At 63.5% G+C, this 54912-nt stretch carries 58 protein-coding genes and 1 tRNA gene (2 of these 59 running past the window's edge); 42 read left to right on the top strand and 17 right to left on the bottom strand.

The annotated features are described in order from the left end of the window. A protein-coding gene (locus AWB65_RS05640) for a potassium transporter Kup (RefSeq protein WP_087666321.1) crosses the window boundary here: on the top strand, positions 1-874 show its end. 1019 nt of this gene lie to the left of the window's left edge; the window shows 874 of its 1893 coding nt (coding positions 1020-1893); the start codon falls outside the window, past its left edge; the stop codon is at positions 872-874. A 25-nt stretch (positions 875-899) separates the two neighbouring features. Here the strand turns inward: AWB65_RS05640 and AWB65_RS05645 are convergent, their stop codons facing one another. Continuing rightward, positions 900-1865 carry a DMT family transporter gene (locus AWB65_RS05645; protein ID WP_087666201.1) on the bottom strand — a complete coding sequence of 322 codons (966 nt, stop codon included), beginning with the start codon at positions 1863-1865 and terminating at the stop codon, positions 900-902. Positions 1866-2150: 285 nt separating this feature from the next. On the opposite strand from AWB65_RS05645, the gene guaB reads away from it, so the two are divergent. The 4 genes from guaB to AWB65_RS05665 all read left to right on the top strand — a co-directional run bounded on the left by guaB (position 2151) and on the right by AWB65_RS05665 (position 6765). Further along, a complete protein-coding gene (guaB, locus tag AWB65_RS05650) occupies positions 2151-3611 on the top strand; it encodes an IMP dehydrogenase (protein ID WP_087666202.1) in 1461 nt (486 codons plus the stop codon). Positions 3612-3614: 3 nt separating this feature from the next. Then, positions 3615-4412: a hypothetical protein gene (locus AWB65_RS05655; RefSeq protein WP_087666203.1), complete on the top strand. Its 798-nt coding sequence runs from the start codon at positions 3615-3617 to the stop codon at positions 4410-4412. Between the two features lie 173 nt (positions 4413-4585). Continuing rightward, positions 4586-6169, top strand: coding sequence for a glutamine-hydrolyzing GMP synthase (gene guaA, locus AWB65_RS05660; RefSeq protein WP_087666204.1), 1584 nt, complete (start codon positions 4586-4588; stop codon positions 6167-6169). 41 nt (positions 6170-6210) lie between these two features. Then, positions 6211-6765, top strand: a complete 555-nt coding sequence (locus AWB65_RS05665; protein WP_087666205.1) for a 2'-5' RNA ligase family protein — start codon at positions 6211-6213, stop codon at positions 6763-6765. A 90-nt stretch (positions 6766-6855) separates the two neighbouring features. On the opposite strand, the gene AWB65_RS05670 is transcribed toward AWB65_RS05665, so the two are convergent. After that, positions 6856-7035, bottom strand: a complete 180-nt coding sequence (locus tag AWB65_RS05670) for a hypothetical protein (RefSeq protein ID WP_087666206.1) — start codon at positions 7033-7035, stop codon at positions 6856-6858. On the opposite strand from AWB65_RS05670, the gene ddpX reads away from it, so the two are divergent. The 17 genes from ddpX (at position 7027) to AWB65_RS05755 (ending at position 22559) form a co-directional block, all read left to right on the top strand. Beyond that, entirely contained in the window at positions 7027-7590 is a 564-nt protein-coding gene (ddpX, locus tag AWB65_RS05675) for a D-alanyl-D-alanine dipeptidase (RefSeq protein ID WP_087666207.1), read from the top strand. The two genes, AWB65_RS05670 and ddpX, sit on opposite strands and share 9 nt — an antisense overlap. Before the next feature lie 43 nt (positions 7591-7633). Continuing rightward, the gene (locus tag AWB65_RS05680) at positions 7634-9247 is read left to right on the top strand and encodes an ABC transporter substrate-binding protein (RefSeq protein ID WP_087666208.1); all 1614 of its coding nucleotides are present in this window, start codon (positions 7634-7636) and stop codon (positions 9245-9247) included. Next, positions 9248-10318 (top strand): ABC transporter permease, encoded by a 1071-nt coding sequence (locus AWB65_RS05685; protein WP_087666209.1) that lies wholly within the window; start codon positions 9248-9250, stop codon positions 10316-10318. A 51-nt stretch (positions 10319-10369) separates the two neighbouring features. Next, positions 10370-11284: an ABC transporter permease gene (locus tag AWB65_RS05690; RefSeq protein ID WP_087666210.1), complete on the top strand. Its 915-nt coding sequence runs from the start codon at positions 10370-10372 to the stop codon at positions 11282-11284. Between the two features lies 1 nt (position 11285). After that, on the top strand, positions 11286-12164 hold the full coding sequence (locus tag AWB65_RS05695; protein WP_087666211.1) for an ABC transporter ATP-binding protein: 879 nt from the start codon (positions 11286-11288) through the stop codon (positions 12162-12164). After that, positions 12161-12943 (top strand): ABC transporter ATP-binding protein, encoded by a 783-nt coding sequence (locus AWB65_RS05700; protein WP_087666212.1) that lies wholly within the window; start codon positions 12161-12163, stop codon positions 12941-12943. The genes AWB65_RS05695 and AWB65_RS05700 overlap by 4 nt, the downstream gene beginning before the upstream one ends. A gap of 226 nt (positions 12944-13169) precedes the next feature. Continuing rightward, a complete protein-coding gene (locus AWB65_RS05705) occupies positions 13170-13562 on the top strand; it encodes a DnaJ family domain-containing protein (protein ID WP_087666213.1) in 393 nt (130 codons plus the stop codon). After that, entirely contained in the window at positions 13559-14104 is a 546-nt protein-coding gene (tadA, locus tag AWB65_RS05710; RefSeq protein WP_268808235.1) for a tRNA adenosine(34) deaminase TadA, read from the top strand. Before AWB65_RS05705 ends, tadA begins: the two co-directional genes overlap by 4 nt. Continuing rightward, positions 14101-15030, top strand: coding sequence for a muramoyltetrapeptide carboxypeptidase (gene ldcA, locus AWB65_RS05715; RefSeq protein ID WP_087666215.1), 930 nt, complete (start codon positions 14101-14103; stop codon positions 15028-15030). The genes tadA and ldcA overlap by 4 nt, the downstream gene beginning before the upstream one ends. 298 nt (positions 15031-15328) lie before the next feature. Further along, the gene (locus AWB65_RS05720) at positions 15329-16045 is read left to right on the top strand and encodes a GntR family transcriptional regulator (RefSeq protein ID WP_087666216.1); all 717 of its coding nucleotides are present in this window, start codon (positions 15329-15331) and stop codon (positions 16043-16045) included. A gap of 375 nt (positions 16046-16420) precedes the next feature. Beyond that, positions 16421-17917, top strand: coding sequence for an NCS1 family nucleobase:cation symporter-1 (locus tag AWB65_RS05725; protein WP_087666217.1), 1497 nt, complete (start codon positions 16421-16423; stop codon positions 17915-17917). 85 nt (positions 17918-18002) lie between these two features. After that, positions 18003-18758: an aspartate/glutamate racemase family protein gene (locus tag AWB65_RS05730; protein ID WP_087656036.1), complete on the top strand. Its 756-nt coding sequence runs from the start codon at positions 18003-18005 to the stop codon at positions 18756-18758. 93 nt (positions 18759-18851) lie between these two features. Beyond that, positions 18852-19808, top strand: a complete 957-nt coding sequence (gene puuE / locus AWB65_RS05735) for an allantoinase PuuE (RefSeq protein WP_087666218.1) — start codon at positions 18852-18854, stop codon at positions 19806-19808. Beyond that, a complete protein-coding gene (gene uraD, locus AWB65_RS05740) occupies positions 19805-20326 on the top strand; it encodes a 2-oxo-4-hydroxy-4-carboxy-5-ureidoimidazoline decarboxylase (protein ID WP_087666219.1) in 522 nt (173 codons plus the stop codon). Before puuE ends, uraD begins: the two co-directional genes overlap by 4 nt. 38 nt (positions 20327-20364) lie before the next feature. After that, positions 20365-21378 carry an allantoicase gene (gene alc / locus AWB65_RS05745; RefSeq protein ID WP_087666220.1) on the top strand — a complete coding sequence of 338 codons (1014 nt, stop codon included), beginning with the start codon at positions 20365-20367 and terminating at the stop codon, positions 21376-21378. Beyond that, positions 21375-21875, top strand: coding sequence for an ureidoglycolate lyase (locus AWB65_RS05750; protein WP_087666221.1), 501 nt, complete (start codon positions 21375-21377; stop codon positions 21873-21875). Before alc ends, AWB65_RS05750 begins: the two co-directional genes overlap by 4 nt. 201 nt (positions 21876-22076) lie before the next feature. Next, positions 22077-22559 carry a DUF1579 domain-containing protein gene (locus AWB65_RS05755; protein WP_087666222.1) on the top strand — a complete coding sequence of 161 codons (483 nt, stop codon included), beginning with the start codon at positions 22077-22079 and terminating at the stop codon, positions 22557-22559. Between the two features lie 73 nt (positions 22560-22632). On the opposite strand, the gene AWB65_RS05760 is transcribed toward AWB65_RS05755, so the two are convergent. Together AWB65_RS05760 and uraH are read right to left on the bottom strand one after the other, a co-directional pair. Then, positions 22633-23826 carry a urate hydroxylase PuuD gene (locus AWB65_RS05760; protein ID WP_087666223.1) on the bottom strand — a complete coding sequence of 398 codons (1194 nt, stop codon included), beginning with the start codon at positions 23824-23826 and terminating at the stop codon, positions 22633-22635. A gap of 108 nt (positions 23827-23934) precedes the next feature. Further along, positions 23935-24288 carry a hydroxyisourate hydrolase gene (uraH, locus tag AWB65_RS05765; protein WP_087666224.1) on the bottom strand — a complete coding sequence of 118 codons (354 nt, stop codon included), beginning with the start codon at positions 24286-24288 and terminating at the stop codon, positions 23935-23937. Between the two features lie 458 nt (positions 24289-24746). On the opposite strand from uraH, the gene AWB65_RS05770 reads away from it, so the two are divergent. After that, positions 24747-26120 (top strand): 8-oxoguanine deaminase, encoded by a 1374-nt coding sequence (locus tag AWB65_RS05770; RefSeq protein ID WP_087666225.1) that lies wholly within the window; start codon positions 24747-24749, stop codon positions 26118-26120. Positions 26121-26169: 49 nt separating this feature from the next. Here AWB65_RS05770 and AWB65_RS05775 read toward each other — a convergent pair whose 3' ends face one another. Next, on the bottom strand, positions 26170-27102 hold the full coding sequence (locus AWB65_RS05775) for a LysR substrate-binding domain-containing protein (RefSeq protein WP_087656028.1): 933 nt from the start codon (positions 27100-27102) through the stop codon (positions 26170-26172). A 246-nt stretch (positions 27103-27348) separates the two neighbouring features. Between AWB65_RS05775 and AWB65_RS05780 the strand changes: the two genes are divergently transcribed. The 4 genes from AWB65_RS05780 to AWB65_RS05795 all read left to right on the top strand — a co-directional run bounded on the left by AWB65_RS05780 (position 27349) and on the right by AWB65_RS05795 (position 32216). Beyond that, on the top strand, positions 27349-28920 hold the full coding sequence (locus AWB65_RS05780) for an ABC transporter ATP-binding protein (RefSeq protein ID WP_087666226.1): 1572 nt from the start codon (positions 27349-27351) through the stop codon (positions 28918-28920). 5 nt (positions 28921-28925) lie between these two features. Further along, entirely contained in the window at positions 28926-30035 is a 1110-nt protein-coding gene (locus tag AWB65_RS05785; protein ID WP_087666227.1) for an ABC transporter permease, read from the top strand. Positions 30036-30066: 31 nt separating this feature from the next. Beyond that, on the top strand, positions 30067-30996 hold the full coding sequence (locus AWB65_RS05790) for an ABC transporter permease (RefSeq protein ID WP_087666228.1): 930 nt from the start codon (positions 30067-30069) through the stop codon (positions 30994-30996). 125 nt (positions 30997-31121) lie between these two features. Next, the gene (locus AWB65_RS05795) at positions 31122-32216 is read left to right on the top strand and encodes a BMP family ABC transporter substrate-binding protein (protein ID WP_087666229.1); all 1095 of its coding nucleotides are present in this window, start codon (positions 31122-31124) and stop codon (positions 32214-32216) included. A gap of 83 nt (positions 32217-32299) precedes the next feature. Here the strand turns inward: AWB65_RS05795 and AWB65_RS05800 are convergent, their stop codons facing one another. From AWB65_RS05800 to mscL, 3 genes are all read right to left on the bottom strand, one after another. Then, positions 32300-32509, bottom strand: coding sequence for a dodecin (locus tag AWB65_RS05800; RefSeq protein WP_087666230.1), 210 nt, complete (start codon positions 32507-32509; stop codon positions 32300-32302). Positions 32510-32744: 235 nt separating this feature from the next. Then, positions 32745-33236 carry a hypothetical protein gene (locus tag AWB65_RS05805; RefSeq protein ID WP_087656022.1) on the bottom strand — a complete coding sequence of 164 codons (492 nt, stop codon included), beginning with the start codon at positions 33234-33236 and terminating at the stop codon, positions 32745-32747. Positions 33237-33582: 346 nt separating this feature from the next. Then, complete coding sequence (gene mscL / locus AWB65_RS05810) at positions 33583-34023, bottom strand: large conductance mechanosensitive channel protein MscL (protein ID WP_087666231.1); 441 nt, start codon at positions 34021-34023, stop codon at positions 33583-33585. A 424-nt stretch (positions 34024-34447) separates the two neighbouring features. On the opposite strand from mscL, the gene glgX reads away from it, so the two are divergent. After that, positions 34448-36655, top strand: coding sequence for a glycogen debranching protein GlgX (gene glgX / locus AWB65_RS05815; protein WP_087666232.1), 2208 nt, complete (start codon positions 34448-34450; stop codon positions 36653-36655). 578 nt (positions 36656-37233) lie between these two features. Here glgX and AWB65_RS05820 read toward each other — a convergent pair. Then, positions 37234-38472 (bottom strand): tetratricopeptide repeat protein, encoded by a 1239-nt coding sequence (locus AWB65_RS05820; protein ID WP_087666233.1) that lies wholly within the window; start codon positions 38470-38472, stop codon positions 37234-37236. Positions 38473-38591: 119 nt separating this feature from the next. Continuing rightward, positions 38592-39272 carry a PspA/IM30 family protein gene (locus tag AWB65_RS05825; RefSeq protein WP_087666234.1) on the bottom strand — a complete coding sequence of 227 codons (681 nt, stop codon included), beginning with the start codon at positions 39270-39272 and terminating at the stop codon, positions 38592-38594. Between the two features lie 271 nt (positions 39273-39543). Here AWB65_RS05825 and AWB65_RS05830 point away from each other — a divergent pair, with 271 nt between their 5' ends. Continuing rightward, a complete protein-coding gene (locus AWB65_RS05830) occupies positions 39544-39951 on the top strand; it encodes a DUF2177 family protein (RefSeq protein WP_087666235.1) in 408 nt (135 codons plus the stop codon). A 24-nt stretch (positions 39952-39975) separates the two neighbouring features. Here AWB65_RS05830 and AWB65_RS05835 read toward each other — a convergent pair whose 3' ends face one another. Further along, positions 39976-40389 carry a plasmid mobilization protein gene (locus AWB65_RS05835; protein ID WP_327357383.1) on the bottom strand — a complete coding sequence of 138 codons (414 nt, stop codon included), beginning with the start codon at positions 40387-40389 and terminating at the stop codon, positions 39976-39978. Positions 40390-40930: 541 nt separating this feature from the next. Here AWB65_RS05835 and AWB65_RS05840 point away from each other — a divergent pair. Then, entirely contained in the window at positions 40931-43450 is a 2520-nt protein-coding gene (locus tag AWB65_RS05840) for a penicillin-binding protein 1A (protein ID WP_087666236.1), read from the top strand. 60 nt (positions 43451-43510) lie between these two features. Here the strand turns inward: AWB65_RS05840 and AWB65_RS05845 are convergent, their stop codons facing one another. The 4 genes from AWB65_RS05845 to AWB65_RS05860 all read right to left on the bottom strand — a co-directional run bounded on the left by AWB65_RS05845 (position 43511) and on the right by AWB65_RS05860 (position 44976). Further along, on the bottom strand, positions 43511-43942 hold the full coding sequence (locus AWB65_RS05845) for a copper chaperone PCu(A)C (protein ID WP_087666237.1): 432 nt from the start codon (positions 43940-43942) through the stop codon (positions 43511-43513). A 7-nt stretch (positions 43943-43949) separates the two neighbouring features. Then, positions 43950-44309 (bottom strand): copper homeostasis periplasmic binding protein CopC, encoded by a 360-nt coding sequence (gene copC / locus AWB65_RS05850; RefSeq protein WP_200821665.1) that lies wholly within the window; start codon positions 44307-44309, stop codon positions 43950-43952. A gap of 65 nt (positions 44310-44374) precedes the next feature. After that, a complete protein-coding gene (locus tag AWB65_RS05855; protein WP_087666238.1) occupies positions 44375-44740 on the bottom strand; it encodes a DUF2946 domain-containing protein in 366 nt (121 codons plus the stop codon). Between the two features lie 159 nt (positions 44741-44899). After that, positions 44900-44976 (bottom strand) — tRNA-Met (locus tag AWB65_RS05860). Between the two features lie 562 nt (positions 44977-45538). On the opposite strand from AWB65_RS05860, the gene AWB65_RS05865 reads away from it, so the two are divergent. Then, positions 45539-46036 (top strand): heme-degrading domain-containing protein, encoded by a 498-nt coding sequence (locus AWB65_RS05865; RefSeq protein ID WP_087666239.1) that lies wholly within the window; start codon positions 45539-45541, stop codon positions 46034-46036. 5 nt (positions 46037-46041) lie between these two features. Beyond that, positions 46042-46380, top strand: a complete 339-nt coding sequence (locus tag AWB65_RS05870; RefSeq protein WP_087666240.1) for a DMT family transporter — start codon at positions 46042-46044, stop codon at positions 46378-46380. A 38-nt stretch (positions 46381-46418) separates the two neighbouring features. Here AWB65_RS05870 and AWB65_RS05875 read toward each other — a convergent pair whose 3' ends face one another. Continuing rightward, positions 46419-46757: a hypothetical protein gene (locus AWB65_RS05875; protein ID WP_087656011.1), complete on the bottom strand. Its 339-nt coding sequence runs from the start codon at positions 46755-46757 to the stop codon at positions 46419-46421. A 205-nt stretch (positions 46758-46962) separates the two neighbouring features. On the opposite strand from AWB65_RS05875, the gene AWB65_RS05880 reads away from it, so the two are divergent. The 6 genes from AWB65_RS05880 to AWB65_RS05905 all read left to right on the top strand — a co-directional run bounded on the left by AWB65_RS05880 (position 46963) and on the right by AWB65_RS05905 (position 50282). Beyond that, on the top strand, positions 46963-47235 hold the full coding sequence (locus AWB65_RS05880; RefSeq protein WP_087666241.1) for a hypothetical protein: 273 nt from the start codon (positions 46963-46965) through the stop codon (positions 47233-47235). Beyond that, positions 47235-47588, top strand: coding sequence for a hypothetical protein (locus AWB65_RS05885; RefSeq protein ID WP_235007516.1), 354 nt, complete (start codon positions 47235-47237; stop codon positions 47586-47588). Before AWB65_RS05880 ends, AWB65_RS05885 begins: the two co-directional genes overlap by 1 nt. An 88-nt stretch (positions 47589-47676) precedes the next feature. Further along, the gene (locus AWB65_RS05890; protein ID WP_087666243.1) at positions 47677-47961 is read left to right on the top strand and encodes a DUF1488 family protein; all 285 of its coding nucleotides are present in this window, start codon (positions 47677-47679) and stop codon (positions 47959-47961) included. Between the two features lie 219 nt (positions 47962-48180). After that, positions 48181-48363 (top strand): hypothetical protein, encoded by a 183-nt coding sequence (locus AWB65_RS05895; protein WP_087656007.1) that lies wholly within the window; start codon positions 48181-48183, stop codon positions 48361-48363. 93 nt (positions 48364-48456) lie between these two features. Continuing rightward, the gene (locus tag AWB65_RS05900) at positions 48457-49170 is read left to right on the top strand and encodes a TetR/AcrR family transcriptional regulator (protein WP_087666244.1); all 714 of its coding nucleotides are present in this window, start codon (positions 48457-48459) and stop codon (positions 49168-49170) included. After that, the gene (locus AWB65_RS05905; protein WP_087666245.1) at positions 49167-50282 is read left to right on the top strand and encodes an enoyl-CoA hydratase/isomerase family protein; all 1116 of its coding nucleotides are present in this window, start codon (positions 49167-49169) and stop codon (positions 50280-50282) included. Before AWB65_RS05900 ends, AWB65_RS05905 begins: the two co-directional genes overlap by 4 nt. Before the next feature lie 759 nt (positions 50283-51041). Here AWB65_RS05905 and AWB65_RS05910 read toward each other — a convergent pair. Beyond that, complete coding sequence (locus AWB65_RS05910) at positions 51042-51467, bottom strand: hypothetical protein (RefSeq protein WP_087666323.1); 426 nt, start codon at positions 51465-51467, stop codon at positions 51042-51044. A 271-nt stretch (positions 51468-51738) separates the two neighbouring features. On the opposite strand from AWB65_RS05910, the gene ssuE reads away from it, so the two are divergent. The 4 genes from ssuE to AWB65_RS05930 form a co-directional block, all read left to right on the top strand. After that, positions 51739-52347, top strand: a complete 609-nt coding sequence (ssuE, locus tag AWB65_RS05915; protein ID WP_087666246.1) for an NADPH-dependent FMN reductase — start codon at positions 51739-51741, stop codon at positions 52345-52347. A gap of 96 nt (positions 52348-52443) precedes the next feature. After that, complete coding sequence (ssuD, locus tag AWB65_RS05920) at positions 52444-53592, top strand: FMNH2-dependent alkanesulfonate monooxygenase (protein WP_087656002.1); 1149 nt, start codon at positions 52444-52446, stop codon at positions 53590-53592. 126 nt (positions 53593-53718) lie between these two features. Next, positions 53719-54462, top strand: coding sequence for an aliphatic sulfonate ABC transporter permease SsuC (gene ssuC, locus AWB65_RS05925; protein WP_235007524.1), 744 nt, complete (start codon positions 53719-53721; stop codon positions 54460-54462). Beyond that, on the top strand, positions 54459-54912 hold the 5' portion of the coding sequence (locus tag AWB65_RS05930; protein ID WP_087666247.1) for an ATP-binding cassette domain-containing protein. The gene runs 407 nt beyond the window's last position; only the first 454 of its 861 coding nucleotides appear in the window; the start codon lies at positions 54459-54461; its stop codon lies off the right edge, out of view. The genes ssuC and AWB65_RS05930 overlap by 4 nt, the downstream gene beginning before the upstream one ends.

Below are 54912 nucleotides of genomic sequence, written 5' to 3' on the forward strand. Positions count from 1 at the left end.
GATCGGGCAGATCTACATTCCGCTCGTCAACTGGATGCTGCTGTTCATCATCCTGTGCATCGTGATCGGCTTCAAGAGTTCGGAAAACCTCGCCGCCGCGTACGGCCTCGCCGTCACCGCGACGATGATCGTCACGACGATGCTCGCCTCAGTCGTCATGACCAAGCTCTGGGGCTGGAACAAGGCGGTCGTGACGGGGATCATCAGCGTGTTTTTCCTCGTCGATCTCGGCTTTTTCGGCGCGAGTTTGCTGAAGATCGAGCAGGGCGGCTGGCTGCCGCTGTGCATCGGCGGGGCGCTCTTCTTCCTGCTGATGACGTGGTACAAGGGCCGCATGATCGTGAAGGACCGCACCGCCGCCGACGGCATCCCGCTGATGCCGTTCCTGCAGGGGCTGCTCGCGCACCCGCCGCATCGCGTGTCGGGGACGGCGATCTACCTCACGGGCAGCGATTCGCTCGTGCCCGTCAGCCTCCTGCACAACCTGAAGCACAACAAGGTGTTGCACGAGCGGACGATTTTCCTGAATTTCGTCACGCGCGACATTCCGTACGTCGACGATTCAGAACGGCTCGACGTGAAGGACATCAGTGGCGGGCTTTTTCTCGTGAAGGCCGCCTACGGCTTCAATGAGACGCCCGACGTGAAGGCCGTGCTCGAGCAGATCAGCCGCACGCACGCCATGACCTTCGAGCTGATGGATACGTCGTTCTTCATGGCGCGCGAAACGGTCGTGCCGACGGAGTTGCCGGGCATGTCGGTGTGGCGCGAACGCGTGTTCGCGTGGATGCACCAGAACGCCGCCAAGCCGACCGATTTCTTCAGCATCCCGGCCAATCGCGTGGTTGAACTGGGCACGAAGATCGAGATTTGAGCGTTGCCCGGCGCATTGAATGCCTTCAGTGCGCCGGCGTTTCCAGTTCCGCCCGTGTAGACGGCCGCGCCACCGCGTGCTGACGCACCGACCAGCTCACGCCTCCCAGCAGCAGCACGATCGCCAAAACTTCGGGTACGCGCGGGAGTCGTTCGTCGTAGACAAACGCGTAAAGCAGCGCGAAAAGCGTTTCGAACGCGATCATCTGTCCCGAGAGCGTCAGCGGCAGGCGCTTGGACGCCGCATTCCAGAGCGTGTTGCCGAGCCACGAGCCGCCGAGCGCGAGCGCGAAGCTTACGATCCAGAACATCTGCCAGCGCGCGGCCGGCACGCTCGCCTGCACGGTGCCTGCTGGCAGCGTCAGCACGACGAGCCACAGCGCGCCGCCCAGCACGCCCGTCACGATGCCCCAGAGGATCGACCACTCGTTGCCGTCGAAATGGGTGTTCGCCTGCAGGTAGCGTGCGTTGACGACCGCGTACCACGTCCACGAGAGGAGCGCGCCCACCGCGCACGCGAGGCCGCCGAGCTTCGTCATGACGCTGGTGGCGTTGCCGCCGGCGTCGCTGAAAACGTCGATGTTGATGCACGCGATGCCCGCGATCACCATCACGAGCGGCCAGAACAGGCGCTTCAAGTCGATCGCGCCATGATCGCGCCGCCCGGCGAGCGTCACAGTGACGGGCAAGATCCCGACGATCAGCGAGGAGGGCGCGACGCCCACCATCTGCACGGCGGTGGCGAGGAGCATGTAGTAGAGCAGGTTGCCGACCAGCGCCAGCTTGACGAGCGCGATGAGGTCCGCGCGCGTGAGTTTCGCGGCGAGCCTGCGCGCGAACGGCAGCGCGAACGCGAGCGAGACGAGTCCGTACATCACGTACCGGCCGCTGCTCAGGAGCAGCGGCGAAAAATCGGGCAGCAGTCGCGGCGCGAGAAAAATGAAGCCCCAGATTGCCCCTGCCATCACCCCATATGCCACACCGCGCTGCATCGTTTTGCTCCATTCCCTGGCTCTTGAAGGCGCGCAGAGTAGCACGGGGCGGGGGCGGTTTGTCTTGTCGAAAGCTGCACTCCGATGCCGGTTTCGACCCCGCGCGCGGGCCGATAGCGCGGAAGGCCAAACCGAAAATCACCCGAAAACGACGCGAAAAGAAAAGCGAAATGACGGTCGAAAATGGGCCCGGAAATTGCGACGGATTCACGTAAGCCAATGTTCGGTCAGTGAAAAACCGGGGAACTATCGGTATAATCTGCTTTTGCGCCCATAGGATTTGCCATGCGTCTGATCCAGAAAGCACTCACGTTCGATGACGTGCTCCTCGTGCCCGCGTTTTCCAACGTTCTCCCGCGCGACACCACCCTTAAGTCCCAGCTGACCCGCAAGATTTCCCTCAACATGCCCCTCGTGTCCGCCGCCATGGACACCGTCACCGAAGGGCGCCTCGCCATCGCGATGGCCCAGATGGGCGGCGTCGGCATCGTCCACAAGAACCTCACCGCTGCGGAACAGGCTCGCGAAGTCGCGAAAGTGAAGCGCTTCGAGTCGGGCGTCGTGCGTGATCCGATCACCGTGCCGCCACAAATGCGCGTGCGCGATGTCATCGCGCTGACGCAGCAGCACGGCATTTCGGGCTTTCCGGTCGTCGAGGGGCCGAAGCTGATCGGCATCGTCACCAATCGCGACCTGCGCTTCGAAGAACGCATGGACGAACCGGTGCGCAACATCATGACGCCGCGCGAGCGCCTCGTGACGGTCAAGGAAGGCACGCCGCTCGCCGAAGCGAAGGCGCTGATGCACAGCCACCGGCTGGAGCGCGTGCTGGTCGTGAACGACGCGTTCGAGCTGCGCGGCCTCATGACGGTCAAGGACATCACCAAGCAGACCGAACACCCGGACGCCTGTAAGGACGAGCACGGCAAGCTGCGGGTCGGCGCGGCGGTGGGCGTCGGCGCTGATAACGAAGAGCGCGTCGAACTGCTGGCGGCGGCGGGCGTCGACGTGATCGTCGTCGATACCGCGCACGGCCACAGCCAGGGCGTGCTGGAACGCGTGCGCTGGGTCAAGCAGAAGTATCCGCACATCGAAGTGATCGGCGGCAATATCGCGACGGCCGAAGCGGCGAAGGCGCTCGTCGAGTACGGCGCGGACGGCGTGAAGGTCGGCATCGGCCCGGGCTCGATCTGCACGACGCGGATCGTCGCGGGCGTCGGCGTGCCGCAGATCACGGCGGTGTCGAACGTGTCGGAAGCGTTGAAGGGCAGCGGCGTGCCGGTGATCTCCGACGGCGGCGTGCGCTTCTCCGGCGACGTCGCGAAGGCGCTCGCCGCCGGCGCGAACGCCGTCATGATGGGCAGCATGCTCGCGGGCACGGAAGAATCGCCCGGCGACGTGTTCCTGTTCCAGGGCCGCCAGTACAAGGCGTATCGCGGCATGGGCTCGGTCGGCGCCATGAAGGACGGCGCCGCCGATCGCTACTTCCAGGACAACTCGGCGAACATCGACAAACTCGTGCCGGAAGGCATCGAAGGCCGCGTCGCCTACAAGGGCTCGGTCAACGCGATCCTGTTCCAGGTGGTTGGCGGCGTGCGGGCGAGCATGGGCTACTGCGGCTGCCGCACGATTCTGGAGATGCACGACAAGGCCGAGTTCGTGCAGATCACGGCGGCGGGCATGCGCGAATCGCACGTCCACGACGTCCAGATCACCAAGGAAGCGCCCAACTATCACGTGGACTAAACCATGAAACCGTTGCTGCGAGCCGTACTCGTCGTCAATGCCCTGATTTTTCTCGCGTTCGGCGTGCTGTTCCTGCTGACGCCCTGGGCTGCGTTGTACAGCGCGCTGCAACTCGTTCAGGTGCAGCCTGCGTTCGCCGGGCAACTGTTCGGTATCGCGCTTGTCGGATTGGCGTGGCTGTCGTTTCACGCGGCCGTCAACGGCGCGTTGACGGTGACGGGCGCAAGGGTTTCGGGGCATGTCGAATGGCTGTCGGGCGTGGTCATGCTCGTGTGGCTGCTCGGGCTTCGGACCCCGGAGCTCGCCGGCTTCGGGCAGGTGGTCTCTGCGCTGACGGGCGTGATCCTGCTGATCCTCGGGCTTGGCAGCGTGCGGCTCGCGGGCGCGGTGCGTCGACGCGAGCGGGCGCAGGCGGCAGGCGCGGTGGCGGCGGATCGTGCTGAAAAGCGCGCGGCGGTGAAGCGTGAAGATGTCCGCGCGACGCCTGCGCCTGCTACGGCTACGGCACCCGCTGGCCGTCGCGTCGATCCGCTGGCTGGCGAGCCTGTCGCGGGCGAGGCGCTGGATGTCGGAACGCGGCCCGCAGCGCGAGCGCCGGCAGCCACGGCGATCGATCCGGCGACCGGCCGCAGCATCGACCCGGTCACCGGCCGCACGATCGACCCCGTGACCGGCCGCACGATCGAGCCGACGATTGCCCGCACCATCGATCCCGCTACCGGCAGAACCATCGACCCCGTGACGGGCGAGCGGACCGAACCGCGTCTTACGCCTGACCCGCTGCGTCCCGATACGCGATGAAAGCCGCATGAGCGAAGCGCGCCTCAACCGAACCGGGCGTTTCGTCACGACCTGTACTCCAGCGGTCGGCCTTCGCGCCGGCCGTCGATTTTTTGGCGGGAGCCGGACGTCGCGATGACGCCGACCCCGCGCCCCCATCACCGCAACCGTTTACTTCGCCTTTGGCCGCTGCCATGCACGACAAAATCCTGATCCTCGATTTCGGCTCTCAAGTCACCCAGTTGATCGCGCGACGCATCCGCGAATCGCATGTCTACTCGGAAATCCATCCGTACGACGTCGACGAGGCGTTCATCCGCGAGTTCGCGCCCAAGGGCATTATTCTGTCGGGCGGACCGAATTCGGTCACGGAAGCGGGCTCCCCGCGCGCCCCGCAGATCGTGTTCGATCTCGGCGTGCCGGTGCTCGGCATCTGCTACGGGATGCAGACGATGGCCGATCAGCTCGGCGGCAAGGTCGAGCTTGGCAAGCTGCGCGAGTTTGGCTATGCCGAAGTGCGCGCGCACAACCACACGGGCTTTCTGAACGACATCGAGGATTTCAAGGACGACTCCGGTCACGGCATGCTGAAGGTGTGGATGAGCCACGGTGACAAGGTGGCTGACATGCCGGCCGGGTTCAGGCTGATGGCATCGACGCCGTCGTGCCCGATCGCCGCGATGGCGGACGACGAGCGCCGCTTCTACGGCCTCCAATGGCATCCGGAAGTCACGCACACTGTGCAGGGGCGCGCGATGCTCGATCGCTTCGTGCTGGAACTGTGCGGCGCGACGCCCGATTGGGAAATGGGGCACTACATCGACGAAGCCGTCGAGAAGATTCGTGCGCAAGTCGGCGACGAGCATGTGATTCTGGGTTTGTCGGGCGGCGTGGATTCGTCGGTAGCGGCGGCGCTCTTGCACCGCGCGATTGGTGATCAACTGACGTGCGTGTTCGTCGATCACGGTCTTTTACGCCAGAACGAGGCCGAGCAGGTCATGACGACTTTTGCCGATCACCTCGGCGTGAAGGTGATCCACGTCGATGCGAGCACGGTGTTCTTGTCGAAGCTCGCGGGCGTGACCGATCCCGAGGCGAAGCGCAAGATTATCGGCGCGGAGTTCGTCGAGGTGTTTCAGGCCGAGGCGAACAAGTTGAAGGATGCGAAGTGGCTCGCGCAGGGGACGATTTATCCGGACGTGATCGAATCGGCGGGCAAGGGAAAGAAGGGCGCGCATACGATCAAGAGCCATCACAACGTCGGCGGGTTGCCGGAGACGTTGAACCTGAAGCTGCTGGAACCGCTGCGTGAATTGTTCAAGGATGAGGTGCGTGAGCTCGGCGTGAAGCTTGGGCTACCGCCGGCGATGGTGTATCGGCATCCGTTCCCGGGGCCAGGGCTCGGCGTGCGGATTCTCGGTGAGGTGAAGCGGGAGTTTGCTGACCTGCTGCGTCGCGCGGATGCGATTTTTATCGAGACTCTGCGCACTACGATAGATAAGGAAACGGGGAAGTCCTGGTATGACCTCACGAGTCAGGCGTTTGCGGTGTTTTTGCCGGTGAAGAGCGTCGGGGTGATGGGCGATGGGCGGACTTATGAATATGTCGTCGCGCTGCGGGCTGTACAGACGCTCGATTTCATGACGGCGCATTGGGCGCATCTGCCTCATGAACTGCTCGGGCATGTTTCGAACCGGATTATTAATGAGGTTAGGGGCGTTAATCGGGTGGTTTACGACATTTCGGGGAAACCGCCGGCTACGATCGAGTGGGAGTGAGGGGGCTGTCTGTTTGCCTCTGAACCGCGCGTAAAGGCGCAATGCCGGCACTAACCGACTCCCTCTTCTTCGCCATCTACCCCGACGCCGCGGCCGCCGAGCGGCTGTCGCGGCTCGCCGAGCGCTTACGCGCCGAGTACGGCTTGAAGGGCAAGCCCGCCGCTCCTGATCGATTTCACGTCACCTTGCATCATCTGGGGGCGTTTGCGGGCGTACCGGAAGACCTGGTGGCGATAGCATGCGCTGCCGCATCAAAAATCATGCTGCCGCCGGTTGGCGTCATGTTCGATCGCGCTTCGAGTTTTCCCGGTAGACGAAGCAAAAGTCCTTTCGTTCTGCGCGCAGCCCCGGATGCCATAGACACCGGACTGCTCGACCTTCACGCGGCTCTAGTCGTCGAACTGCAAGCCACCGGGCTTGCGATCAAGTCGAATACGCACTACACGCCGCACGTGACCTTGCTCTACGACGAGCACCATCTGCCCGAACAAGCCGTCGATCCGATCTCCTGGATCGCGCGCGAATTCGTCCTCGTGCGGAGTCTGCTTGGCCGGTCGCAGTATGTGCCGCTTGCACGCTGGCCACTCATCGACTGATTGCGATCAGTGCCGTTATCAATCACAACGGTCGATTCAATAAGTTTTATTAGCTGCCTGCACAATTTTGGCTCGGTCTAATATTTGCCATCAAAATAACGGACGACAAACGACCGACGCGCCGATGCCGACTTCCCCCGCGAAGACACCAGCAGCACCCATCACCGGATCACCGTCGCGCGACAGGCGTATCGCCGCGGTCATTGCGCCCCGCGCCGTGCCGCATTTCGCGCTCACGCAACTCACCCGCAGCAGTACGACATGACCCATCCCCGCCTCCTGGAAATCACCCCCCAGACCCACCACGTCCAGATCGACCTCGCTTACGCGACCGATCGCAATTTCACAGGCAAGCCGATCTACAAGGCCGCGCATTGCCTTCTGCTCGAACCTGCCGAATCTGCCTTGCGCAAGGCCGTGGAGATCGCGCAAACCATCGGCATGACGCTCAAAATCTTCGATGCTTACCGCCCGCCGCAGGCTCAGCAGGTCCTCTGGGATTTCCTCCCCGATCCGACTTTCATCGCCGAGCTGGGTCGCGGCTCGAACCACAGCCGGGGCACGGCGATCGACCTGACGCTCGTCGATGCGAACGGCGCTGAACTCGACATGGGGACGGGTTTCGACGCGATGGTCGCCGCCTCCGAGCACTTCCACCCTGGCTTGCCCGAGCAAGTCCAGAAGAACCGCACGCTGCTGCTCGGCGTGATGCACGGCGCGGGGTTCACGCACATCGCGAGCGAGTGGTGGCATTACGAGCTGCCGGGATCGCGCGAACGTCCGGTGATCGACAACAGCGAAAGCGGCCCGCTGCGCCTGATGTAAATACGCAAGCAACCACGACACCCCAAAAAAAACGGAACGCGATATGAAACTGGTTTTGCGCAACACATTCGCAACACTTGCAGCACTCGCCGTCGCCTCCACGCTGACACTCACCCTGACGTCAGGCCAGACACAGGCAGCAACCCCCAAAGACATGTTCGTCATGGCCACGCTCCTCGACGAATTCACCACCCTCGACCCCGGCGAAATCTACGAACTCGTCCCCGAGGAATACGTCGCGAACACCTACGATCGTCTGGTGCGTGTCGATCTGAAGGACCCGTCGAAATTCAATGGCGACGTTGCGCAATCGTGGACGGTCAGTCCCGACGGCCTCACGTTCACCTTCAAGATCCGCCCGGGCCTCAAGTTCCATTCCGGCAACCCGCTCACCGCCGATGACGTCGCGTGGTCGATCCAGCGCACGGCGCTCCTCGACAAGGGCGCGGCGGCCGTGCTCGCGGGCATCGGCCTGACGAAGGCCAACGCGCTGCAGAACGTCAGGAAAATCGACGACACCACTGTCTCGATCACCACCGACCAGAAGTACGCGCCGACCTTCGTGCTGAATGTGCTCGGCGCGTGGCCGGCGTCGGTGATCGATCGCAAGCTCGCGGAGTCGCATCAGAAGGACAACGATTTCGGCAACGAGTGGCTGAAGACGAACGAAGCCGGCTCGGGCGCCTACAAGCTCGTCAAGTGGAGCGCGAACGAATCGATCGTGCTGCAGCGCTTCGACGGCTATCGCCTGCCGCTCGCGATGAAGCGCATCGTGCTGCGTCACGTGACGGAAGCGGCGAGCCAGCGCCTGATGATCGAGAACGGCGACATTGACGTCGCACGCGACCTGAGCCCCGACGACCTCGACACGCTCTCGAAGGCGGGCAAGATCAAGGTCACGTCGGTGCCGCAGGCAACGCTGATGTACCTCGGCCTGAACAACAAGAACCCGAATCTCGCGAAGCCGGAAGTACAGGAAGCGATGAAGTGGCTCATCGACTATCAGGGCATCCAGAAGAACGTGATCCGCACGACCTACAAGGTGCATCAGACCTTCCTGCCCGAAGGCTTCCTCGGCGCGCTGAACACGAACCCGTATCACCAGGACGTCGCGAAGGCGAAGGCGCTGCTCGCGAAGGCCGGTCTCGCCGATGGCTTCACCGTCAAGATGGACGTGCGTAACGACTATCCGTATAGCGAGATCGCGCAGGCGGTGCAGGCGAACCTCGCGCTCGGCAACATCAAGGTCCAACTGATGCCGAGCGACAACAAGCAGACGCTCGGCCGCTATCGCGCGCGTCAGCACGATATCTACATCGGCGAATGGTCGGCGGATTACATCGATCCGCATAGCAATGCGCAGGGCTTCGCGTGGAACCCCGACAATTCCGACAAGTCGAGCTACAAGATGCTCGCATGGCGCAACTCGTGGGACATCCCCGCGCTCACGAAGGAGACGCTCGCGGCGCTCGCGGAATCGTCGACGACGAAGCGCGCGCAGATGTATCAGGCGATGCAAAAGGAAATGCTCGCGAAGTCGCCCTTCGTGATCATGTTCGAGAAGGTGTCGCAGGTGGCCGCGCGGCCGGGCGTGACGGGTCTCGAAGTCGGGCCGATCAACGACCTCGTTTCGTATCGCGACCTGAAGAAGCAATAAGTGTCGACGCCGCTTTCGACCTTCGACCGCATCCGCGCGCTTTCGGAGCGGCGGCGCGGCGTGCGCTGGATACTGGTGCTTGCGCGCTGGGTCGCGATGCTCCTGATCACGTTCACGGGCTTGCTCGCAATCACGTTCTTCATCGGCCGCAAGATTCCGATCGATCCGGTGCTCGCGATCCTTGGCGATCGCGCATCGGAGACGGCATACGCCGCCGCGCGCCTGCGGCTCGGCCTCGACAAGCCGCTCATCGAGCAATTCCTGATCTACTCGCGTGACGTGCTGCACGGCCAGCTCGGCGTATCGCTCCTGACGGCGAATCCGGTCATCGACGACATCCGCCGCGTCTTCCCAGCGACGCTCGAACTCGCGACGCTGTCGATCATCGTCGGCGTTGGGATCGGTGTGCCGCTCGGCGTGATCGCGGCGGTGCGCCACAACCGGTGGATCGATCACGTCGCGCGCTTCGTCGGCCTGATCGGCAGTTCGGTGCCGGTGTTCTGGCTCGCGCTGATGGGCCTTTTGCTGTTCTACGCGCGCTTGCACTGGGTTTCCGGACCGGGCCGCATAGATCCGATGTACGACGGCATGGTGGATACGCGCACCGGCAGCCTGCTCGTCGATTCGCTGATCGCGGGCGAGTGGGACGTGTTCGCCAACGCGTTCTCGCACATCGTGCTGCCGGCGGGCATCCTCGCGTTTTATTCGATCGCGTACCTGAGCCGCATGACGCGCTCGTTCATGCTCGACCAGTTGAGTCAGGAATACGTGACGACCGCGCGCGCGAAGGGCCTCACCGAGCGCCGCGTGATCTGGCGGCATGCGTTCGGCAACATCGCGGTGCCGCTTCTGACGGTGATCGCGCTCGCGTACAGTTACCTGCTCGAAGGCTCGGTGCTGACGGAGATCGTGTTCGCGTGGCCCGGCATCGGCTCGTATCTGACGGGCGCGCTGCTCAATGCCGACATGAACGCCGTGCTCGGCAGCACGCTCGTGATCGGCGCGACCTTCATCACGCTGAACCTGCTGACCGATGCGCTCTATCGCGTGTTCGATCCTCGGACGCGCTGACGACAGATGCCCATGCCTCAATCAACCGATGATTCGACCCAGGACTGGCCCATGAGCAAGCAGCGCGGGCATCTCAAGGCGTGGCTTCTCACCGATACTCCCGCGTCACGCAGACAAGCGGCGCTCGGCCGCGCGTATCGCCGCTGGCGGCGCTTTTCGAGTAATCCGCTCAGCATGTTCGGCCTGGCGATTCTCGTGCTGCTGATCGCGGTGGCGGCCGTCGGTCCGATGATCGTGACGCAAGACCCGCTGCAGCAAACGCTTTCCGATCGCCTGATGCCGCCGGGTTCTGCCGCGCACTGGTTCGGCACCGACCAGCTCGGCCGCGACATACTCTCGCGGCTCGTGCATGGCTCGCGGCTCACGTTGAGCATCGCGATGCTCGTCGTCGTGCTGGTGGTGCCCGTGGGCTTGCTGATCGGCACGACGTCGGGCTTTTGCGGCGGTTTCGTCGATACGGTGCTGATGCGTCTCACGGATGTTGCGCTCGCGTTCCCGAAGATCGTGCTCGCGCTCGCTTTCGCGGCGGCGCTCGGGCCGGGCGTGTTCAACGCGGTCATCGCGATCTCCATCACCGCGTGGCCGCCGTACGCGCGGCTCGCGCGCGCCGAAACGCTGCGGCTCGTGCAGGCGGACTTCATCCACGTGGCGCGGTTGCAGGGCGCGTCGTCGATGCGGATATTGTTGCGCTATATCGTGCCGCTCTGTTCGTCGTCGGTGCTGGTGCGCGCGACGCTCGACATGGCCGGCATCATCCTCGCCGTCGCGGGGCTCGGCTTTCTCGGCCTGGGCGCGCAGCCGCCGAGTCCCGAATGGGGCTACATGGTTGCCTCGGGCCGCAATGTGTTGCTCGACGCGTGGTGGGTCGCGACGATCCCCGGCCTCGCGATCCTCTTCGTGAGCCTCGCGTTCAACCTGCTCGGCGACGGTCTGCGCGACGTTTTCGATCCCCGCCACGGAGGCTGACATGCAAACGTCATCGAATCCGCCGCTGTGCGAGATCGAGAACCTGCGGATCGGCTTCCCAGCCCACGACGGCACGCTCGCCGACGCCGTGCGCGGTATTTCGCTGACGGTGCAAAGGGGAGAGCGGCTCGGTATCGTCGGCGAATCGGGGTCGGGCAAGTCGCTCACGGGGCGCGCGCTGCTCGGGCTCTTGCCGCCGTCGGCGCAATGGTCGGCCGATGCGCTGCGCTTCGAAGGCACCGACCTCCTCGCGTTGCGTCCGAAGGAGCGGCGGCGCCTGTGCGGCACGCAGATGAGCATGATCCTGCAGGACCCGAAGTACTCGCTCAATCCGGTGATGACGGTCGCGCAGCAGATGCGCGAAGCGTTCCGGCGCCACGAGCCGAAGCTGGGCGCTCGGGCGATGCGCGAGCGGATCGTCGCGGCGCTGGCGGCGGTGCATATCCGCAATCCGGAGCGCGTCGCCGATGCGTATCCGCACGAGCTATCGGGCGGCATGGGGCAGCGCGTGATGATCGCGATGATGGTGTCGGCGGGGCCGCGCCTGCTCATTGCCGACGAGCCGACCTCCGCGCTCGACGTGCTCGTGTCGATCCAGGTGCTCGCCGTTCTCGACGAAATGATCGAAAAGCACGATACGGGGCTCATTTTCATCAGCCACGATTTGCCGCTCGTGATGTCGTTCTGCGACCGCGTCGTCGTCATGGTCGGCGGGCGCGTGGTCGAAACGTGCGCCGCGCGCGATCTCCAGCACGCGCAGCATCCGTACACGCGCGGACTGCTCGCGGCCAATCCGCCGCTGACCGATCCGCCAGAAGAACTGCCGACGTTGCGTCGCGACGCGTCATGGCTCACTGACGCCGAAGGAGCCGCGCAATGATCGACGTCCTGAACGCACATATCCGCTTCAAGACCAAGACAGGCTACGCGGACGCGGTGCGCGACGCGTCTTTCCATGTCGATGAAGGCGAGGTCTTCGGGCTCGTCGGCGAATCGGGGTCGGGCAAGTCGACGATCCTGCGCGCGCTCACCGGTCTCGTGCCGCTCGCCGGCGGCGCGATGCAGGTCGCGACGCACTCGCTCGGCAGCAAAATCGACCGCGCGTTCCGCCGCGACGTGCAGATGGTGTTCCAGGACCCGTACGGCTCGCTGCATCCGCGCTTCACCGTCGATCAGACGCTGCGCGAGCCGCTCGCGATCAACGGCATCGGCGACGAGGACGAGCGCATCCTGAACGGGTTGCGCGAAGTCGGGCTCGGGCCGGCGTTTCGCTTTCGCTATGCGCACCAGTTGTCGGGTGGGCAACGGCAGCGGGTGTCGATCGCGCGGGCGCTGATCGTCGAGCCGCGCGTGCTGCTGCTCGACGAACCGACCTCCGCGCTCGATGTCTCCGTGCAGGCGGAGATTTTGAACCTGCTGCGGCGGCTGCATCGCGAACGCAAGCTGACGATGATCCTCGTGAGCCACAATCTCGCGGTCGTCGGGTTTCTCTGCCAGCGGATCGCCGTGATGCGCAACGGCGAAGTGGTCGAGCAGCTTTCGATCGATGCCGTCCGCGCGCGCGACGTGAAGCACGAATACACGCGCAGCCTGCTGCTCGCGACGGAGGGCTACAAGCGAAAAGTAGCCGAGGTGATCGGCGTCGATGCGGCGTTATGAAGCGGAATTTTGTGCCTGTTGCATAAACGGAACTCGCTTCGAACGCTCGTGCGTTTGGAAGAAATCGTTTTCGGAACTCGCTGATAGAATGGCTGGCTTGATTTCCGATGCCGTCCTGCATTTTGCGACACGCGTCGCGGACAGTGTTCCGGCCCCGAGCGGCCAACCTAACGATATTGCGAAAGACCGGCCGGGCCTTGTGTCCGTAGGCCGATCGTAATCCCCGATGAAACTGCTAGATGCCTTAGTCGAACAGCGGATCAGCGCTGCCGCCGCGCGCGGCGAATTCGACGATTTGCCCGGCGCGGGCGCGCCGCTCCAGTTCGACGACGACGCCCTCGTGCCCGAAGAAGTTCGCGTCGCGAACCGAATCCTGAAAAACGCCGGTTTCGTGCCGCCGGCCGTCGAGCAATTGCGGGCGCTGCGCGACCTGCAGGAAGAGTTCGACAAGGTCACCGATCCGGCGGCGCGCTGCCGTCTGCAAGCGAAGATGCTCGCGCTCGACATGGCGCTCGAATCGCTGCGCGGCGGGTCCACGGTGCCGCACGAATATCGTCGGCGCATCGCCGAGCGGCTCTCCGAGCGCGCGCAAAACCGCGCCGCGGAGCAGCCGAAGTGAGCGAGCCACCGTCCGACGAACGCGACCGCTATTTCATGGCGCTGGCTCAAGAAGCGGCGAATGAGGCGCGCGCGGCGGGCGAAGTGCCGGTCGGCGCGGTGCTGGTGCGCGGCGACGAAGTCATCGCGACGGGGTTCAATCATCCGATCGGCGGGCACGATCCGTCGGCGCATGCGGAAATGGTCGCGCTGCGCGCGGCCTCGCGGGCGCTCGAAAACTACCGGCTGCCCGGCTGCGAGCTCTACGTCACGCTCGAACCGTGCCTCATGTGCGCGGGCGCGATCATGCATGCCCGCATTTCGCGGGTGGTGTTCGGCGCGCCGGACCCGAAGACGGGCGCGTGCGGCAGCGTCGTCGACGTCTTCGCCAACGAGCGGCTGAATCACCACACGACGGTCGTCGGCGGCGTACTTGCCGACGATTGCGGCCACGCGCTGCGCAATTTCTTCGCCGAACGCCGGCAACTCGCACGCGAGGAACGCGACGCCCGCCGCGCGCGTGAAGCGGCGTTCACTCTCCCGACCTCTTCAGATACTCCATGATCGTCAAGCCCCGCACCATCGATTTCGTCGCGCCTTCCGGCTATCCGCACGATCCCGCGGCCGTCGAGCGGGGACTGCATCGGCTGCGGGCGCAGGGGCATCGGCTGGAAAATTTGCACGCGACGCAGCGGCGCTTCCAGCGCTTCGGCGGCACCGACAGCGAGCGCGCCGCCGACCTGAACCGCCTCGCCGACCCCGCGCGGCGCCTGCCTGACATCGTGCTTGCGGTGCGCGGCGGCTACGGCGCGTCGCGCATCCTGCACGGCCTCGACTTCGACGGCCTGCAGCGGCGCCTGGGAGACCGCCCGATCGCGATCGTCGGCCATAGCGATTTCACCGCGATCCAGTGCGCGCTCTACGCGCGCGCCGGTCTGAAGAGCTTCGGCGGCCCGATGTTCGCCGGTGACTTCGGCGCCGAACATCCGAGCACGTTCACGATGCAGAACTTCTGGACCGCGATCACGCGCCCGGCGTTCACCGTGACGGGTAACACGCCGCAGCAGCAATCCGTCGATGCAACCGGCATGCTGTGGGGCGGCAATCTCGCGATTCTCGCGTCGCTGGTCGGCACGCCGTACATGCCGCCGGTGGAGGGGGGCATCCTGTTCATCGAGGACGTGAACGAGCATCCGTTCCGTATCGAACGGATGATTTATCAGTTGCACCAGTCGGGCGTGCTCGGGCGCCAGCAGGCGCTTGTGATGGGCGAATTCTCGGGCGGACGGCTCTCGGACTACGACAATGGCTATTCCCTCGATGCCATGCTGGAGCAGGTGCGCGCTGTGATCGGGATTCCGGTCGTGACGGGGCTGCAGTTCGGGCACGTCGAGAACCTTCTGACACTGCCGTTCGGCGCGACGGCGCATCTCGTCGCGCGTCCCCAGGGCTTCACGATGAAGCTGAGCGATTATCCGCATCTCGCGTAACTTTCCTGATTTTCTTGGCGCCCGGTCGAGGCGCTTTTTACAAACTCATTCACGCAACTAACGGTCCAAATTATCTCTCTCCGAGTTAACCCGCAAGTCACCCGTACGAACCTCATTGTCGACAAAAAAGTGCAATCAATGATGACAAAATAGTTAGAAATAGGCGCGGAGGCCCGTCAGCATTGGCTTGCAAGTCGGCCAAACTTCATTCCAAACACGATTGCCGACAATTCCTAAATTGAATTGTTGACAATCTTTATGTCGCTTCTAAGATGTACAACATGCGAGTGAGCACATCATGTCCGACCCGAAACCGATTGCCGCCGTCGTCGTCAGTGCCAATGCGAATCCCGAGTCGATCGCCGAGAACATCCGCGCCGCGATCCTCGAGCATCGTCTCGCGCCCGGCGCGAAGCTGACCGAAGCGCAACTCTGCGAAGTGTTCGAGGTGAAGCGGGGCACGGTGCGGCAAGCGCTCGCGCAACTGGCGGGCGAGCGGCTCGTCGATCTGGAGCCGAATCGCGGCGCGTTCGTCGCGAGTCCGTCGCTGCAGGAAGTGCATGAAGTGTTCGAGATGCGCCGGATCATCGAAATGGCGGTGGTCGAACGGATCTGCAGCGGACACGGCACGCGGCGCCTGAAGTCGATCGGCGCGACCATCGGACGCGAACGCCGCGCCTTCGAGAGCCACGATTTTTCGTCGTGGATCAGGCTCTCGGGCGAGTTCCACACGGAGCTTGCGTCGTTGACGGGGAACTCGGTGCTGTGCGAATGCCTGTCTGGTCTGGTCGCGCGTTCGACGCTGATTTCGGCGCTGTATGAATCGCTCGGCAAAAGCTCGTGCTCGTTCGAGGATCATGAAGAAATCCTCGTCGCACTCGATGCCGGCGATGCCCCGAAGGCCACCGAACTGATGTCGCGGCATCTGCGGGATGTCGAATTGAAGATGCTGGAGCGGCCGGCGCGTGGCGCGGTCGATCTGCGCGAAGTATTTGCAAAGCCTGCCGAGCGTTGAGCGACGCGCAGCAGACGCAGTAACGGAAAGCCGGCCAGGACCGGCACCGATCGAAGATCAGATGGAGACCGTGCCCCGCCAGAGGGCACGTAAGCAAGACACGAAGCAAGACACTCAGCCGATTGCGCGCATAAGACGCAGCATCGGCATCCCTGAACAGGGCGCTTAAGCCTAAGCGCGAAATGAAAGCCGTCCGGGCGTCGTACCGAGGGCTGGTCAGCAGCATGGCCCGTCGATACACCGCCAGGAGAGTCTCGCAAGTCCGAAAGTACTGCGCGTAAAAAAACCAGGGTATCCGAATCGGCGCACCCCGCGTCGAGCCGCGCATTGGTCGAATTTCATCACCCATCTGCCTTTCTCATCGAAGGAGAAGTCATGGCCCAGTTCAGTGCTACGTCCAGCGAATCCTCGCTGCCACCGTACGACGGCGAAGCATCCACCCACGATTCGCATATGCCCGCCGGCTACAGCGATCGTCTCTATAACGAAGACCTCGCGCCGCTCAAGCAACAGACCTGGGGCGCGTACAACATCTTCGCGTTCTGGATGTCCGACGTGCACAGTGTCGGCGGCTATGTGTTCGCGGGCAGTCTCTTCGCGCTCGGTCTCACGAGCTGGCAGGTGCTGGTGTCGCTTTTGATCGGCATCGGGCTCGTGAACGCGCTCTGCAACCTGATCGCGAAGCCGAGCCAGCAAGCCGGCGTGCCGTATCCGGTCGCGTGCCGCGCGACCTTCGGCGTGCTCGGCGCGAACATTCCCGCCGTGCTGCGCGGGTTGATCGCGGTCGCATGGTACGGAATCCAGACGTTTCTTGCTTCGAGCGCGCTCGTGATCGTCGTGCTCAAGTTCGTCCCGCAGTGGATGCCCTACGCGGACGTTCACAAGCACGGCTTCGTCGGCTTGTCGGCGCTCGGCTGGGCGGGCTTCATGCTGCTGTGGGTGCTGCAAGCCGTGGTGTTCTGGCGCGGCATGGAGATGATCAAGAAGTTCATCGACTTCGCCGGCCCCGCTGTGTATGTCGTGATGTTCATGCTCGCGGGCTACATGGTTTGGCGCGCCGGCCTGCAGAACATTGGCCTCAATCTCGGCGGCGTGAAGTACCACGGCATGGAAGTCGTGCCGGTCATGATCACCGCGATCTCGCTGGTCGTCTCGTACTTCTCCGGCCCGATGCTCAACTTCGGCGACTTCTCCCGCTACTGCAAGAGCTATCGCAGCGTGAAGCGCGGCAACTTCTGGGGCCTGCCGGTCAACTTCCTGGCGTTCTCGCTCGTCACCGTCATCACGACCGCCGCGACGCTGCCGGTGTTCGGCCAGCTGATCACCGACCCGGTTGAAACCGTGGGCCGCATCGATCACCCGACGGCCGTGATCCTCGGCGCGCTGACCTTCACCATCGCGACGATCGGCATCAACATCGTGGCGAACTTCGTGTCGCCGGCCTTCGACTTCTCGAACGTCGCGCCGCGTCACATCAGCTGGCGCATGGGCGGGATGATGGCGGCGGTGGCATCGATCTTCATCACGCCGTGGAACCTGTTCAACAACCCGGCGGTGATCCACTACACGCTCGACGTGCTCGGCAGCTTCATCGGACCGCTCTACGGCGTCCTGATCGTCGACTTCTTCCTGGTCAAGCGCGGCAAGCTCGTGGTGGACGATCTGTACACGGTGTCGGAAACGGGTCGCTACTGGTACACGAAGGGCGTGAACCGCCGTGCGGTCGCGGCATTGTTGCCGGCGGCGCTGATCGCGGTGCTCTGTGTGATGATTCCCGCGCTCGAAGGGGCTGCGAACTTCTCGTGGTTCATCGGCGCGGGCCTCGCCGCGGTTTTCTACTGGTTCCTGGCAGACAAGAAGGCTTCGAACTAAGCTTTAGCGATACACGACGCCGGCCTCATGCGTGCACACGAGCGGTGCCGGCGTTGCAGAAAACGAAATCCGAAGGAGCAGGACCATGCGAATCAAACTGATCAACCCCAACACGACGCAGCGCATGACCGAATCGATGGGGCGTTGCGCGAAAGAAGTGGCATCGCCCGGCACGGAAATCGTCGCGGTGAGCCCGACGATGGGGCCGCCGTCGATCGAAGGCTATTACGACGAGGCGATCGCTTCGCTCGGGTTGCTGGCGGAGATCGAGTCGGGCGAGCGCGAGGGTTTCGACGGCTACGTGATCGCGTGCTTCGGCGACCCCGCGCTCTACGCGGCGCGCGAACTGGCGCGCGGACCGGTGATCGGCATCGCGGAAGCGGCGATGCACGCGGCGAGCGTGATCGCGCCGGGCTTTTCGGTCGTGACGACCTTGGCCCGCACTTGCGGCATGGCGTGGCATCTGGCGGAGCGCTACGGCATGACGCGCTTCTGCAAGAACGTGCGGGCAACCGACGTCGCCGTGCTCGATCTCGACGTGCCGGGGTCGGCGGCGCGCAACATCATCATCGACGAATGCCGCCGCGCGCTCGACGAGGACGGGTCGGATGCGATCGTGCTGGGCTGCGCGGGCATGGCGGAGTTCTGCCACGAAGTCGAGGATGCGATCGGCGCGCCGGTCGTGGAAGGCGTGACGGCCGCTGTGAAATGGGCCGAGGCGCTCATCGCGCTGAAGCTGCACACGTCCAAACGCGGCGATTTCGCGCGCCCGCTCCCAAAACGCTACGACGGCGTACTCGCCGACTACAGCCCGAGAGAGAGCCACATACACCGCAAGTGACCCGCATTATCTGCGCCGCCGTATGGGCGCACCGGGGTGTTTTCGCTACACTGGACCATCGATCCACCGTCCGTTTTCAACCTTGTCATCGCTATGCCCAACGATCCGAACTATCCGCGCGACCTGATCGGCTACGGCCGCCACCCGGTACAGGCGAACTGGCCGGGACGCGCACGCGTCGCCGTGCAATTCGTCCTGAACTACGAGGAGGGCGGCGAAAACTGCGTGCTCCATGGCGATCCGGGCTCGGAGCAGTTTTTGTCGGAGATCGTCGGCGCGGCGTCCTATCCGTCGCGTCACATGAGCATGGAGTCGATCTACGAATACGGATCGCGCGCGGGCGTCTGGCGCATCCTGCGCGAGTTCGAGAAGCGCAATATGCCGCTCACGGTGTTCGGCGTCGGCATGGCGATCGAGCGGCACCCCGAACTCGCACGGGCGTTCGTCGAACTGGGGCATGAGATCGCGTGTCATGGTTATCGGTGGATTCATTACCAGGACATGTCGCCGGAGCGCGAGGCGGAGCACATGCGCCTCGGCATGGAAGCGATCGAACGCGTGACGGGCGCGCGGCCGCTCGGCTGGTACACCGGCCGTGACAGTCCCAATACGCACCGGCTGGTGGCGGAACACGGCGGCTTCCTCTACGACTCCGACAACTACGGCGACGACCTGCCGTTCTGGATGGACGTCGAAGTATCCGGTGGCGCCAATAGCCCGCAACTGATCGTGCCGTACACGCTCGACACCAACGACATGCGTTTCGCGACGCCGCAGGGTTTCAACACGGGCGAGCATTTCTTCACCTATCTGCGCGATGCGTTCGACGTCCTCTACGAAGAAGGCGACGAAGCGCCGAAGATGCTCTCCATCGGCATGCATTGCCGCCTGCTCGGACGCCCGGGGCGTTTTCGCGGGCTGCAGCGTTTTCTCGATCACATCGAAAAACATGACCGCGTGTGGGTGACGCGTCGCGTGGATATCGCGCGGCACTGGCGCGAACATCACCCTTACGAAGGCGGCAAACAAACCAACGGGACGACGGCATGAAGGCGATGCATTACACACTCGATCAACTCAACGCACTGCCCGAAGAAACGTTCGTGACCGTGCTCTCGGGCATCTTCGAGCACTCGCCGTGGGTGGCTGAAGCGGCAGCATCGCATCGGCCGTTCGCGAGCGTCGATGCCTTGCACGTCATGATGTCGGGCGCGGTGGAAGCGGCGGGCGAAGAGCGGCAACTCGCGCTCATCAATGCTCACCCGGAACTTGCAGGCAAGGCGGCGGTGCGCGGCGAACTCACCGAGGAATCGACTCGCGAGCAAAGCGGCGCGGGCCTGAACCTCTGCACGCAGGAAGAATTCGACCGCTTGCAGGCGCTCAACGCCGCGTATCGCGAGAAGTTCGGCTTCCCGTTCATCCTCGCCGTGCGCGGTTACGACCGCCACGGCATCATCGCGAACTTCGAGGCGCGCGTGAATCACAGCCGCGCCGACGAGCTTCGCACCAGTCTCGATCAGATCTACCGGATCGCACGCTTCAGGCTCGATGACCTGATCAGCGCCTGAATCCGTTTTTCACCGCAGAAAGTACAAGGACGAAGACAATGGCAATCCCGACACTCGATCCCAACGCGCCCGAATTCACGCGCCGTTATGTGAACCTCGCGGACCCGCGTCTCGGCGCGCAGGCGCTCGAGGCGAGCGACGACTTCTTCGCGCCGAAAGAGCGCATGTTGAACCCGGAGCCGGCGGTATTCATCCCCGGCAAGTTCGACGACCACGGCAAGTGGATGGACGGCTGGGAAACGCGCCGCAAGCGCTCGACCGGCTACGACTGGTGCGTCATCAAGCTGGCGCGCCCGGGCGTGATCAAGGGTATCGACCTCGACACGAGCCACTTCACCGGCAACTTCCCGCCGGCGGCATCGATCGAAGGCGCGCATGTCGCCGATGGCGCGGCACCGAACCAGTCGACTAAATGGACCGAAATCGTCCCGTCGACCACGCTTCAGGGCAACACTCATCACTATCTCGACGTCAACGTCGAGCAGCCGGTCACGCATCTGCGCGTGAACATCTATCCGGACGGCGGCATCGCGCGTCTGCGGGTGTACGGCCAGCCGCAGCTCGACTGGAGCACCGCGAGCAAGAGCGAACTGTTCGACCTCGCCGCGATGGAAAACGGCGCGTACCTCGTCAATACGAACAACCAGCACTTCGGGCTCGCCTCGACGCTCCTGATGCCGGGCCGCGGCGTGAACATGGGCGACGGCTGGGAAACGCGCCGCCGCCGCGAGCCGGGCAACGACTGGTGTATCGTCGCGCTCGCGCAGCCGGGCATCATCAAGAAAATCGAAGTCGATACCGCGCACTTCAAGGGTAACTATCCGGATCGCTGCTCGCTGCAGGCGGCGCACGTGACGGGCGGCACCGACAGCTCGCTCATCACGCAGGCGATGTTCTGGCCGGTGCTGCTCGGCGAGCAGAAGCTGCAGATGGACAAGCAGCATTTCTTCGAATCGGAACTGGCGGCGCTCGGGCCCGTGACGCACGTGCGCTTCAACATCATCCCGGACGGCGGCGTCTCGCGTCTGCGTCTTTTCGGAACGCTCGCATGAAAAAGCTCGCTATCGAACCGTTGACGCGTGCTGCGTTCAAGCCTTTTGGCGACGTCATCGAGCTCGATGGCGCGAAGCAGATCCCGATCAACCTCGGCACGACGATCCGTTTTCACGATCTCGCGAATATCGACGTCGAAAGTGAAAACGGCCGGCCGCTCGTGAACCTTTTTCGCGGCGAGCCGCGCGTGCTGCCGTTCGAAGTGAAGATGCTCGAACGGCATCCGCTCGGCAGCCAGGCGTTCGTGCCGCTCAACGACAAGCCTTATCTGGTGGTCGTGGCGCCAGCGGGCGATCTGGATGAAGGCGCGATCCGCGCCTTTGTGACGAAGGGATGGCAGGGCGTGAACTACGCGAAGGGCGTCTGGCATCATCCGCTGATCGCGCTCGATGACGTGAGCGATTTCATCGTCGTCGATCGTGGTGGCGATGGGTTGAATCTCAACGAGCAGGATCTGCGCGAATCGCTGTGGCTGACTGAAGAAGCAATGCGCTGACACTGCGAAGCACAACGCGGCAACAATGAAAAGGACCAGGCGACTGGTCCTTTTTTGTCATATGTAGTGATCGCTGAATCCGCGTGCCGGATTACGTCGTCCGACAGTATTACAATCGGCTTTCTAAGCGCCGATTCGCGGCGCGAACTGGTTGGGTGCAGACTACAAAAACCGCACGGCGCCCGGCTCAAGGAGATCACGATGATGACGGAACCGCAGACAGAACACGCCTGGCTGATGAAGCTGTGCGGCGACTGGACCTCGAAGGGCGAGGCAATGTGCGAGCCCGGCGCCACACCCGACACGTGGGAAACCACCGAACACGTGCGCTCGCTCGGCGGCCTGTGGGTGCTGTGCGAGGGGCGCGGCGAAATGAAGGACGGCAACGTCATGACGTCGGTCATGACGATCGGCTACGATCCGCAGATCAAGGAATACGTCGGCAACTTCGTGGCGTCGATCATGACGCACATGTGGATTTACGAGGGCGCGCTCGATGCCGACGAAAAAGTGCTCACGCTCAACACCGAAGGCCCGGTTTTCACGGAGCCCGGCAAGTACACGAAGTACAAGGACGTGATCGAACTGATCGATGACGATCACCGCACGCTCACGTCGTTCATCCTGATGGACGACGGTACGTGGTTCGAGATGATGCGGGCTGATTACTGGCGGAAGAAGTAATCACCGTACGCACAAAAAAAGAGGCCATGAATTCGCATTCATGGCCTCTTTGCTTTCGAGCGTAAAAAGCAGCTTACTTCACCGCGCCGCCATCGAACCACGCGGCGATCTTCTGGCGCTCCGCATCGGTCATCTGCGTGACGTTGCCGAGCGGCATCGCCTTCAGCGTCACCGCCTGCTGATGCACGCGCTGCGCGTTCTGCGAAATCTCGTCGGGCGTATCGAGCATCACGCCGGCCGGGGCGCTGCCCATCATCGTCGGATGCGCGGAGTGGCACGATGCGCAACGCTGCTGGATGATCGGCGCGATGTCGGCGACCTTGATCGCGGGGGCGCCGGCCACTTGAACCTGCGCGGGCGAGGGTTTCGGCATCGTCCAGCTGAACGCGCCGAGCACGAGAACGAGACCGGCCACCGGCAGATACCACAACTGCTGGCCGCGATGGCGCATCACGAAGAACTGCCGGATCAGCGCGCCAGCCAGCATGATGAGCAACAGAATCAGCCAGTTGTACTTGTGCGTGTAAGTCATCGCGTAGTGGTTCGACAGCATCGCGAACACCACCGGCAGCGTGAAATACGTGTTGTGCACCGAGCGCTGCTTGCCCCGCTTGCCGTAGATCGCGTTTGGCGTCTCGCCCTTCAGCATCGCCGCGACCATCTTGCGTTGTCCCGGAATGATGACGAAGAACACGTTGGCCGACATGATCGTTGCAAGCATGGCGCCCGAAATCAGATACGCCGCGCGTCCCGCGAAGATGTGGCACGCGAGCCACGCCGCGACCACGACGTAGATGCCCACGCAGATGCCGAGCAGCTTGTCGTTGTTGCCAAGCGTGCGGCACAGCGAGTCGTAGACGATCCAGCCTGCCATCAGGAAGCCGAGCGCCGACGACACCGCTACCACCGGTCCCATGTCGAGCACGTTCTTGTCGATGAGGTACGTGCTTGGGGCGAGCAGATACAGCACGAAGAAGAGGCCGAAGCCGGACATCCACGTGGTGTAGGACGGCCAGAACGACCAGTGCAGGCTTTCCGGCATGTCCTGCGGCGCGACGGAGTACTTCTGCATGTGATAAAAACCGCCGCCGTGCACGTGCCAGAAATCGCCGAAAACGCCGCGTTTGCGGGCATTCGGGTCCTGCGGCGGTTTCAGACTGTTGTCGAGGGCGACGAAGTAAAACGACTCGCCGATCCACGCAATGGCAACGACGACGTGCAGACAGCGCAATACGAGATTGAGCCAGTCGGTGACAAAACCTTCCATGTTCTCCTCCACTACCGATTCGTTATGCGCACATCGTCGCTATGGTTGCAACCTTCGTTGCATGGGGACAGGCGCGATGTACTGGTCTGGTGCGATGCTCGATCCGTCTCAACTACCGCGATACGTGCTGTAAGCCCAAGGCGAGACAAGCAACGGCACGTGATAGTGCGAGCCCGAATCCGCGACACCAAATCGCAGCGCGACCCGATCGACGAAACGCGGTTCCGGCACCTTCACGCCGATGGCCGCGAAATAGTCGCCCGCGTGGAACACGAGTTCGTATTCGCCGGTGACGAGCGCGTCGCCTTCCAGCAGCGGCGAGTCGCAGCGGCCGTCGTCGTTGGTGAGCGTGGTTTTGAGCGCGCGGCGGGTTTCTCCCGAGAGCGCAAAGAGTTCGACCTTGATGCCGGCGCCGGGACGGCCGTGCGCGGTGTCGAGCACATGGGTTGTGAGCTTGCCCATTCGCATGTTCCTTGTGTTGTGCGATGAACGGCTGCGCATCGATCCAGTACCTGTGCGGCAGCGGCGGATCGAGGCTCCACGTGAGTGGCTACATACCCGTCGGCGTGATCAGATGCGCGCCGTGTACATCATTTTAGAAACTTGCGCGCCGCCGTGCGTCCGCGATAGGAAAGATAATCCCCAGCACATGACAGCGGCGCGTAAGCCGCACGCGTGGTCGATGCGTTCTCTACGCGCTTCAAACGTACACGGCTACCGGGCGATGCTACCCGCGCCAAAATTCGCGAATATATTGGGGACCTGAAGGCGACTATGGCGGCGTTCGCATTGCCAGCGGGATTTTGGCTACCGACATTGAGGCCTCGCGCAGTGCGGCTGCGCGTCCCGAAGACGGCGATCGACGCTGGGTAACCGGGATTTTTCTTCCCCTTACCTACGCAAAAACGGAGATCGACGGTATGGAACAACAACAACGCTCACGAACGCTGCTCGTCAAGAATGCGCAGGTGCTCGTCACGATGGACGGCACTCGCCGCGAGATCGCCGACGGTGGCCTCTACGCGGAAGGCAATCGCATCGTCGCGGTCGGCCCGACGCACGAACTGCCCGCTACCGCCGACGAAGTGCTTGACCTGCGCGGCCATCTGGTGATTCCGGGCCTCGTCAACACGCATCACCATATGTATCAGAGCCTGACGCGCGCGATTCCCGCCGCGCAGAACGCCGAGTTGTTCGGCTGGCTGACGAACCTGTACAAGATCTGGGCGAACCTGACGCCCGAGATGATCGCCGTCTCGACGCAGACCGCGATGGCGGAACTGCTGCTCTCGGGCTGCACGACGTCGAGCGATCATCTCTACATTTATCCGAACGGCAGCCGCCTCGACGACAGCATCGCGGCCGCGCGCGAGATCGGCATGCGGTTCCACGCGGCGCGCGGCAGCATGAGCGTCGGGCAGAAGGACGGTGGGCTGCCGCCGGATTCGGTCGTCGAGAAGGAAGACGCGATCCTGAAAGACACGCAGCGCCTGATCGAGACCTACAACGACGAAGGCCGCTACGCGATGCTGCGCGTGGTCGTTGCGCCGTGCTCGCCGTTTTCGGTGAGCCGCGAGCTGATGCGCGATTCGGCGGTGCTCGCGCGGCAGTACGGCGTGTCGATGCACACCCACCTTGCCGAAAACGTGAACGACGTCGCGTACAGCCGCGAGAAGTTCGGCATGACGCCCGCCGAATATGCCGAGGACCTCGGCTGGGTCGGCCACGACGTGTGGCATGCGCACTGTGTGCAACTGGATCGCGCGGGCATCGACCTGTTCGCCCGCACCGGGACCGGTGTCGCGCATTGTCCGTGCTCGAACATGCGGCTCGCCTCCGGCATCGCGCCGGTCCGCGCGATGCGCGATGCGGGCGTGCCGGTGGGCATCGGCGTCGATGGCTCGGCGTCGAACGACGGCGCGCAGATGGTCGCGGAGGTGCGCCAGGCGCTGTTGCTGCAGCGCGTCGGCTTCGGTCCGGACGCGATGACCGCGCGCGAAGCGCTCGAAATCGCGACGCTCGGCGGCGCCAAAGTGCTTGGTCGCGACGACATCGGCGCGCTCGCACCCGGCATGGCGGCCGATTTCGTGTCGTTCGACCTGTCGCAGCACGGGTTCGCGGGCGCGCTGCACGATCCGGTCGCGGCGCTCGTGTTCTGCGCGCCGTCGCAGGTGTCGACGAGCGTAATCGATGGGAAGGTGGTCGTGCGGGAAGGGCGGTTGACGACGCTCGAACTCGGCGCGCTCGTCGAGCGGCACAACCGGCTGGCGGGGGAACTGGCTAACGCGGCTTAAATCGAGGAGCAAGCGGCCGGCGCAACTGCACCGGCCGTATCGAAGAGAATCAAGGCTGGTCGATGAGCGAGCGCGTCGCTTCCCCGACGAGCCCGCGCAGCCAACGCACTTCGTCGGAGTAATGGCAGCGCTCGTGCCAGAGCTGGTAGTACTGCATCGGCGGGAAGTCGAGCGGCGCCGGCACCACGGCGAGCGGCAGGAAGCGCGCGTAGTGGTCCGCGAAAAGGCGCGTTGTCGTGAAGACGAGATCGGACTTGATCAGCACGTACGGCGCAAGATTGAAGTACGGCAGCGTGACGACCACATGGCGCTTCAGCCGCTCGCGCGCCAGATGCACGTCGATCGCACCGCGCTGGCCGACGGAATAGGGCGTCGGCGCGAGATGCGGCGCGTTCAGATACTGGTCGAGCGTGAGCCCGCCGCGCTTCGCGAACGGATGCGTGTTGGAAACGAGACACACGATCTTGTCGACGAAAAGGTTCGACAGATGCAGTTGCTCCGGCGGTTCCGGCCAGTTGCCGACGACGATATCGAGCTTGCCGTCCTCCAGCGCGAGTTCATAGTCGAAGGCGGGGCCGAGCGAATGAAATTCGAGCGTGGCGTTGGGCGCGGCGATGCGAAACCGCTCGACGACCGTCGGCACGAAGAGCACGTTGAGGTAATCCGGACAGCCGATGCGATAGCACCGCACGGAGGTCGACGGTTCGAAGTTGTGTTGCTGAACCTTGATGCGCTCGATTTCGCGCAGTGCGTTCTGCGTTGGTTCGAGCAGGCGCAGGCCGTATTCGGTGGGGACCATGCCGGACTTGCCGCGCACGAGGAGCGGGTCGCCGGTGATGTCGCGCAGACGCCTGAGCGCCGCGCTGATGGCCGGTTGGGACTGATTGAGCTTGACGGCCGCGCGCGTGACGCTGCGCTCCATCAGCAAGGTGTGCAAGACGCGCAATAAGTAAGTATCGATCGCCTCGCGCTGCTGACTCATGTTATCTCCGGTATATGTTCTGGCTGATCGACGACTGTGTGGACCATATCATTTTTAATATGTCTCAACGATTGCGTCAAGGTGGGCATACCCGCAAAGGCTGGCTCGGCGAGGCGTCGGCGGCTTTTTTGAGTGATCGACGGAACGCCTTGAATTCGGTATCTTCTGCCCGCGGTCCGGTTTGCCTCTTGCGGCTCTCGGGCTTTCCGGCCTTTCGACTTACGGCTTTGCGCACTCACTGATCTCATGGGCGACGCTACTTTCACCTCCAATCCGCCGCCGCGCCTGTCGCTTTCCGGCATCAGCAAGCAATACCCGGCTGTCAAGGCGAACGACGACGTCACGCTTATCGTCGCGCCCGGCGAAATCCACGCGGTGCTCGGCGAGAACGGCGCGGGCAAGTCGACGCTGATGAAGATCATCTACGGTGCCGTGCGGCCGGACCAGGGCGAGATCCGCTGGGGAGGCGAGTTAGTCGAGATCAGCAGCCCGGCGGCTGCGCGCAAGCTCGGTATCGGCATGGTGTTCCAGCACTTTTCGCTGTTCGAGACGCTGACCGTCGGTGAAAACATCGCGCTCGCGCTCGACGACAAGTTCGATCTGAAGACGCTGGCGAAGCGCATCCGCGAGGTGTCGGCGGACTACGGGCTCGACGTCGATCCGCAGCGGCACGTCCACAGCCTGACTGTCGGCGAGCGGCAGCGCGTGGAGATCGTGCGGTGTCTCTTGCAGAACCCGCGCCTGCTGATCATGGACGAGCCGACTTCGGTGCTCACGCCGCAAGCGGTCAAGAAGCTTTTTACGGTGCTTCGACGGCTTGCGTCGGAGGGCTGCAGCATTCTCTACATCAGCCACAAGCTCGACGAAATCCAGGCGCTCTGCGAGACCGCGACCGTGATGCGCGGTGGTCGCGTGACGGGCAACGTCGATCCGCGCAAGGAGACGCACGCGTCGCTCGCGCAGTTGATGGTCGGCCATTCGCTGCCCGGCTACACGCGCCGCGCGCATACGCCGGGCGATGCACGGCTCGTTGTGAAGAACCTGTCGGTGGCGAGTCCCGACCCGTTCGGCACATCGCTCGAAAACGTCTCGTTCGAGGTCAAGGCCGGCGAAATCTTCGGGATCGCGGGCGTCTCGGGCAACGGGCAGGCGGAGTTGCTGGCGTCGCTGTCGGGTGAAATCCGCGACCGGCACGTCGCTGCCGATGCCGTCTCGATCTGCGGCAAGCCTGCTGCGCGTTTGTCGGCGGGCGCGCGCCGCTCGCTCGGCTTCGCCTTCGTGCCGGAAGAGCGGCTCGGACGCGGCGCGGTGCCGGCGATGTCGCTCGCGGAGAACGGCTTGCTGACCGCGCATCGCGAAAGCATGGTGAAGGGCGGCTGGATCAACGCGAAGGCCGTGCGCGCGTTCGCCGACCGCTGCATCCAGTCGTTCGACGTGCGCTGTGGCGGCAACACGGCGCTCGCGCAAAGCCTCTCGGGCGGCAACTTGCAGAAGTTCATCGTCGGACGCGAGATTTTGCAGGAGCCGAAGGTGCTCGTCGTCGCGCAACCGACCTGGGGTGTCGACGTCGGCGCGGCCGCGTTCATCCGCCAGCAGTTGCTCGACCTCGCGGCGCGCGGCGTCGCGATCCTCGTGATTTCGGAGGAACTGGAAGAGCTCTTCGACATCTGCGACCGCCTCGCCGTGCTCGCGCGCGGCAAGCTCTCTCCCGTGCGCGCGACCGGCGATACGAATGCCGAAGAAATCGGCCTTTTCATGGCGGGCCTCTTCGACGGCAAGCGCGCCGAGCCCGCCGCCATCGACTCAATCAACAAATAACCCCGATGATCTTTCCCTACCGACTCGAAGCGCGCCCGAGCCCGTCCCGCGCGATGCAGCTTGCCGTTCCGGCCGTCGCGGCGGTCGCGACGCTCGTCATCGGTTTTCTGATTTTCAGCCTCGTCGGGCAGGACCCGTTGCGCGCGATGCACGCGTTCTTCGTCGAGCCGCTTTCCAACGTGAACGGCTGGTCGGAGCTCGTGCTGAAGGCGTCGCCGCTGTGCCTGATCGGGCTCGGGCTCGCGGTCGGCTATCGCGCGAACGTGTGGAATATCGGCGCGGAAGGGCAAATGCTGCTCGGCGGGATCGTCGCGGGCGGGATCGCGATCCACCTGGGCGACACCTCCGGCTGGTGGACGCTGCCGCTGATGATGGCGGGCGGCGTCGCGGGCGGCATGGCGTGGGCGGCGATCCCGGCGCTCCTCAAGAGCCGCTTCAACACGAATGAAATCCTCACGAGCCTGATGCTCACCTACGTCGCGACGCAGTTGCTCATCTATCTGGTGAGCGGCCCGTGGCGCGATCCCGAGGGCATGAACTTCCCGATCTCGGCGATGTTCGTCGATGACGCGCTCTTCCCGCGTCTATACGGCGACTGGCACTGGGCGTGGCTGAAGGGCACGCGGATCAACGCGTCGGTGTTCCTGACGGCGATCGCGATTCCGCTCGTCTGGATCTTCATGCGCAAAAGTTTCGCGGGCTACCGGATGAACGTCGGCGGTCTCGCGCCGCTCGCGGCGCGCTACGCGGGGTTCTCGGACAAGAAAACCATCTGGACGTCGCTTCTGCTCTCTGGCGCGCTCGCGGGCCTGGCCGGCATGGGCGAAGTCGCCGGGCCGATCGGACAGTTGCAGGCCGGCTGGTCGCCGGGATACGGCTTCACGGCGATCATCGTCGTGTTTGTCGGACGGCTGCATCCGATCGGGATCGTGCTAGCCAGTCTCCTGATGGCGCTCCTCTATCTCGGCGGCGAAGCAGTGCAGACGTCGCTCCAGCTTCCGCAAGCGCTGGCGGGCGTGTTCCAGGGCCTGCTGCTGTTCTGCCTGCTCGGCTGCGATCTCTTCGTCAACTATCGCGTGCGGCGCCGGACGGTGCATCACGCGGCGCATTCCTGATTCTTAAGATTCCTCGCGAGGCTCGAACAATATGGACATCAATCAGGCCGGCAACCTCGCCACCAGCGCCGTCATCGCGGCGATTCCGCTGATGTACGCGGGCGCGGGCGAACTCGTCGCGGAGAAGTCGGGCGTGCTGAACCTCGGCGTCGAAGGGATGATGCTGATGGGCGCCGTCTCGGGCTACGCCGTCACGGCGATCACAGGCAATCCGTGGCTCGGGATCGGCGCGTCGCTGCTCGCGGGGATGGCGATGTCGCTCCTCTTCGGCTTTCTCACGATCACGATGCTCGCGAACCAGGTCGCGACGGGGCTTTCGCTCACGATCTTCGGCATCGGCTTTTCGGCGTATATCGGGAAGCCCTATACATCGGCGGCGGTGCGCGCGTCGATCGAGGCGATGCCGATTCCGGGCCTCTCGTCGATTCCGGTCGTCGGCCCCGCGTTCTTCTCGCTCACACCACTCGGCTATCTCGCGTTCGTCATGTTCGGCGTGATCGGATGGTTCCTGTACCGCACGCGCGCCGGGCTCGTGCTGCGCTCGGTCGGGGAGTCGCCGGCAGTCGCGCATTCGGTCGGTTTTCCGGTAGTCGGCGTGCGCTACGGCGCGACGCTCTTCGGTGGCGCGATGGCGGGCATCGGCGGCGGCTATTACTCGATCGTCTACCTGCACATCTGGCAGGAGCAACTGACCTCGGGCCGCGGCTGGATCGCGCTCGCGCTCGTCGTGTTCGCGACGTGGCGGCCGGGGCGGCTGATGATCGGCGCGCTGCTCTTCGGCGCGGTGATGGCGCTGCAGTTCTACGCGCAGGCGATCGGCGTGCCGGTCCCGACGCAGTTCCTCGCGATGCTGCCTTACATCGCGACGATCGTCGTGCTCGTGCTGATCTCGCGCAATCCGAACACGATCAAGCTGAATGCGCCGGCCTCGCTCGGCAAGCCGTTCTTCGCGGCGAGCTGAAGGCTGGACTGCGCGCGGTGTTGTACATCGGCTGCACGGCGCGGCGTACGGGTTCCGTTCCCATTTTTGACACAACAAACTGACAGACGATTTCGCTTTTCACAACATCGACCAGGAGAATCACAATGAAAAAATCATGGCTGAACGCGCTGACGGCTGCGGGTACCGCGGTCGCGCTGTCCGCGACGCTCGCGGCAGCGAGCGCCCGGGCGGCGGACGCACCGGGCATCGCGTTCGTCTATCTGGGCAACCCGGGCGACGCGGGCTGGACCTTCGCCCACGACGTGGGCAGCAAGGAAGCGGAAGCGAAATTCGGCAACAAGGTCAAGATCACGCGCGTGGAGAACGTGCCGGAATCGGCGGATTCGGAGCGCGTGTTCCGCGATCTCGCGAACAAGGGCAACAAGGTCATCTTCGGGACGAGCTTCGGCTATCAGGACTTTCAGTTAAAGGTCGCGAAGGACTTTCCCGACACGATCTTCCTGACCGCGACCGGCTTCAAAAAGGCCAAGAACTTCGGCACGTACGACGTGCGGATGTACCAGGGCGCGTATCTGGCGGGCGTCGCCGCGGGTTACGTGACGAAGACGAACACGCTCGGCTTCGTGGCATCGGTGCCGATTCCCGAGGTGATCCGCAACATCAACGCGTACACGATGGGCGCGCGTTCCGTGAATCCGAAGATCCATACGAAGGTCATCTGGATCAATAGCTGGTTCGATCCGGGCAAGGAAAAGCAGGCGGCGGAAACGCTGATCGGCCAGGGCGCCGACGTGCTGCTGCAAAACACCGATTCGAACGCGACGCTCGCGACGGCCGCCGAAAAGAAGGTGTTCGCGTTCGGCTGGGATTCGAACATGAAAAAGTTCGGCCCGAGCGCGCATCTGGGCTCGGTTGTCGCGCACTGGGGCGTGTACTACAACGAAGTGATCCAGCAGGTTCTGGACGGCAAGTGGAAGAACGATCCGGTGTGGCTCGGCATGCCGCAGAAGGCGGTCGATCTCGAGGACCTGAACAGCGGCGCGATTCCCGCGAAGGCGATGCAGGCCGTCGCGGCGAAGCGTGACGAACTGCACGGCGGCAAGTGGGACGTGTTCACCGGGCCGATCAAGGATCAGGCGGGCGCGGAGAAGGTCGCGGCGGGCAAGACGCTGACCGATCCGGAATTGCAGCGCATCAACTGGTATGTGGAAGGCGTGGACGGGTCGCTGCCGAAGTAAGGTTTTACGCGAGTCGCATTTTTGCCAAAAGGAAAGGCCGCACTTCGCAGGAAGTGCGGCCTTTCTGTTTGAAGCTATGGGCGTCACTCTTCCAGGCGCAGCCCGACCTTCAACGTGACCTGCCAGTGCAGGACTTTGCCTTCCTCGATGTGCCCGCGGGTCTCTACCACTTCGAACCAGTGCATGTTGCGCAGCGTCTTGGACGCCTTGGTCAGCGCGACACGCACGGCGTCATCGCTTGACTGCGTCGACGAGCCGGTAAGTTCGATCATCTTGTATACGTGTTCCGACATGATGTTCTCCTTGGATTGAGGCGGATTGACGTGGCTTTCGATTTGCCACGATGTTGCAGCAAGACATGCGCCACGGTTCGGCGCGCGAGCGTGGGTGCAATCAATTAAAGGACATGAAGGGGCAGCGCCGAAAGTCGGAAAGACACTGACGCGTTTCGCTGCTGCTGCCATGAAGGCGCAGCCGGTGATCGAGGGATTGGGATCGCCCGGGCAGAGGATGCCCGGGCATTGAAGATCAGCGCAGCGGTCGCGACGCGGCGTCGCCTGCGTCCTGCCGGCGTGTGCCGCGACGCGTGCGCGCCGAGACCGTCGCGCCGAATTCGCTCAGGATCTGCGTGCGGGCGCGGCTCGCGAACACGAGGAAACCGAAGCCGTTCGCCTCGTACCAGTAACCGCCGTTCTCGAGTCCGTCGAGCGGCTGTTCGAGCGCGTTCGTGATCGACTCGATGCAGCGGCGATGCAGTTCCTCGGTCGCCGGGTAGGGCGGCTGGGCGCCGCGCACGCTGCATAGCAGGACATCGAGACCGGGCAGGACGTGCGCATAGAGAACCGGCTCGTCCTGCGCGCGGGCGCGCGCGATCTTGGTGTCGAGCTGGCCGAACGCCTTGAAATGTCGAAGGACCGCCAGGAACGACTCGTCCCCGTCGACCTTCACGCGTTTACGCTTTTTCGGGAAGGACATAAAAATTCGCCTGAAAAAGAATTGCAAGAAACGCAGCGTCCTCATGCGGCCACTCCCGTCTTGCGGGCCGGACTTTGATCTTGGCACGTCGATCTTTTATAGCACATCGAAGTGGTCGGTTCACCGCGATTCGGTGGGGCGCTGCACATCGCCGGCTAACCGTCCGCCGGACGATGCGCGGCGCGCACGAATCGTGCCGAAGACCTGCGGCGGCTCGCTTGGCATCAGTCTCAATAATAGTCCCGCAATTCCGCGTGCGACGAAAAATCTCGAAGAAAAAAGCTGCAGCGCATACGAATTAGCCTCGCCGAATCGCCTGCCAATGCAAAAAACCCGCGACGGAGCGCGGGTCGGATGAGATGCGCACACAGGCGGTGCGTACGGGCGAATCTCAGAGACGCGGTGAATTCTTCAGCGAATCGCGGATCTCGCGCAGCAGCAGCACGTCTTCGGGCGTCGCAGCGGGTGCCGTTTCGTTGGGCTTGCGCAAGTTATTGATGAACTTGACCATCAGGAAAATGATGAACGCCAGGATGATGAAGTTGATCAGGACCGTGATGAACGAGCCGTAGCCGAACACGGCGACGCCAGCCGTCTGCAGGTCTTTATACGAGCCGATATTGCCCTTGAACGTCTCCGGTATGGGCCCGAGCTTGACGAACAGGTTCGAGAAGTCGAGCCCGCCTGTCGCGAGCCCGACGACCGGCATGATCAGATCCTTGACGATGGAGTTCACGATGGTCGAGAACGCGCCACCGATGATCACACCGACGGCCAGGTCCATGACGTTGCCCTTCAGGGCGAAATTCTTGAATTCCTGAATCATGCTCATGCGCGGCTTCCTCCAGTAAAAAGTTCGCGACGATTGGCGCAAACGGGCAGCAAAGCTGATGCCAAAGTTTAAGCGGACGAATATTCCTCCTCATTGCGTCCGCGGGTGGAGCAGAGTCATGATAGCTAATCGGTCCCCACGACGCGCGCGGTTTTTGACGCGTTAAGGATTTTTGGCTTGCTGCGGCTGGCTCGTCGCTTCATTCGACCTGTACGTTTTACACCGGGCCTGACCACGCATGCGATAGGCGCGCTGAGAGCAACGCGCTGACGCGCGCCCGCCTTCGGGCATACAACCTGCTTATATCGACGGCCAGAGTCCGCGCGCGGCTTTACATCGCCGCAGCGAATGCTCATGCCCGCTTTCGCTGCCGCGCTTCGCAAGAGAAGCACGGCGCATTACCATCACCGAGAACCACCACTACATGCCGAACGATATCCGTATTGCCGAAGGTTCGCCGTTTCCGCTCGGCGCCACCTGGGACGGCGAAGGCGTCAATTTCGCGCTCTTTTCCGCTAACGGGACCAAAGTCGAACTGTGCCTTTTCGACGAAAAAGGTGAGAAGGAAATCGAACGCATCGAACTCCCGGAATACACCGATGAAGTGTGGCACGTCTACGTCCGCGGGCTGAAGCCGGGCACGGTGTACGGCTATCGCGTGCACGGCCCGTACGAGCCCGAAGCCGGCCATCGCTTCAACCCGAACAAGCTGCTCCTCGACCCGTACGCGAAGGCGCACGTCGGCGAGTTGACGTGGGACCCGGCCGTTTTCGGCTACACGCTCAACGCCGACGGCGACGATCTCACCTTCGACGAACGCGACAGCGCGCCCTTCATGCAGAAGTGCCAGGTCGTCGACCAGACGTTCCAGTGGACCCACCCGACGCGCGTGCGCGTGCCCTGGGAACGCACGATCTTCTACGAAACCCACGTGCGTGGTTACACGAAGCGCCATCCAGCCGTGCCCGAGCACATGCGCGGCACGTTCGAGGGTTTGGGACAAAAGGAAGTCATCGAGCACATCAAGAGTCTTGGCGTGACCTCGGTCGAACTGATGCCGATCCACGCATTCGTCAACGACAGCCATCTCACTGATAAAGGCCTCACCAACTACTGGGGCTACAACACGATCGGCTTTTTCGCTGCCGATCCGCGCTTTTTCGCGCGCGGCCCGGGTGTGGTCGCCGAGTTCAAGGAAATGGTCGACCGGCTGCACGAAGCGGGGCTCGAAGTGATCCTCGACGTCGTCTACAACCACACGGCCGAAGGCAACGAGCGCGGACCGACGCTGTCGTTCCGCGGCATCGACAACGCCTCGTACTATCGTCTGATGCCCGAGGAAAACCGCTATTACATCAACGATACCGGCACCGGCAACACGCTGAACCTGTCGCATCCGCGCGTTTTGCAGATGGTCACGGACAGCCTGCGCTACTGGGTGACGGAAATGAACGTCGACGGCTTCCGTTTCGACCTCGCGACGATCCTCGGCCGCGAGCCGTACGGTTTCGATGAAGGCGGCGGTTTCCTCGACAGTTGCCGGCAGGACCCGATTCTCTCGAGCGTCAAGCTGATCGCCGAACCGTGGGATTGCGGCCCGGGCGGCTATCAAGTGGGCGGCTTCCCGCCCGGCTGGGCCGAATGGAACGACCGGTACCGCGACACCGTCCGCGAATTCTGGAAGGGCGACGACGGCGTCGCGGCCGAACTCGCGACGCGCATCACCGGTTCCGGCGACAAGTTCAACCATCGCGGGCGTCGTCCGTGGGCGAGCGTGAACTTCATCACCGCGCACGACGGCTTCACGCTGAACGACCTCGTCTCGTACAACGACAAGCACAACGACGCCAACGGCGAGGATGGCAAGGACGGCCATTCGGACAACAAGTCGTGGAACTGCGGCGCCGAGGGTTCCACCGACGATCCCGAAATTCGCACGTTGCGCGAGCGTCAGAAGCGCAACATGCTCGCGACCCTGCTGTTCTCGCAAGGCACGCCGATGGTCCTTGCGGGCGACGAGTTCGGCCGCACGCAGCAGGGCAACAACAACGCGTATTGCCAGGATAACGAGATAAGCTGGGTCGACTGGGAAGGGATCGACGATGACGGCCGCGCGCTGATCGAATTCATGCGCAAGCTGACGACGCTGCGGCACACGCTTCCAGTGCTGCGTCGCGGGCGCTTTTTGACCGGCGAGTATCACGAAGATTTGCAGGTCGCCGACGTGAAGTGGCTGAGTCCGTCCGGCGACGAACTGATGCCCGAGCAATGGGACGATCCGTCGATGCGCTGCTTCGGCCTCGTGATCGACGGCCGCGCGCAGGCGACGGGCATCCGCCGGCCAGCATCGGACGCGACGCTGCTCGTGGTGGTGAACGCCCATCACGATGTCGTCGATTTCACACTGCCGGAAGTGCCGGGCAGCGACCAGTGGAGCTGCCTCATCGATACGAACGCGCCGATCCGCGAAGAACTCGAAGATTTCGATTCAGGCGCGGTGTATCAGGTGACGGGGCGCTCGTTGCTGCTCTTCGCGCTGCATGCGCGCGGCGCGACCAAGCGCATCTTCAAGCGCCTGGAAGAAGCGCTGACGGACGAAGTGGAACCGGAAGGCGATGCGCCGAAGGGCTGAGGGGAGGGAGGGCGGATACGGGCCCTGTATGATGCGGGTCCGTCTCCCTTTCCCACAACCGCCATCCGGACGATGAACGAAACGAACTCGCCACACCGCGCCCGCTTCATCGAAGCGACATGATTTTCGACGCGATAGCACGCGTCGCGTGTTGGGATCAGCTCGAGCGCGTGTGGGAGTTCATCGTCGCGTTCTTCAAGTTTCTGTGGGCGCTGCTGCGTTTTCTCGGCGGCGGGTGAGCGCCGGATTGCTCCAGAAGTCCGACGCGCGCCGTCACGCAGCCGTTTGTACGGATGAACATGCCGTGCATGGCGATGAGCCGCTGCACGACGCCGGGCCCGTACCCGCAGTCCCCAATGCCGCCGATATTCGCGAAGTAACTCAGCTTGATGTGCGATCGTCGCCTCGATAACGCGTGCGCTCGACGGGCATCGTCTCCGGCAAACGATTCGATTGGACCATTACCGAAGCCTGAGCATCTCGGCACGAGTAGAGCCTGTGTGCGGGCGATAGAAAAATAAAACCCCGTCGGTTTCACGACGGGGTTCGATTTGAGCGCTCCGAGGCCAGAAGCGCCCTTATGTATCGCGCCAGCTATCGTCGTTGTTGCTGCCGAGGTCGAGACCGCCGCCACCGCTGCCGTCGTTCCAGTCGTTCGAGCCATTGCCGAGGTCGAGGCCGCCCGTGCCGTTGTCGATTCCACTGCCAGCGGCGCCGCCTGCTCCGAACGGATTATCGGCAGAAGGCGTATCACGTTCGGACATCGGACCGCCGCGCCCATGCGAAAGCACTTGACCGAGCAGCACGCCAGTGAGCAGGCCACCCATGCCGCCTCCGAAACCGCCGCCCTGCTGGATGATCACAGGCGGTTGCTGCTGCGGATACGGCTGTTGGGGATAGGGCTGCTGCGGCTGTTGTTGCGGATAAGGCGCTTGCTGATACTGCCCCTGAGGGTTGCGCCCAAAGCGCTCGGCTTCCTGCGCGTACACGGAATCGGCTTCACGCGGGGCGGGCGCCGCGTTCGGATCGACCCGGCCTTCTGACCGCGCCTTCAAACTTTCGACGCGGTTCGCAAGATCGTCGACCTGATAGGGCGCGACCGGATTCCTGGCATTCGAGAGCCCCTCGACCATCTCTCGCAACTGCTCCTCGACACCTTCGACTTCCTTCAACAACGCCTCATGCCCCGGCGCGGTCGAAAGCCGCACGTCGAGCTTGAGCGTGCGCACTTCGTTGAGCAATTCCGTTGCGCGTTTCAGTTGCGCGCGACGATCGTCCGTGGCGCGGCCGTCGTCTTTCTCGCGGGCGCGCTTCAGGCCCCAGCGCAACACGAGCGCGATCGCGCCGAACAAGAGCACGATGCCGATCCATGCAACCGGCGATACGCCGTGCTTCTCCTGCACGGGCGCCGGCGCCGGATTGAACGGCTTCTGCGCGACGCTGCCGGTGTTCGCCTGCTGCCCGCCGGGCACGTTCGCGACGACGCCCGCGCGATTCGCGTCGCCGCGAATGCGCGCTTCCGTCGCGGCGAAACGCATCGGGTCGGTGAACTTGAGTTGCGGATCGAGCGATTTCGCCTGCCGCAAGTGGGCGAGGGCTTCGTCGTAGCGGCCCTCGCGATCGAGCACCTGCGCGTACAGATAGTGCGCATGCGCGTTATCCGGATGCGCCTGCAGGACCTCGGTCAGGCCGGCATCGGCTTTCTGCCAGTTGCCCTGCGTCATCGCCTGTTCGATCTGCTGGGCGCTCGGCACGGCAAACGCGGCCGACGTAACCAGCAGCAGCGACGCCGCGAGAGCCGTCAAAAGTTTTTTCATGATGCGGACCGGACGCGATAAACGCCCGTCTCCAATCGATGACACATTCCCGTGCGACGCGCGGCAAGCCCGGAAGTTCGCCGCGCGTCGCACCGGTAAGGTTACTGCGGTTACTGCGGTTACTGCGCAGGCGTGTTCAACTGCTTCTTCAGCGCTTCGAGCCGGTCCTCGACGGACGGGCCGCGATGGAGTTCAGCAAGTTTGTCGTCGAGCGCCTTGCCGGACTTCTGGTCGGCGGAATTGAGCCGCGCGTCCGAGCGGGCGTTCGCGAGTTGCACCTTGTCTTCCAGCTTCTGAAAATCCTCGGACAGATTCTTCCCGCCGATGCCGCCGAGCGCCGTCGCCGCGACGTCCTTGGCCTGCGCGATCTGCTGCTTCGCCTGCAGGATGTTGGAGCGTGCGTTGAGGTCGTTGCGGCGCTGACGCATGTCGGTGATCTGTTGCTTCAGATGATCGACCGACGGCACGAGTGTAGCCAGTTCGCCCGCGAGCGCGTCGCGTTCGGTTTCGGCGTTGGCTTGTGCAGCGAGCGCTTCACGCGCCAGGCCTTCGTCGCCCGATTGCAGCGCTCGCCTTGCGCCGTCTTCGTACTTCTTCGCTTTCTCGGCGGCGACGTCGCGCTTGCTTTGCTGCGTCGCGACCTGCGCCTCGATTTCGATCAGCGCGTTTTCCGCCTTGGCGATGCTGTCGTCGAGCTCGCGCACGATCTGGCGTGAATCGCGCGACGGGTCCTGCATGGTGTCGGCGGCGTCGTTCAACAGGCCCTTGACGGTACGCGTGATGGAATCCAATAGCGACATGTGTTTCTCCTTGATGAAGGCGGACGTTCGCGTGTTGCGTGATGGCGAACCGTTCGTGCGGCGCGTATTCCTGACGCGCCACGTAAATTCGGGCCGGGCGCGCGAATTGCAAGCATGAGCTTCAATATTTCACGCTTTTGCCGGCTATCTTGCGTCTTCTATTAGAGCACGATGCGGCTTAAGCGGGTCTTAACCCGACGCCGCTCCAGCGTTAAGGAATGTAACGGCGGACGGCCCTTGCCATCGTGACAACACAATCAGCGGAACAATCATGTCGAAGGTGCTCGTCGTTGCGTTCGCGGTCGCGGCCGTCGTGTTTCTCGTGCTCGACGGGCTCTGGCTCGGGGTGATCGGACGTGGTCTTTATCAGCGCGAGATCGGGGCGCTCCTGCTCGAGCGGCCGAACTTCGGCGCGGCGGCGGTATTCTATGTGCTGTACATCGGCGCGATGACCTACTTCTGCGTGATGCCGGGCATCGCTGAATCGAGCGCGGCGCGCGCTCTGATCAACGGCGTGCTGTTCGGCGCGATCGCCTACGCAACCTACGACCTCACCAACCTCGCGACGCTCAAGGGCTGGAGCACGACGATCGTCATCGTCGATATCGCGTGGGGCGCGTTCGCCACGGCGGTGGCATCGGCGGCTGCGGTGGCGGTTTCTGCCCGGTTCGCGCCGTGACACGCGGATGACAGGGGCCTCGAATTACTTTGAATGACCGCCGGTAATCGATGCGCCTGCGTCGGTGTCGCCGGGTTCGGTGGATTCGTCGGATTCCGGTGTGGATTCGGCTTTGGGAGGCTTGGCGAGCGCTGCAGCCTTCTGCGCGGCCGCCGCATTGACCGCCGCGTTGACGGCTGCCGCCTTCGCCTCGCGCGCGGCCGCTTTTTCCGCGACGTGACGCAACGCGACGTTGAGTGCATCGGGGGTTTTGGGCGCCCGCAACCGGTCGACGATACCGGCGACCTTGATCTGCTCGCTCGTCGCGTTGAAGTTCAGCACGGCCCGCCGCATGAGCTCGCTCACGCTGATGCCGAGGCCATCGGCCGTGTTGCTGATGGCGAGTTTTTGCGCGGGTGTCACGAAAACAACGATGCGTTCGCTGGGTTTGGTAGACATGAGCGGCTCGCAAACAGTAAGGCGATTGCAAAGAAGCGATGAGACAAAGTTACCGCAAGGGGCGGCGCCGCACGCGTTCGTTCGACCGCTAAACGGCGCATCCATCATATCGTTTTGCGCCACTGCGTGGTGGGACGCCGGTTCTGTGACGAAATCGCGTCACGAGGCGAAAGTCGCGCGCGCTCAATGACTTGGGCATTTTCTCATACGGTTGTCCACAGCGTGTTCAACAGAATGTGTGAGTAACTCGTTCGCGCGCGGGCGCACCGGGGAAGTCAATTGCTTACAAAAAAATCGGACGCTTCCGGTAGATCATCGCTCGAATTCTTTAAAATGCGCTGTTACCCTGCGCGTGGGCCGAACCGCGCTCGATATAAGTCTCCGGCCGCACTCATGGCGCCTCGCGCTGTCTATCAATGGACTACCGCGCGCCTTCACTGTCATTTCTCGCTCGCGCGGCCCGCCGCTACGCGAAGCGCGGGGCGCAAGCCTCGAGTGCCAAGCATTACGCGCCCCGCAGGGCGCCGAACCATCGAAGTCAATGCCAATCATCAAACGACCGAACCCCTCGAACCCCTCGCGCGACGTCCGCCATTACATCGGCCCCGGCGATTCCAAGGATCGCAACGACCGCAATGACCGCAATGACAGAAACGATCGCAATGACCGCCGCGGCCGCGACGAGCCCAAGCGGCGCTCGTTCGCCGGAGCCGTCGTGAAGTGGATCGCCGGTCTCTTCGCGATCGGCGCGGTGCTCGGTGCGCTGATCGTCGGCTATGCGCTCGTCGTGATGGGGCCGAATTTACCGTCGCTCACCGTGATCACCGACTATCGGCCGAAAGTGCCGCTGCGCGTCTATACGGCCGATCACGTGCTGATCGGTGAGTTCGGCGAGGAGCGTCGCAGCCTCGCGCGCTTCCAGGACATCCCCGACTCGATGAAGAAAGCCGTGCTCGCGATCGAGGACTATCGCTTCTACGATCACGGCGGCGTCGATTTCCTCGGCATCCTGCGCGCGGGCGTCACGGACGTGATGCACGGCGGCGCCTCGCAGGGCGCGAGCACGATCACGATGCAGGTCGCGCGCAACTTCTTCCTGTCGAGTGAGAAGACCTACACGCGCAAGATCTACGAAATGATGCTTGCGTACAAGATCGAGAAGGCGCTGACGAAGGACCAGATTCTCGAGCTGTACATGAACCAGATCTATCTGGGCGAGCGCGCCTATGGCTTTTCGGCTGCGGCGCGCGTCTATTTCGGCAAGGACCTGAAGGACATCACGCTCGCCGAGGCAGCGATGCTCGCGGGCTTGCCGAAGGCGCCGTCGGCGTATAACCCGGTCGTGAACCCGAAGCGCGCGAAGATCCGCCAGCAATACATCCTGAAGCGCATGCTCGACCTGAAATACATCACGCCCGAGCAGTATCAGCAGGCGGTCGCGGAGGAACTGCACACGAAGTCGTCCGGGACGGAGTACGGCGTGCATGCCGAATACGTCGCGGAAATGGTGCGCCAGATGATGTACGCGCAGTACAAGGAAGAGACCTACACGCGCGGCCTCACGGTCACGACGACCATCGATTCCGCCGATCAGGACGCCGCCTATCGCGCCGTGCGCAAGGGCATCATGGATTACGAGCGGCGGCACGGCTATCGCGGGCCAGAAGGCTTCGTGAACCTGCCGAAAGACGCCGACGACCGCGATCAGGCAATCGAAGACGCGCTAGTCGGTCATCCGGACAACGGCGATCTCGTTGCCGCCGTTGTCACGGCCATCAGCGCGAAGCAGGTGACGGCGGAGTTCGTCGGCGGCGATCCGGTGAATATTTCCGGCGACGGCCTGCGCTTCGCCGCGCCGGGGCTGCGCAACAATGCGTCGGCGGCGTTGCGCATCAAGGTCGGTTCGATCGTGCGGCTCGCCAAGGACGCGAAAGACAACTGGCAGATCACGCAGTTGCCGCAGGTGGAAGGCGCGCTCGTGTCGCTCGTGCCGCAGGACGGGGCGATCCGCGCGCTCGTCGGCGGCTTCGATTTCAACAAGAACAAGTTCAACCACGTCACGCAGGCGTGGCGCCAGCCGGGTTCGAGCTTCAAGCCGTTCATCTATTCGGCCGCTATCGACAAAGGTCTGGGACCCGCGACCATCATCAACGACGCGCCGCTCTATTTCCCGCCGACGACCCCCGGCGGCCAGGCCTGGGAGCCGAAGGACGACGACCAGCCCGACGGGCCGATGTCGATGCGTACCGGCCTGCAACGCTCGAAGAATCTTGTGTCGATCCGCATCCTGTCGTACATCGGCACGCAGTACGCGCAGGACTTCGTCACGAAGAATTTCGGCTTCGACGTCGACAAAACGCCGCCGTACCTGCCGCTCGCGCTCGGCGCGGGGCTCGTGACGCCGTTGCAGCTAAGTGGCGCGTATTCGGTGTTCGCGAACGGCGGCTATCGCATCAATCCGTACCTGATCGCCGAAGTCGCCGATGCGCGCGGCACCGTGATCTCGCGCACCGATCCGCTGACCGCGGGCCGCAACGCGCCGCAGACGCTCGATCCGCGCAACGCTTACATGATGAACAGCCTGCTGCATACGGTCGCGACCTCGGGCACCGGGTCAGGCACCAACGTGCTCAAGCGCAACGACCTGCAGGGCAAGACCGGCACGACCAACGACGCGAAGGACGGCTGGTTCGCGGGCTATCAGCGCTCGCTCGTCACGGTTGCGTGGATGGGCTACGACCAGCCGAAGACGCTCGGCAGCAAGGAATTCGGCGCGCAGCTCGCGTTGCCGATCTGGGTCGATTTCATGGGACGCGCCCTCAAGGGCGTGGCGCAGCAGCCGATGCCGAAGCCCGACGGCATCAGTAACTTCGACGGCGAGTTGTTCTACGCGGACCGGCTGCCGGGCAGCGGTTTTATCGCGAGCATCGGCATGGATGCGGCCGATCCGGCGGGCGCGGTGACGACGACTTCAGGCGGCGTCGGACCGGGCGGGATGCAGGCGCCGAACGTCGATTCGGATGAGCGGAAGCAAATCATGGATCTGTTCAGCAAGCACTGATCCTCCCGTTTGCCGACGAAAAAAAACGCGCCGCAACTTTGAACTGCGGCGCGTTTTTTATTACTTGCCGAGCGCGGAGGCCGGCTTGACCGTGCAGGTCGTGTTGACCGTCGAGTGATCGGCGAAGGAGAGCGTGAGCGGCACCGTCGAGCCGATCACGAGGGGCTTGGGCGCGTCTTCGAGCATCAGGTGATAGCCCTTCGGCGCAAAGCGCAACGTGCCGTGCGCGGGCACCTCGGCGGACTCGACGTGCGACATCGTCGCCGTCGTGCCGCTGCTCTCTGACTTGTGCAGCATCGCCATGCCGAACGCGGGCGTCTCGGCCCCGACGAGCGACGCGGCCTTGTCGCCGCCGTTCGACACCACGAAGTATCCCGACGACGGCAGGTTCGGCGGCATCGAACGAATCCAGCAGTCACTGACTGCGAGCGTTGCAGCGTGAGCGAACGGCGCGCCGAGCAGCGCACCGGCGAGGACGATGATCTTTTTCATGCTGACCTCACTTGACCTTGAAGTTGTAATGGCCCTGCGTGCGATGGCCGTCGGCGGCGACGGCCGTCCAGTTCACGCGATACGTGCCCGGCGCGAGATCGCCGAGCGCGACGCTCATATGCTTCTTGTCGCTGGCATCCACGGCGGATTTCGCTGCGGTGACGGGCTTGCCGGCGGCATCGGTGACGTCGAGCTTGCTGAACGACGGTTCGAGCGCCTCGCCGAAATCGATCGCGACTTCGTGCGGCGCGCTGACGGTGGAGTCGGCAGCGGGGACTTGATGCTTCGGCACGGCGTGCGCAAAAGCGAACGGCGCGGCGACAAAGAGGCTCGCGGCCAGTGCGCCGCGAATGACTTCCGTTTTCATGATATGTGTTCTCGCCTGATACGAGGTTTGTAGAGCGCCTGCTCGACGCAGCGCATGGTGCGGATTCAGGCGAAGGAGGGCGGAGCGCGAGGCTTGGCGGCGAGGATCGGGGCGTAGGGCGTCGTGGCGACGCGTCCCGTAGCAATGCGCGCGGAACCTTCGATCGATGCCGCGCGCTGCGTGTGCTTCGGCGGCGCCATGAACGGCGTATGCGCGGTGAAGCTGCAATAACCGCACGCTTGCCAATGTGCGGCGTGATCGTCTGGTGTCTGCTTCGGGTTCGAGGAGACACCGGCGGAACAGAACGACGCCAGCGTCGACTCGATGCGACCGCGTTCGATCATCTGCGATGCGGCGGGGACGAGCGTCGTCAGGAGGATCGCAAGCAATCCGACGATACCGCCGATCTTCCGTATCAGAACGCTGCGCATGAACGCGTGGGACACCGTGTGCAGAACCAGCGGCCGATTATGCCACGCAAGGCAAGTGCTGCTTGATGAGCACACGCGATGGATCGACGCATGTCACGACAAGCAAAAGACAAAAAGCCCGACTCAATTGAGCCGGGCTTTTTGTCTTGAAATCTTGCTTGGTTGCGGGGGTAGGATTTGAACCTACGACCTTCGGGTTATGAGCCCGACGAGCTGCCAGACTGCTCCACCCCGCGTCCGTCGAAGAAAAGATTATAGCGCGGCGCAACGTCCACCGCAAGCTTTTCAAGATTGCAGTGAGATGGCAGTTGAGCGTCGCTTCGACATCTCATGGGATATCGAGAGAACTTGCGTTTTTGAAGGGGTGTTCCCCGGATCGCCGAGGCCGCGCTCACGAGCAATAAGATCGCACCGCCGTCAGAGTCGAGGAAGAGAGCGTGCTGGTCCACGCACGGCAAGCGAGAAGGCATTTCCCGCCGATAACGTCAGGCTGACACTCAAGCCTGTTGATCGGGCTGGTTCATGAGGCTTGCTGTTCCCACTGGCCCTGTGAGGCGCCCTTCGACACTAATCGCGCTTCGCGGTGGTTCGGAATCCGATGGTTCTTGACCGGCAGGGTACAAACGCGCCCTGCACATGAAACTATCGGGACGGCACTGGAAGTCGTTCCAAGGCAAGTCCGCGTGGATTTACGGCTTGCCGGCTTTCGTGGCCATGTCAAAATATGTGGCTACAGGCGCGGGCGTACGACGGCCAGCGCTCTGTCAATCACCGTCAATTGAATATCGACTGGACATCATGGACATCCCCCACGACCTCCACGCCATCGCCCACCAGGAGAAGAGCCTTGTCTTCCCGCAGTTTGACTGCGACCGCGCCTGGCAAATCGGCTCGCAATTGCGCGAGATGGCCTATGCGCGCGGCGCGGCCGTCGCGATCGACGTGCGCACGTTCGGCCGGCATCTTTTCTTCGCCGCGCTCGATGGCACGACGCCGAACAATGCGTCGTGGATCGAGCGCAAGTCGCGCACGGTCGAGCATTTCCGGTGCAGTTCCTACGCGATCGGTCTCCAGCTCCAGCAGCAGGGCACGACGCTCACCGACAAATACGGCCTCTCCGCCGCCGATTACGCCTCGCACGGCGGCGCTTTCCCGTTGACCGTGGCGCGCGTCGGCGTGATCGGTTCGGTGGCGGTGTCGGGGCTGCCGCAGCGCGACGATCATCAGATGGTCGTCGAGGCGCTCAGCGCCGTGCTCGGCATGGATTTCGGCGCGCTCGCGCTTTCGCGGGAATAGGCCGCATGCGCTCGCTCGCGTATGGGTTGCTCGCGGTGGCGATCGTCGCCGAGGTCGTGGCGACGTCCGCGTTGCGCGCGTCGGATGGATTCACGCGGCTCGTGCCGTCGCTGATCGTCGTCGCGGGCTACGGGCTGTCGTTCTATTTGTTGTCGCTCACGCTGCGCTCGCTGCCGGTCGGCATCGTCTATGCGGTCTGGTCGGGCGCGGGGATCGTGCTGATCACGGCCGTCGCCGCGTTTCTTTTCAAGCAGGTGCCCGATTTACCGGCTGTGCTCGGCATGGGCCTGATCGTCGCGGGAGTGGTGGTGCTGAACGTGTTCTCGAAGGTGAGCGCGCATTGAAACCATAAGCGCCTCCTTCGATCGACATAATCAAGCGCTTACTTGCAGCGTACGACCATCGAGCGATTCTTGACGTTGGCGGAAATCACGTTGGTGATGCCGCCGCCCGTCGGGCCGCCTTCCTCGTTGTCCTTCGACACGATGTCGTAGCCCGTCGCGCCGCACGCGCGGCCCGCGAGCACGTAGCAGCTTCCCCAGCTCGATCCGGCATCGGCGCCGCTGCAGTTGATGGCGTAGCCGGTCTGGCCGTCGGGCAAATTGATGAGCGACGCGTTGTTCGACGACGCGCAAGCTGCAAGGCCGGCAGCCAGGAGCAAAGAGGCGCAAAGCGGCAGCCTCGACGATGTGCGGCGCATGCGCCGCGCGAATTCCTTCATGTGTACCTCGTGGATGATCGGTGCGGAAAGGCCGTATTTTCCCACACGCGCCTTACGCGACCCGTAAGCGGTTGTTAGCGCGGGCGCGCGGTTTGCGGGTTGCCAGCAGAAAGGCATGAAAGGGCGTTGATCGGCAATATGTACGCTATTTCAAGAAATATTTGCCGATTGACGGGATCAGCGAAGCATACATAAGGAAAATGTCATGGCAGAACGAGTGAGTGGCCCGTACCGGGGCTATTACATCAGCGCGTCGGCGCGTCTCATCCAGCCGCACGGCCAGCAAGGCAAAGGCGACGAAACCCCGATCTACGTCGGCTCGGTGAGCGTGGCGCAACACGGCCCCGACGATGTCCACCGTTTCGAGGCGCTCATCGATCTCGGCAGCGAACAGCGTTTCGCCACCGTCGACGAGGCGCTCGCGCACGTCGAAAAAGCCGCGCGCGCGTATATCGACCGGCTGTTGCCGTCTTCCTGATGCGGCAACTGCACGTTCGTCACCCGCTCTTGCAGGACATCGCGCAATGTCTGCTCGATCTCTTTCCGAGCAACGCGGATGTGAGCGAAGTCGGCACTGAACAGGCGCCGTCGCTCTTCATGAGCTGGCGTACGAGCGGTGTCGCGAATCATCCGGGCAACGTCGCGTGGGGCGTGCATTACCGCTTCGATCCCCAATTGCTGCGCGCCGGCCCCGAATTCACCGACGACGCCCGCCGCGCCATGTGCCACCGCGTGCGCGAAATGAGCCGGCATCTGCGTTTCGACTACGCCGATCCGACGGCGACGTCGCTCTTCGTGGTCGATGTCCCAGCGGTGCCGGTCGAGGCATAACAGGTAGACCGCGCCGCGCGCTGGCGAGTACCATATGCGCCAATTCCCATGCGGCGTAGTCGTATCCGCGCCGAGTCACGAGGCGATCATGGTCATTCAGTTTCCCCCGGACGCTCCCGATTACCACGGTTCCAACCTGACGATCGTCTTCGCCGCGCTCGTCGACGGAGAGCGCGTGCCGTGCGCGATCTCCGTCGAGGCGCTCGAAGATCACTTCGATACACGGAGCTGCGACAGCGACGGTTGGATCCGCGCGTTCGATGCCGGCCGTCCGCGCATCGAAGCGGTCGCACGCGAACACCTGCGCGTGAGCAACGGCTCGCCCGTGCTTTTGAAGAGCGGCCACTTTCCTCCCGGAAAGGTCGTCGCATAGGCAACGATTACACCGCTGTGTAAGCCGTTCCTTCCTCGACGTTCCGACTTCAGAAATCCTTTAGCAAAACCCTCGCACCGTCTCAACGCGCGGCTTAATTTGCGATTACCATTCAAGAACAGTGCGCCGCGAAAATGCGATTGGCGCGGCACGCCGCTTGCTGGCCGGGATTCGCTTGGCGGCCGGAAGCTCAAATATAAAAATCGCGCGGGGGTTGTCATGTTTCATACCTTGATGAGTTCGCTCGTCGAGTTCAGCGCTTTCTGGCTGATCTGGGCGGCGGTCGGTTTGTTGTTCCTGGCGGTTTGCATCGTGGTGGCATCCGCCATCACGAGCGATCCGGAAGAACCGCTTCACGGCGCCACGCAAGCAGCCGACGAAGAACGCAAGATGATTGTCTGAGCGTTCGGCCGGGCTGAACGACCGTCTGATTGTCTGAGCGTTCGGCCGGGCTGAACGACCGTCAGCCCGGACTCACTTTCGAGAGTGATCCGCATGGGAATCCAGGAACGACGGACCGAGCAGCGGCAGGCGGTACGCGAACGCATCCTGGATGCGTCGCGCGACATCGTCGGGCGCGAGGGTTTCGCCGCGCTTTCCATGCGAAAGATCGCGGAGGCGATCGACTATTCGCCTGCCGCCTTGTACCTGCATTTCAAGAGCCGCGCCGATATCGCGCAGGCATTGCGCGCTGAGGGCCACACGCAGCTTTTCGCGGCCTTTGCGCCGCACTCGACGATCGTCGATCCCGCCGCGCGTCTGAAAGCGATGGGACGCGCCTACGTCGAATTCGGGCTCGAACATGGCGAGACGTATCGTCTGATGTTCATGGAGCCGTCGAGCCCCGCCGATACCCCCGATTTCCCGAGCGCCGCCGCGGCGCTCTCTCTGATGACCGATGCCTTCGTCGAACTGCGCGCGGCGGGCCGCACGCCTGCGCGTGCGCCGGCGGCCGCCTGCGCGGAGGCGCTGTGGGCGAACCTGCACGGCATCGTCGCGCTGGCGCTCGCGCGCTCGGCTTATTTGCAGCATTTACCCGTTTCCAGTCATTCCACGCACGCCGCGCTGCCTGAAGCGCTCGATGCAGCGCCGGCCGAAACGCTCGCCGAGCTCTCGCTTGACGCGTGGTTCGGCCACGACGCTGAAACCGCCGAAACCGCGTTTTCAGTCCGTGGCGTGAAACCCGAACAGACCCCTATCCACCGATGAGAACCGAAGACATCCGCATCGAAACCGCCAACGGCCTGGGCTTCATCGCGCTCGACCGGCCGCAGGCGTTGAACGCACTGACGACAGGCATGCTTCACGCGATCCGCAACGCCCTTGGCGACTGGCGCCACGATCACGCGATCCGCGCCGTCGTGGTGTACAGCCCGCACCCGCGCGCGTTCTGCGCGGGCGGCGACATCCGCTATCTGTATGAATTGGCGAAGGAGGGGGAGCGCGCGGCCATCGACAAGTTCTTCACCGACGAATACCGCCTCAACCACACCGTTTTCACCTATTCGAAGCCTTATATCGCGGTGACGAACGGCGTCGTGATGGGCGGCGGCGTCGGCATTTCGCAGGGCGCGCATCACACGGGCGGCCTGCGCATCGTGACCGGGTCGACGAAGATGGCGATGCCGGAAACGCGCATCGGGCTCTTTCCGGACGTCGGCGCGAGCTGGTTTCTTGCGCGCGCGCCGGGCGCGATCGGGCGTTACATGGCGGCGACGGGCGCGACGATCGGCGCCGCCGATGCGCTCTACGCGCGTCTCGCCGATGCCTACCTCGACGACGCCGCGTTGCCCGAGCTGATCGAATCGCTCAAGCGCGAGCGCCTGAACGACGCCGTCGACGTGGTGCGTTTCATCGAAGCCGCGTGCGTGAAACACAAGGTGACGCCCACGCCGGACGCGAGCCCGCTCGCCGCCGCGCGCGCACAGATTGACAAGCACTTCGCGACCGGCGACGGCGGGGCGATCCTGGCGTCGCTGCAGAAAGAAGCGGACGGTGGCGTCTCGGCCGACTGGGCCGCGCAAACGATCGCCGAATTGCGCGAGCGCTCGCCGCTGTCGATCGAAATCGCGCTGGAACTCGTTGATCGCGCGAAGCTCTCGACGATGGCCGACACGCTGCGGCGCGATCTCGACCTCACGCACAACATTTTCGAGCACGGCGACGTGGTGGAAGGCATCCGCGCGCGCATCGTCGACAAGGACAACCAGCCGGTGTGGAAAGTGCCGCGCATCGAGGACGTGACGCGCGACGGGGTGAAGCGGATGTTCGATAGCCCGTGGACGCGTGAGCATCATCCGCTCAAGCTGCTGAAGGATTAACCGGCGGGGGGGGGGCGCTGGCGCTGGCGCTGGGGTGGGGTTGTTAACGCCGTTTGATGTTGATGCGCTTCGATGGAACTTGGTTTCTTTGCGGTCTATTAGCTCTGCCCCTGTCCGGGGCGGGACTCACTTTCTTTGCTGCTGCAAAGAAAGTAAGCAAAGAAAGCAGCTTTCAACCGCCAGTGCTAACGGTCCATCACTCGCATAAGAACGAATTGGCGCTGGAGAGTAAGTGTCGCCCTCACGGCGGAACGAGGCTTGGCTAGCGGACCCACTGTGTCAACTCGCGTTACAACGGACAGGTGCAGCAGTCATACATCCGTCCTCGCGCTTCGCGCTCAGACGCGGGGTGCATCGGGGAGGGCGCAAGGAATTAAGGCAAGAGGAGTGCAAGCACAAGATGACTCTTGCGAACCCCACGTGTGAGCCCGACGTCGGAGCGAAGCGAGGACGGAGCCAAACGGAGCGCATACCACTCAGAGGAAGTGCGCGTTGCCACAGTGGGTCCGCGAGCCAAGCCCGGTTCCATCGTGAGGGCGACACTTACTCTCCAGCGCCAATCCCAATCAAACGCTAGTGGTGGATTGTTAGCTTTGGCGGTTGGAAGCTGCTTTCTTTGCTTACTTTCTTTGCAGCAGCAAAGAAAGTGAGTCCCGCCCCGGACAGGGGCAGAGCTAATAGACCGAAAACAAAGCAAGCTCCATAGAGGCCTAAGTGCATCAAACGGTTTAAACCTCAACCCACCCCACCCCAAGCGCCTCACCCCTCCGCGTGACCCGCCATGAAGGCGCGCATGAACACGAGCGCGCCCCACCCCCACATCGCGTTGGTCACGAAACCGAGCGCGAGGCGCGGCAGCATGTTGCCGCTCGGCCAGATGCCGCGCGCCGGATCGACCACGAACACGCTCGCCGCCGTCAGCACGATGCCGCCGAACACGAGCGCGCCCACCCACGGCGCGTGCCGCTCGGGCGAGACGCGCAAAAGCCACGCCATCAGAATCCCAAACACCGAGCTCCAGAGCGCGTTCGCGAGGAACGTCGGGATGCCGAGCGGCAGGAACGGGTCGGTGGAGAAGCCGGCCGGCTCGAAGAGACCGGCGGCATGCAGCAGTGCGAGAGTCGATTCGCGGAAAAACAGGGCGGCGAGAAAACCCGAAACGAACGGCAGTATGACTTTTTGCATTGAATGGACCGCGTAGGGCGCTAGCCGCCGCATTTTTAAGATGAGCGCCATTATAGAGGGCGCCTGTCTGTAAAAAGCGGTGGAAAACGCGTCGGCGCATGGCTGCTCCAGCGTCGGCCTAATCACGAAAGTGGAAAACCTAAGCTGGAAAAAATCGTTCTAATCGACAAGTCGCATCCATAGACTGTTTCCAGAGCGAGACGGAGCGGCCGTCTCACGTAAAACGCGCAGCCTCGGCACATCAAGCGCGAGCACAAGGAAAACAGCACCGATGTCCTATGTAGTGTCGATCTCCGGAAGTCCTGCCGTTCAGTCGCGCAGCACCTGGCTGCTCTCGCTTGCCGAAAGCGCGCTGCGCTCGCGCGGACTGACGGTGCGACGCATCGATGCCCGCGCGTTGCCGCCCGCCGCGCTGATGCACGCCGACTTCGCGCATCCGGCTATCCGCGAGGCGCTGGAGTTGATCGAACACGCGCAGGCCGTGGTGATCGCGACGCCGCTCTACAAGGCGTCCTACAGCGGCCTCATCAAAACGCTGCTCGATTTGCTGCCGCAGACAGGCCTGGCCGGCAAGATCGTCCTGCCGATCGCAACGGGCGGCTCGCTCGCGCATCTGCTTGCGCTCGATTACGCGTTGAAGCCCGTGCTGTCGTCGCTCGGGGCGCGGCATCATCTGACGAATGTGTTCGCCTCCGACGCCGACATGCCGAAGAGCGACACCGGCTACAGCGTGCACGCAGAGACCGCGCAGCGCGTGATCGCCTCGGCCGATGCGCTTGCCCACGCGCTCGGCGAACAGGCGCAGTTGCGCGAATGGCGCTCGAAGGCGGCCGTTGCGCAGGCGCCCGCGCTTGCTGGACTCGTACGCTGCGCGACCTGACCGTTATTTAAGAATCTTCTGGGGCCCGCTGAACGTATCGTCCGGCGGCGCCGCTGCACGCCATTTCCATACAGATCGTCTCGCAGGAGTTTTCCGATGAATGTCTTCTGGTTCATTCCAACCCACGGCGACAGCCGCTATCTCGGCACGACGCAAGGCGCGCGCGCCGCCGACGCCGATTATTTCCGCCAGATCGCCGTCGCCGCCGACACGCTCGGCTACGAAGGCGTCCTGCTGCCGACCGGCCGTTCCTGCGAGGACGCCTGGGTTGTCGCGTCGAGCCTGATTCCGGCGACCAAACGCCTCAAGTTCCTCGTCGCGATCCGGCCGGGGCTGTCGTCGCCGGGGTTGTCGGCCCGCATGGCGTCCACCTTCGACCGGCTCTCCGGCGGGCGGCTGCTGATCAACGTCGTGACAGGCGGCGACCAGGCGGAACTGGAAGGTGACGGCGTCTTCCTCGATCACGACACGCGCTACGAAGTCACTGACGAGTTCCTGCACATCTGGCGTCAGTTACTGGAAACGTCGCACACGAACGATTCGATCGATTTCGAAGGCAAGCACCTCACGTCAAAGGGCGGCAAGGTGCTCTATCCGCCGGTGCAGAAGGCGCATCCGCCGCTGTGGTTCGGGGGATCGTCGCCGGCGGCGCATGAGATTGTCGGCGATCACATCGACACATATCTCACGTGGGGCGAACCGCCCGCCGACGTCGAGAAGAAACTCGCCGACATCAAAAAGCGTGCGAAAGAGAAGGGCCGCGACATCAAGTTCGGTATTCGCCTGCATGTGATCGTGCGCGAAACCGAGGAGGAAGCCTGGGCCGACGCCGACAAGCTCATCAGCAAGCTCGACGACGACACCATCCAGCGTGCGCAGGCCACTTTCGCGAAGATGGATTCCGAAGGCCAGCGGCGCATGGCGGCGCTGCACGGCGGCCAGCGCGACAAGCTTGAGGTCTATCCCCACCTGTGGGCGGGCGTCGGGCTCGTGCGCGGCGGGGCGGGCACGGCGCTCGTCGGCAATCCGGAGCAGGTCGCGGGGCTGATGAAGGAATACGCGGCGCTCGGCATCGATACCTTCATTTTGTCGGGCTATCCGCATCTGGAGGAGTCGTACCGCTTCGCCGAACTCGTCTTTCCGCTTTTGCCGCGCGAGCAGAAGGAGCGCGTATCTGGGCCGCTGTCGGGGCCGTTCGGCGAGATCGTCGGCAATTCGTATTTGCCGCGCGCGTCGCAAAGCTGACAGCGAGGAGCATCGAACGTGTCCCATATCGATATCGCCCAGCCGGGCGCCTCCGAGCGCGCCGCGCAGTCCGCGGACGGCGGCCAGTTCTTCCGGCGCTTCCTCGCGCAAGCCGCGCCGTGGCTCGTGCCGTTCGCGGTGTTCATCGCGTGGGAACTCGCCGCGCGCACGGGCGGATTGTCGGCGCGCGTGTTGCCGGAGCCGCTTGCGGTCGTAAAAGCGGCGTGGTCGCTCGTGCTTTCCGGCGACATGTGGGCGAACGTCAAGGTCAGCTCGTTGCGCGCGGTGACGGGGTTCGCGGTAGGCGGCGGCATCGGCTTCGTGCTCGGACTGGCGACGGGGCTTTTCCGGCCCGCCGAGACCGCGCTCGATTCGACGATCCAGATGATCCGCAACATCCCCGCGCTCGCGATGATCCCGCTCGTGATCCTGTGGTTCGGCATCGGCGAGGAGGCGAAGCTGTTCCTGGTCTCGTTCGGCGTGTTTTTTCCGGTGTACGTGAACACGTTCCACGGTATTCGTTCCGTCGATGCGAATCTTATCGAGATGGCGCGCAGCTACGGTTTGTCGGGCTTCGCGCTGTATCGCGATGTGATCTTGCCCGGCGCGCTGCCGTCGATTCTCGTCGGCGTGCGGTTCGCGCTCGGGCTGATGTGGGTGATGCTAATCGTCGCGGAGACGATTTCCGCGCAGTCGGGCATCGGCTACATGACGATGAACGCGCGCGAATTTTTGCAAACGGATGTGGTGGTCGTCGGCATCCTGCTTTACGCGCTGCTCGGCAAGCTCGCCGACATGCTCGCGAAGGGCATCGAGCGTGTGACGCTGCGCTGGCATCCGGCTTATCAACACAAAGGAGCGAAGCGATGAACGCGATCACTCCCTCGACGGCGTTCGCTGGTATCCCCGGCGCCCGCGCACCGCTCTTTCGCGAGGCTCAGCCAGCGGGGCCAGGCCGTGCCGATCTCGCAATCGAGCTGCGCAACGTCGACAAGCATTACGGCGACCGGTCCGTGCTTTCGGACTTCGATTTTGCGATCGAGCGGGGCAGTTTCGTCTCGATCGTCGGACGCAGCGGCTGCGGGAAATCCACGTTGCTGCGGCTGATCGCGGGACTCGAAGCGACGAGCGGCGGCACGCTCACGCGGCACGCGGCGCGCGAGGGTAGTGCGCTCCAGACCCGCATCATGTTCCAGGACGCGCGGCTTTTGCCATGGAAGACGGTGTTGCAGAACGTGATGCTCGGCCTGCCGCGCTCGGCACGCGACGATGCCCGCGCCGTGCTCGCCGAAGTGGGCTTGAGCGAGCGCGAAGGCGACT

It is taken from the genome of Caballeronia humi, from assembly GCF_001544475.1.
Taxonomy (GTDB): Bacteria; Pseudomonadota; Gammaproteobacteria; order Burkholderiales; family Burkholderiaceae; genus Caballeronia; species Caballeronia humi.

Bases quoted from the DNA above. Each gene is read 5' to 3' on its own strand.
- AWB65_RS05760 (WP_087666223.1), bottom strand. From the start codon at position 23,826: ATGGAAGGTTTTGTCACCGACTGGCTCAATCTCGTATTGCGCTGTCTG.
- AWB65_RS05895 (WP_087656007.1), top strand. From the start codon at position 48,181: ATGTTTCATACCTTGATGAGTTCGCTCGTCGAGTTCAGCGCTTTCTGG.
- uraH (WP_087666224.1), bottom strand. From the start codon at position 24,288: ATGGGCAAGCTCACAACCCATGTGCTCGACACCGCGCACGGCCGTCCC.
- AWB65_RS05645 (WP_087666201.1), bottom strand. From the start codon at position 1,865: ATGCAGCGCGGTGTGGCATATGGGGTGATGGCAGGGGCAATCTGGGGC.
- AWB65_RS05875 (WP_087656011.1), bottom strand. From the start codon at position 46,757: ATGAAGGAATTCGCGCGGCGCATGCGCCGCACATCGTCGAGGCTGCCG.
- AWB65_RS05670 (WP_087666206.1), bottom strand. From the start codon at position 7,035: ATGGGTCATGTCGTACTGCTGCGGGTGAGTTGCGTGAGCGCGAAATGC.
- uraD (WP_087666219.1), top strand. From the start codon at position 19,805: ATGAAGGCGATGCATTACACACTCGATCAACTCAACGCACTGCCCGAA.
- copC (WP_200821665.1), bottom strand. From the start codon at position 44,309: ATGAAAACGGAAGTCATTCGCGGCGCACTGGCCGCGAGCCTCTTTGTC.
- AWB65_RS05910 (WP_087666323.1), bottom strand. From the start codon at position 51,467: ATGCAAAAAGTCATACTGCCGTTCGTTTCGGGTTTTCTCGCCGCCCTG.
- AWB65_RS05720 (WP_087666216.1), top strand. From the start codon at position 15,329: ATGTCCGACCCGAAACCGATTGCCGCCGTCGTCGTCAGTGCCAATGCG.
- glgX (WP_087666232.1), top strand. From the start codon at position 34,448: ATGCCGAACGATATCCGTATTGCCGAAGGTTCGCCGTTTCCGCTCGGC.
- mscL (WP_087666231.1), bottom strand. From the start codon at position 34,023: ATGAGCATGATTCAGGAATTCAAGAATTTCGCCCTGAAGGGCAACGTC.
- AWB65_RS05695 (WP_087666211.1), top strand. From the start codon at position 11,286: ATGCAAACGTCATCGAATCCGCCGCTGTGCGAGATCGAGAACCTGCGG.
- AWB65_RS05800 (WP_087666230.1), bottom strand. From the start codon at position 32,509: ATGTCGGAACACGTATACAAGATGATCGAACTTACCGGCTCGTCGACG.
- AWB65_RS05755 (WP_087666222.1), top strand. From the start codon at position 22,077: ATGATGACGGAACCGCAGACAGAACACGCCTGGCTGATGAAGCTGTGC.
- AWB65_RS05825 (WP_087666234.1), bottom strand. From the start codon at position 39,272: ATGTCGCTATTGGATTCCATCACGCGTACCGTCAAGGGCCTGTTGAAC.
- AWB65_RS05680 (WP_087666208.1), top strand. From the start codon at position 7,634: ATGAAACTGGTTTTGCGCAACACATTCGCAACACTTGCAGCACTCGCC.
- AWB65_RS05705 (WP_087666213.1), top strand. From the start codon at position 13,170: ATGAAACTGCTAGATGCCTTAGTCGAACAGCGGATCAGCGCTGCCGCC.
- alc (WP_087666220.1), top strand. From the start codon at position 20,365: ATGGCAATCCCGACACTCGATCCCAACGCGCCCGAATTCACGCGCCGT.
- ssuD (WP_087656002.1), top strand. From the start codon at position 52,444: ATGAATGTCTTCTGGTTCATTCCAACCCACGGCGACAGCCGCTATCTC.
- ldcA (WP_087666215.1), top strand. From the start codon at position 14,101: ATGATCGTCAAGCCCCGCACCATCGATTTCGTCGCGCCTTCCGGCTAT.
- AWB65_RS05665 (WP_087666205.1), top strand. From the start codon at position 6,211: ATGCCGGCACTAACCGACTCCCTCTTCTTCGCCATCTACCCCGACGCC.
- ddpX (WP_087666207.1), top strand. From the start codon at position 7,027: ATGACCCATCCCCGCCTCCTGGAAATCACCCCCCAGACCCACCACGTC.
- AWB65_RS05780 (WP_087666226.1), top strand. From the start codon at position 27,349: ATGGGCGACGCTACTTTCACCTCCAATCCGCCGCCGCGCCTGTCGCTT.
- guaB (WP_087666202.1), top strand. From the start codon at position 2,151: ATGCGTCTGATCCAGAAAGCACTCACGTTCGATGACGTGCTCCTCGTG.
- AWB65_RS05725 (WP_087666217.1), top strand. From the start codon at position 16,421: ATGGCCCAGTTCAGTGCTACGTCCAGCGAATCCTCGCTGCCACCGTAC.
- AWB65_RS05775 (WP_087656028.1), bottom strand. From the start codon at position 27,102: ATGAGTCAGCAGCGCGAGGCGATCGATACTTACTTATTGCGCGTCTTG.
- AWB65_RS05835 (WP_327357383.1), bottom strand. From the start codon at position 40,389: ATGTCTACCAAACCCAGCGAACGCATCGTTGTTTTCGTGACACCCGCG.
- AWB65_RS05730 (WP_087656036.1), top strand. From the start codon at position 18,003: ATGCGAATCAAACTGATCAACCCCAACACGACGCAGCGCATGACCGAA.
- AWB65_RS05770 (WP_087666225.1), top strand. From the start codon at position 24,747: ATGGAACAACAACAACGCTCACGAACGCTGCTCGTCAAGAATGCGCAG.
- AWB65_RS05700 (WP_087666212.1), top strand. From the start codon at position 12,161: ATGATCGACGTCCTGAACGCACATATCCGCTTCAAGACCAAGACAGGC.
- AWB65_RS05795 (WP_087666229.1), top strand. From the start codon at position 31,122: ATGAAAAAATCATGGCTGAACGCGCTGACGGCTGCGGGTACCGCGGTC.
- AWB65_RS05805 (WP_087656022.1), bottom strand. From the start codon at position 33,236: ATGAGGACGCTGCGTTTCTTGCAATTCTTTTTCAGGCGAATTTTTATG.
- AWB65_RS05905 (WP_087666245.1), top strand. From the start codon at position 49,167: ATGAGAACCGAAGACATCCGCATCGAAACCGCCAACGGCCTGGGCTTC.
- AWB65_RS05900 (WP_087666244.1), top strand. From the start codon at position 48,457: ATGGGAATCCAGGAACGACGGACCGAGCAGCGGCAGGCGGTACGCGAA.
- AWB65_RS05845 (WP_087666237.1), bottom strand. From the start codon at position 43,942: ATGAAAAAGATCATCGTCCTCGCCGGTGCGCTGCTCGGCGCGCCGTTC.
- ssuE (WP_087666246.1), top strand. From the start codon at position 51,739: ATGTCCTATGTAGTGTCGATCTCCGGAAGTCCTGCCGTTCAGTCGCGC.
- guaA (WP_087666204.1), top strand. From the start codon at position 4,586: ATGCACGACAAAATCCTGATCCTCGATTTCGGCTCTCAAGTCACCCAG.
- AWB65_RS05885 (WP_235007516.1), top strand. From the start codon at position 47,235: ATGCGGCAACTGCACGTTCGTCACCCGCTCTTGCAGGACATCGCGCAA.
- AWB65_RS05830 (WP_087666235.1), top strand. From the start codon at position 39,544: ATGTCGAAGGTGCTCGTCGTTGCGTTCGCGGTCGCGGCCGTCGTGTTT.
- AWB65_RS05890 (WP_087666243.1), top strand. From the start codon at position 47,677: ATGGTCATTCAGTTTCCCCCGGACGCTCCCGATTACCACGGTTCCAAC.
- AWB65_RS05880 (WP_087666241.1), top strand. From the start codon at position 46,963: ATGGCAGAACGAGTGAGTGGCCCGTACCGGGGCTATTACATCAGCGCG.
- AWB65_RS05785 (WP_087666227.1), top strand. From the start codon at position 28,926: ATGATCTTTCCCTACCGACTCGAAGCGCGCCCGAGCCCGTCCCGCGCG.
- puuE (WP_087666218.1), top strand. From the start codon at position 18,852: ATGCCCAACGATCCGAACTATCCGCGCGACCTGATCGGCTACGGCCGC.
- AWB65_RS05870 (WP_087666240.1), top strand. From the start codon at position 46,042: ATGCGCTCGCTCGCGTATGGGTTGCTCGCGGTGGCGATCGTCGCCGAG.
- AWB65_RS05820 (WP_087666233.1), bottom strand. From the start codon at position 38,472: ATGAAAAAACTTTTGACGGCTCTCGCGGCGTCGCTGCTGCTGGTTACG.
- AWB65_RS05840 (WP_087666236.1), top strand. From the start codon at position 40,931: ATGCCAATCATCAAACGACCGAACCCCTCGAACCCCTCGCGCGACGTC.
- AWB65_RS05750 (WP_087666221.1), top strand. From the start codon at position 21,375: ATGAAAAAGCTCGCTATCGAACCGTTGACGCGTGCTGCGTTCAAGCCT.
- AWB65_RS05855 (WP_087666238.1), bottom strand. From the start codon at position 44,740: ATGCGCAGCGTTCTGATACGGAAGATCGGCGGTATCGTCGGATTGCTT.
- AWB65_RS05655 (WP_087666203.1), top strand. From the start codon at position 3,615: ATGAAACCGTTGCTGCGAGCCGTACTCGTCGTCAATGCCCTGATTTTT.
- AWB65_RS05790 (WP_087666228.1), top strand. From the start codon at position 30,067: ATGGACATCAATCAGGCCGGCAACCTCGCCACCAGCGCCGTCATCGCG.
- AWB65_RS05865 (WP_087666239.1), top strand. From the start codon at position 45,539: ATGGACATCCCCCACGACCTCCACGCCATCGCCCACCAGGAGAAGAGC.
- AWB65_RS05690 (WP_087666210.1), top strand. From the start codon at position 10,370: ATGAGCAAGCAGCGCGGGCATCTCAAGGCGTGGCTTCTCACCGATACT.